Genomic DNA, 56,148 nt, shown 5'->3' on the forward strand with positions numbered 1-56,148 from the left:
CCGCGCACAATCACTACTACTTTGCCTTTCACATCGAGGCCCTGGTAGTCGTCGTAGCCTTGGTCGGGGGCCGAGATGCCGTAGCCGGCGAAGGCCAGCTCCGTGGGCGCGAGGCGGGAACTGGGCTGCTCGGGGTGGGGATAGAGGTGCAGCTCGGTCGGGGCCAGGGGTAGGCTGCCGCCGTTAGGCTGATACGTGATGGTAGCACCGGGCTTGGTAGTAGCGCGCCGCAGCCGTACCCGCTGGGTAAAGCCCCCGTCTTCGCCGGCCGGCTCCACGCCGAAGCGCTTGAGCTGTTCCGTTACATAATCAACGGCCATCTGGTAGCCGGGGGTGCCGGGCTTGCGGCCCAGCAACCGGTCATCGGCCAGGTACTGAATATGGGCCTTAATATCCTCGGGTTTGACTTTGGCCAGGGCTTTGGCTACCGGTTTGGGCACCGGGGCGGCAGTTTGGGCAGAAGCCGGGGCGGTAAGCAGGATACCAGCGGCCAGCAGCAGGGGCAGTTGTTTCATTGGTCCAAAATACGCAATAGCCCCACCAGTGGCTGCTTGCCGGCTGGTGGGGCTACATGAAAAGAAAGCGCCTTAGGTGTTGCTGTCTGTAGTAATGCGCTGAAGATGAGAGAAGTGACTAGGCGGCAGCCGGGGTCTGCTCCAGGTCCTTAAGTAAGGCTTCAATGCGGGCAGCATGGGCATCGAGACGCTCCAGGCCGGTTCGGGCTTCTTCCAGCTGGCCGCGCTGGTACTGCTGCACTAGGCTGCGGCCGGTATCAATCATGCGGATGAGCTCCTGCTCCAGGCGCTGCACAGGCAGTACGGAGCCGTAGCGAGGCTTTACCACGGTGTTCAGCCACTCGCCCAAAGGGTTCAGGGGTAGGGAAAACAGGTCGGGGTCGGGTTCCCGCACGCCGTAGAGCACGGAGCGCAGCCGCGACTTAAACAGCACCTGCTTGATGCGGGCCTGCTGAAAATCGAGGTTAGTTAACTCCATAACGGACGGGGTGTGCGAAGTAAGAAGAGGGGAGAGTATGCATTAGCGGCCGGCGTTTTCCAGCGCCTGTCGGGCCTGCACCAAGCCCGTGACATCGTAAGCAAACACCGTAATACCCGCTTTCTGGCCTTGCTCTTCGAAGAGCTGATATGTGAAGTTGAGGTAGCTGCGCTTCATTTGTCCGCTACCCTCATGGTCGAGGTCAATCTGCACTTCGTTGCCTACAAAGGTTTGGCCCGTCTCGTACACGTTGTTCAGCAAATCCAGGAAGCCCTGCTCAATAACCTCCGGAAGAGCTTCGGATACGGTTTGACCCACCAGCTGGCGGTTGGGGAACAGGCGCTGGTAGGGCGGATTCACAAACTCGAAGCGGTGCTCGGGGCCACGCAGAATGCAGATGAGCGCCGGCGTCTGCATAAACAAGTCGTAAAACGTCTCGCGCTGGCGGTGCACTTCCTGATACGCCTGGTATGCCTGGTCTGAGAGCAGGGCCTGCTGCTCGTTCTGCTCCAGCAGCTCCTGTACCATCAGCTTCTGGTCATGGATGTCGGTGCCGCAGCCTACCCACATAGTAACCTCGCCGGCCTCATTCTGGCGTGGTACGGCCCTAACGAGCACCCACCGGTACTGCCCGTCGTGGCGACGCAGGCGGTATTCCATCTGCAGCTCAGTGCTCTGTTCACGAGCCTGGTTCCAGAGGCGAGTGGTGTTGGCTACATCGTCGGGATGAACACTAGCTACCCAGCCCTGACCAATGCATTCGGCCAGGGAATGCCCAGTAAAGTCCAGCCAGCGCGGGTTGAAGTAGTCGGCCTCGCCGCTGGGCAGGTTGGTCCATACCATCACGGGCAAGGACTCCAGAATAAAGCGGGTACGCTCTTGCTGTTCGGCCAGCTCGCGCTGGGCCTGCTGGTGGCGCAGTTCGGCGTGGTAACGCTCCGTTACGTCCTGGGTGCGTTGCAGAATAAACTCCAGCTTCCCGTTTTCATCCAGAATAGGATAGTGGGTGGCTTCCCAATAGCGTTCCTCCAGGCCGCCGCCCTGCTCCAGAGGCCGCTCCAGGTCGTAGCGAATCAGGGGCATGGTGTGGGGCTGGTGGTGGCGGCGCACATGCTCATGCGATTCGCGGATGGTAGCCGCCGATTCCTCATCGGAGGAGGGGTAGGCCTCAAAGAAGGGCTTGCCCACGGCTTCTTCCCGGCTTTTCAGCGAGACACCTACGTGGCTGTTGGTATTGTCCACGATGGTAGCGGCCTCGTCCGGCGCAATCAACAGAAAGTTGTCGGGTAGGGAGTGGAAAAGCTTTTGGTAATCAACCGGAAAGGCGGGAACAGGCATGGTCGGGATGGGCAGATGAAAGTGGCGCGCACGCTGGCCGGAGCAACAACAAAGCTACAAGCCAATACTTCGGTAAGAAAGCGCTACGGTATTTTAAACAGGGCAAACTATCCAGAATGTTATACTGCTACCTCGGCAGTAAGTTTGCCCATTGGTGAAATTTACTGTTCAGCTTAACAGCTTAGCAGCAAGCAGGCCCGTTAGGCATCAACTCTGGTGAAAGCTACAAGCCAATCAGGAGCGAATCATATGGATGTGCGGGATGCCGTCTTCGAGGTAGCCTTCGCCCACTTGTCGGAATCCGAAGCTTTCATAAAACTCCTTTAGGTAGAGTTGGGCCCCAATCTGAATGGGCTGCTCACCGAACAGGGTTGCCACCGCCGCAATGGACTCCTGCAGCAGCACGCGGCCCAGGCTGTAGCGCCGGTATTTCGGCGACACGACTACCCGCCCGATGCTGGCCTCGGGGTAGCTGACGCCCGCCCCGAAAAGACGGGTGTAAGCGGCCAGCTCGCCGCTTTCCGTGTGGCCCAGGAGGTGAAAGGCAGCCTGGTCCTGCCCGTCGATGTCCTGAAAAGCGCAGGTTTGCTCCACTACGAATACTTCGGAGCGCAGCTGCAGCAGGGCGTACAGCTCGGAGAGGGTAAGGTCGGTGAAGGGTTTGAGGGTCCAGGTCAGGGTCATGGGGTAGGGAGCCAAAGGGGGTAAAGGTTGGGGCAAAGATGGCAGGTAGGGGCCGGAAAAAGTGCCGGCGGCAAGCTCCACCGCAGCACTTCCGGTGCCGCGCTCGTATAGCCCTACCTGAACTCTGGCTGCTCAGGCGGCCCACTATCCTGACTTATATGGACTATATCCGCTTGGGGGCCACGGGCCTCAAGGTTTCCCGCATCTGCCTGGGCACCATGACCTACGGCACGCCCACTGAGCGTTGGCCCTGGGCCCTGAACGAGGAGCAGAGCCGCCCCTTCATTCAGCAGGCTCTGGAGCTGGGCATCAACTTCTTCGATACCGCCGATGTGTACTCCAACGGAGCTAGCGAGGAGGTAGTAGGCCGGGCCCTGCGCGACTTTGCCAAGCGCGACGAGGTAGTACTGGCCACCAAAGTGTACAACCCCATGGGCCCCGGCCCCAACCAGCGGGGCCTCTCGCGCAAGCACATCATGAGTGCCATTGATGCCAGCCTGAAGCGCCTCGGCACCGATTACGTGGACCTTTACCAGATTCACCGCTGGGATTACGACACGCCCATTGAGGAAACCCTGGAAGCCCTGCACGACGTGGTGAAGGCCGGCAAGGCCCGCTACATTGGGGCCAGCAGCATGTATGCCTGGCAGTTTGCGCAGGCCCTGTACCTGGCCGATAAGCACAACTGGACGCGCTTTGTAAGCATGCAGCCGCACTACAACCTGGTGTACCGTGAGGAGGAGCGCGAAATGCTACCTCTCTGCCAGGACCAGAACATCGGCGTGATTCCCTGGTCGCCGCTGGCGCGGGGGCTGCTCACGGGTGGGCGCACCAAGGAGCGCAACGAAACCGAGCGGGCAAAAACCGATGCTTTCGGCAAAAGCCTCTACGGCCGCGACGACGACTTTGCCGTGGCCGACCGCGTGACGGAAATAGCCCAGGAGCGGGGCCTGCCCAACGCCCAGATTGCCCTGGCCTGGATGCTGAGCAAGTCCGTTATTACCGCGCCCATTGTGGGTGCCAGCAAGCCCGGCCACCTGCAGGATGCGGTGGCCGCCGTTTCCGTAACGCTTTCCGAGGAAGAAATTAAGCGTCTGGAAGAGCCTTACCAGCCTCACCCCGTGCTGGGCTTCTCCTAAAGCATGGCCCTACCCCCGGCCAGCCGCCAAACCCCGGTGCTTCCGGTTTTCTCCTTCCGCCGACTTCACTTCTCGCCTATGAAAATGCTTCTTATTGCCGCACTGCTGCTGACAGCGGCGGCCGGCTGCTCGCCCGTTAGGGTAGAGTCCACGACCCAGACGCCCGGCGTCGATTTTTCGGCTTATAAAACCTACAACTTTATGGACGTCACGGCCCGCAACGAAGCTGCTTTTGCCGGTGGGGCCGTGGGCATTGAGGAGCTGAAGCGGGCCGTGGGGCGGGAGTTGGAGCGCCGAGGCTACCAGCGCGCCGATGCGCCGGATGTGTGGGTGAACATTGGGGTAGTAACCGAGGAAAAGGTGCAAACCCGCGAAACCAACATCCAGTTTGATGGGCCGCGCTACATTGGGCAGCGCCGCTACCGCTGGGAAAAACAGGAGGTGCCCGTCGGGACCTACCAGGAGGGAACGGCCACAGTGGATATTGTGGATGCTGCTCGCAACACCCAGGTATGGCAGGGCGTGGCTGCCAGCACCCTTTCCAAAGACCCCGAAAAGCTGGCGGCTCGCATTGATGAGGGCATTGCCAACATGTTCGAGAAGTACCCGGTGCCACCCCGCCAGTAGCGGCAAATGCCCATGGTTGAGCCACCAAATCCGAAACCGGCTCGTATGAGTTGATTAATCCGCTGCCCGGCTTACCTGCAGGCAGGCCGCCGGTACATCTAACCTTTCTACTTTCATGTCTAAGAAATCCAACCTCACGGCCCTGATCGGGGCCTCGCTGGCCGGCCTGGCCGCGGCCGTTTACATCAGCCACTCGCAGGGCAGCTGGCCCTTTGCCAGCAAGCAAAGCGAAGGCGAAGAAACTGACTCGGACAGCAAGGCTGCCGATTCTTCCTCGCAAAAAGACCAGCAGAGTGCCTCCTCGGCCGCAGGCAAAGGTGCCCCAGTAGATGTGGCCCTCACCAATGAGGTAGCCAGCTACACGGAGCACAACCCCAACAACGCCGGCGAATTCACTGACGACGGAGCCACCGGCAACGCCGACTAGCCCTAACTCCCTGGCATAACTTTTCGCCTACCCCTATGGCGTAGGCGAAAGACATTATACTTACCTAAACGGCCCCGACTCGCGCAGTTGGGGCCGTTTTTGTTGAATTGCAGGTTAGTAAAACCGGGTTTGCTACCGCAAACGATTGGATAGTTTTTCTTCGCTAAAGAGGCTTTCAGAACACGACAGCAGGTAGGGGATAGGTCTATATTTGAAAGTAATAGAAGCCTTGAGCAGCTACCCCATCGGTGGCTACCAAAGCATAAAGTTGCTCTGGTAGCTTCAATCAAAGGCACTTCGGCAAGGCTTCCATTTTCGAACTGTCATCTTCCTTCACCTTAAATTCCCCACAGTGTCCTTGAAAAAACTGCCCCGCTATTTCAAGCCCTCTTTGGCTCTGCTCGTGCCCCTGGCCCTGGGTAGCGCCTGCCAAAGCAACTCCAACACGGCAGCCTCCGGCGAAAACGGCACGGCCACCGACAGCACCGCCCAGGCCTCGGCGGCCGACAGCTCGGCGGGCAACGGTAAAAAGTACCTCGCCCAGCCGCTGGTGAAGGATATTTACACCGCCGACCCCTCGGCCCACGTTTTCAACGGCAAAATCTACATTTACCCCTCTCACGATATCGAGACGGGAGCCCCGGAAAACGACAACGGCGACCATTTTGCCATGCGCGACTACCGCATTCTGTCCATGGACAGTGTGGGCGGTAAGGTGACTGACCACGGGGTGGCCCTGGACGTGAAGGATGTGCCCTGGGCCGGACGCCAGATGTGGGCGCCCGACGCGGCCTTCAAAAACGGCAAGTACTATCTCTACTTTCCGGTGAAAGACAAGCAGGATATTTTCCGGATTGGGGTAGCCACCAGCACCTCGCCCACCGGCCCTTTCAAGGCCGAAGCCAAGCCCATGGCAGGTAGTCTGAGCATTGACCCGGCCGTGTTTGAGGACACCGATGGCAGCCACTACATGTACGTGGGCGGCATCTGGGGCGGACAGCTGCAGCGCTGGCGCACCGGCAAGTACGACGGCAGCAACCCCAAAGAGCAGGAACCCGGCCCCAACGAGCCGGCCCTGGGACCAAAAATGGCCAAAATGAGCGCCGACATGCTCAGCTTCGCCGAGCCCGTGAAGGAGATAAAAATCCTGGACGAAAACGGCAAGCCCCTGCTTTCCGGCGACAACAAGCGCCGCTTTTTCGAGGGCGCCTGGATGCACAAGTACCAGGACAAATACTACCTCACCTACTCCACCGGCGACACTCACCTGCTGGTGTACGCCACCGCCACTTCGCCTTACGGCCCCTTCACCTACAAAGGCGTTATCATGAACCCCGTGGAAGGCTGGACTACCCACCACTCCATCATCGAGAAGGACGGCAAGTGGTACATTTTCTACCACGACACCCAGCTTTCGGGCAAAACCTGGCTGCGCAACGTGAAAGTAACCGAGCTGAAGCGCACTCCGGACGGCGGTTTCGAAATCATCAATCCGTAAGCGTTTCCCTACCCATGAAAAAGGCCCAAACCTACCGCAGGTTCGGGCCTTTTCTTTTGGAGGCGCGCAAGACGTAAACTAGAGCTAGCAACTAGCTCCCCTTCTCAGATGAGGAGGGGTTGGGGGTGGTTGAAAGATTAGAACTAGAAACTAAGTTTAGTAAGTCGTTCAACAATTCACCAACCACCCCCAGCCCGTCCTCATCTGAGGAGGGGAGTTAGGTTCTGATTTCTACTATTTGCTGTTCGTTTTATCCAGCACGGCCACCACATCCTTCGTGGAAACCTTCTGGCCGGTAGCGGCGGCGCGGTAAATGGCTTGTAGCAGCTGCACGTCGCGGAGGCCCATTTCGCCGGGCACGCGGGTGGGTTTGTTGTTCAGGATGCAGTCGGCGAAGTCGTCCATCTGGCGGGCCTGCTGGGGCACGTTCTCAATGTTCATAGGGCCCTGGCTGGTACTGCCCTGAATACCGCCGTAACCGAAAGCCGGCTGCAGCTCCAGGAAGCCTTTGGCAGTTTCGGCACGTAGGCGGCTGTTCAGGTTTTCGGCGTAGCTGGTGCGGCAGTCGGCCACCGAGCCATCGGCAAACTGCATCTGCCAGTTCACGCCGGCCTCTACTTCCTTGAACAACCCTTTGGGGTCGGGGTTGGGCGTGAGCTTGGCCGTGACCGACGTAGGTAGCTGGCCTTTGGTATAAATCACGCCCTGTACGCAGTAAATGCCCATGTCCATGAGCGGCCCGCCGCCGGCCAGCTCCTTGTCCACGCGCCAGGGCGTGTCGTTGTTGAAGCGGAAGCCGTTGTCGGCCACCAGGCGCTTAATGGGGCCCAGCGTCTGCTGCTGGCCCAGGCGCATCATTTCCTGGTGGTGGGGCTCGAAGTGCAGGCGGTAGCCGATGCTGAACTTCTTGCCTGCCTTCTGCATGGCCGAAATCATGCGGCGGCACTCCTCGGCGGTGGGCGCCATGGGCTTCTCGCAGATGACGTGCTTGCCCGCCCGCGCGGCCCGCTCCACGTACTCGGCGTGCATGCCTACCGGCAATACCACGTACACAATGTCAACATCGGGGTTATCGACGATGCGGTCGAAGGTTTTGTAGTCGTAGATGTTCTTGTCGGGCAGATTATACTGCTGCTTCCACCGGGCCGCCTTTTCCGGAGAGCCCGTCACGATGCCCGCCAGCTTGCAGAGTTTGGTTTTCTGCAGGGCCGGGGCCAGCTGCCCGGTGCTGTACTTGCCCAGCCCCACTAGGGCTACGCCCAGCTGCTTGCCGCTCTGCAGCGCCTCCCGGCTGGCGGGGCCGTAGCTTATTTCCTCCAGCCACGAAAGCGGCCCGCCCACGGCCGAAGCGCCCACCAGGGTAGCCCCCAGCCCCAGCGAAAACGTGCGCATAAATTCCCGGCGCCCGGCCGGGTTCCCATCCCATGATTTCATAGCTCAAGCAGGTTAGTGTCAGGGAGTAGGTACCGGCTTCGTTCCCTGCGGGTTACGGGGTAGGGGGTGTTTGCCGACAAGTAGCTAAAAAAACAGAAGCGCGAATCAGAGGAATCATGATATAGTTCAGCATTCCTAAGGTTCGCGCTTCCGGTTTTCTCCGGCTACCCCCGTTCAATTACGCAGCTGTTTCGGAGGTAGCATTACTCAGCCCATTGATAACCAGGGGCAGTATTCCCAGCCCCAGCACCACCCGGCGGTAGCGCCACGGAATACCCGGCGCCAGGCTACTGATAGCTAGAAACACCGGGGCTCCTATCAAGCCAACGCGAATATGCGTGCGGAAGCTGATGCGCGGGAAGGGACCGGGCGGCGGGAAGTTGGTGGTAGCCGCCGTAGCGCCTTCCAATAATCCATTGCCGGCAATCAGTACGGAGGCCAGGCGGTTGCGGGGCCACATCCAGGTCGCCAGCCCCAGAATAGCCGGAAAGGCCAAGGCATCGAAATAGGCGTGGGCGCGGGGCGAAATAGGCCGCGGCAACCAACTGGCCCGCGAAGTAGCAGGGGCCGGCTGGTTGCGCTTGGGGTTGGTTGGCACAGGCATACTGAGCAGACAAACTAGCTTTGCGCACTTACGCCGGTTTTGACGGGGGTAGGGGCAGCCTCTGCGGCAGTAGCCTGGCTGGTGCCGTGGCCGTTGCGGCGCTTGCTAAGCATCCAGGCGGCGGTGCCCAGGCCAGCCACTGCGGCAGCGGCTAGCAGCGGGTGCTTTTCGGCCTGCACGTACAGGCTGCCCGAGCGAAACCAGCCCTCGTGCGAGCCGCGCTCCTGCAAGCCGTAGCCGGCCTGGTGCAGGGCGCTGGTTTCGGGGTTGCGGGAGGGGCGCTTGGGGTCAATCTGGGTGGGGTAGATGAGGGCTTCCATGACCTTATCCATGATGCGCGGGGCCAGGTGGCCGGCCAGCGTAAGGGCTTTGGCTTGGAAGCCCACGTACATGTCGCGGCGGGGGTGGGCGGCGGCAAACAGAATGGCATCGGCTACGGCCTCGGGCGGGTACACCATGCCGCGGTGCGCCACCTGGTGCTCGAAGTAGCTCTGAGCGTGCTCGTTGTAAGGTGTATCGATGCGGCCGGGATGAATGAGCGTGACGGATACCGGGGCTTTTTCTACCTCCAGCTCCATACGCAGGGCGTTGGTCCAGCCGTGCAGGGCGTGCTTGCTGGCGCAGTACGTGGACTGCACCGGCGTGGCCCGGTCGCCGAAAAAGCTGCCGATGTTGATGAGGGCGCCCGGCTCGTGGCGGCGCTTGAAGTGCTGCACCGCCAGGCGCGAGCCGTACACCACGCCCCAATAGTTGGTATCGAACATGCGCTTCATGTCCGGAATGCTTACCTCGTCGCAGTGGCCGAAGATGGAAACGCCCGCGTTGTTCACCCAGGTATCAAAGTCCCCGAACTCGGCGGTGGCCGCCGCGGCCAGGCGGGCCATGTCTTCCTCGCTGCCTACATCGGTAGGCACGGCCAAGGCATGTCCGCCCTGGCTGTTGATTTCCTCGGCTAGTTGGCGAATAGCGTCGGCGTTGCGGGCGGCCAGCACCACGCGGGCGCCTTTGCGGGCCGCCATACGTGCCGTTACGAGCCCGATGCCGCTGGAAGCGCCGGTAATAACAATGGTTTGCTGGTGAAGCGGTTTGAGCTTGAGGTTCAGACTGTTCATGGAGGTAGCAAGTAAGAGGGCAGAAGAAAAGCGGCCAGGGGAACTTCCCGTGACGCGCACTAATTGCCCTTAGCCTACGCGCTGAAAAGCAGGGTGTTATAGCCGAGTATCGAATAAAAAGCCCTTAAGCTGAACCCTACAAGGCTCTTTCTCTACCCCTTGCACTGTTCCGCAGCCCTGCTTCAGCAAGCCACTTTCTACCCCCTTGTTGCCCTTACAAACTGCGCACGTACGCAGCCATTTTCTCACGGGTAGCTTCGTCCGGCAGGGGGCCTTCGGCGGCCCAGAGGTTGTCCTGAAGGTGGGCGGGGTTGCTGGTGCCGGGTATCACGCACGTCACGGCGGAGTGGGAGAGAATAAACTTCAGCAGAAACTGCGGCCAACTGCCAATGCCCAGCTCCGTAGCCCAGGGCGGCAGCTCCTTGCCGCGCAGACGGGCCAGCAGGCTGCCTTCCGTAAAAGGCCGGTTGATGAGCGTGGCTACTCCTAACTCCGCCGCGGCCGGGAGCAGGCGCTGCTCGGCGTGGCGGTCGAGGATGGAGTAGTTAAACTGCACGAAGTCCAGCTTTTCCAGCCGCAGCACTCGCTCCAGCTCCGGGTGCATGGCATCGGTGTAGTGCGTGATGCCGAGGTAGCGCACCCGGCCTGCAGCCTGCCAGTCGCGCAACGTGGCCAGGTGGGTTTTCCAGTAGACTAGGTTATGAATCTGCAGCAAGTCGAGGGTAGGACGGCGCATTTTGCGCAAGGAGTCTTCCATCTGCCGGATGCCCGCCTCCCGCCCCTGGGTCCAGACTTTGGTGGCGTAGAAAAACTCAGGTTGCGCGGGCAGGGCACTGGTCAGCTCGCCCACTACCTCCTCCACCCGCCCGTACATCGGCGACGAATCAATAACGCTACCCCCGGCGGTGCGCAGGGTTTCCAGCGTCTGGCGCAGCAGCGGATGGCCGGCCGCCCCGCGCACGTCAAACGTCTGCCAGGTTCCCAGCCCCACCACGGGTAGGGGCTCCTGGCTGGAAGGAATAAGGCGGGTGAGCATAAGGAGTGACAGGTGATGAGGTGAATCGTGACAGGTGAACGGTGAGCAGGTGACAGGTGAACAGGCTATTATGCTGAGCAGCACCAAGGGCCTCTCTTACTTGGTTCAGGTTAGATTACGGAGTGAAATAATCTAGGACTAGTGGGCTAGTTCCCCTCCTCAGATGATTCCGCGCATCAAGCGGCGTGGGGTTAGGGGTGGTTGAAAGACTAGAGCTAGAAAACTAGAGCTAGTAAATCGTTCTAACAGTCATCAACCACCCCTAACCCCACGCCACTTGATGCGCGGAATCATCTGAGGAGGGGAACTAGCTCTAGCCTTGGTTCTAATTCTGGCTGTGTTTCCCACGAAGTTTACTTGTCTTGGGAAGGTTCTTCGCACGGGCGAGCGTGTCAGTGCTTTATGCTGCAATAATGCTAGGGGCTGTTTGTTGTCCTGACTCGTTTTCACTGCTGCCGCAGCCCGGCCAGCAGGGCGGGGGCGTTGCGCTGGGCCCGAGCTTTTTCCTGGGGCGTGAGGGTAGGCTTCAGCAGTAGGTCGAAGATGGGTTGCTGAGCTGGGGGTAGGCCGGCCCGCTTGGCCCGCTGATCCTTCGGCTTCAGAGTTTTCACGAGGGCAGTAGCCTGCTGCAGGGCCTGCTCCGGAGTGGGGGCGGGGTTGCTGCCGCGGGGAGGGGTAGCGGTGTGGCCGCCGCTCACGTACGTAAACTCAATCAGACAGCCTTGGCAAGCGGTGCCCTTAGGGGCTTCTTCCGAAGGGCCCGAGGTGATGGAGGCGCTGTCGGTGGCCAGGTAGAGCTTGGTGCCATCGGGCGACATGGCCAGGTCGCGGTAGCGGATGGGGCCGCGGAAGTACATCAGCGTGTCGGAGGCTACGGCGGTGCCGTCGTCGGTGAGCTTCAGCCGGATCAGCTTGCCTTTTTTCAGGGTCGGAATCAGCAGGGAGTTTTGCCAGCCCGGAATAGCCGTGGCCGAGTACACCGCCAAGCTGCTGGGGGCCTCGGAGTTCCAGGTGGGCTCGTCGGAGCTATGGTTGCGGGTGCGGGTGAGGACGGTGGTCAGGAACTGGTTGCTTAGCGGATACAAAGAGGCAATGGGGTTGCGGTAGTCAGCGCCCAGCCGGGCAGCGTTGGCCTGCTCACTCCCGATGGTGGGGTAGGTGGTATGCCAGGCGCCAGGGAGGGTAGCATGCTCGGAGGCCGCTGCGGCCAGGCCGTTATAGTTGCCATCAGCCAGGCCAATCACCAGCGGGTGACCGTAGTTTTTGCCCCGCTCCACCAGGTTTACTTCGTCGTCGGAGAACGGGCCGTGCTCGGAGGCGTAGAGCCGGCCGGTGCCGCCTACCACGGCATAGGCCAGGCCCTGGGCGTTGCGGTGGCCCAGGCTCCAGACGGCGTTCTGCCGCCCCTGGCTGAACGGGTTATCGTTCGGAATCCACCGGTCGTACGGGCCCAGGTCGGTGTCGGGCTCCGGGTTGAAACGCAGCACTTTGCCCTCGTAGGAAGCCGGGTTTTGCGCGTGGTTTGCACGGCCGCCGTTCTCAAACTGCCCTGCCCCCAGGTCACCGACGGAATAAAACAGATAGTCGCGGCCGGCTACGGGGGCTATCAGCAAGCAGCCCGCGTTGTGGTCGTTGCTGGCCGGAATAGAGTCGCACAACACCAGGGGGCGCGCGAGCTGCTGCCGGGTAACATCGTACTCGTAGCGCACCAGGCGAGCCGTGAAATAGTTGCCGCTGTGGTTGGGGCGGCTGCCGTTGCCGGGTTGGTTGGCTCCTTCAAACCTATAGATATAGGTCAGGTACACGTAGGGCTTGCCGGTGAGCAGCTGCGGGTGCAGGGCCAGGCCCATCAGGCCGCCCTGGGGCCAGGGCTTGCCGCCGTCCACGGAGTCCGGAACCTTGTCGTAGCGCGGAAACTCCCGGTTTTTGCTCAGGTCGAGCAGCACTTGCCGCGCCCCGGTAGCCGGATTGACGCGGCTGACGCGGTAGCCGCGGGCTTCGGTAATCCAGAGGAAATTATCGGGGCCATAGGCCACTTCCCACGGGTCGCTGAGCTTCTCGGTAATCACGCGCCGCGTGAACTGCTCACCCAAGGGCCCGGTCACGGTTTGAGCCAATGCCGGACCTGATACGGCTACTGCTACCAGCCCGCCAAGGAAATAGGAAAACCGCACGATAGATAAGGTTCAGGTTGAAAAAACGCGCCTCATGGCGGTTTATCCTTACTTACCGGCGCGGCAGCGGGTTATAGTTGACCTTAGAGGTTCGGTCTATATTTGCTCTTGATTCAGAGCTTGATACAGCTACTTGTCAGGCAAAGCTCTCCACGAATGTTTCTCCACGATCAAAGCAATGCTTTCACACTATATACGTCCAAATAAAGTGGTAAGAAGCCTCATAACGGTGTGGCTACTGTTACCTGCTCTTTGGTGCTATGGACAATCTGCCTCCATCAACGAGCATGGATTTTATATACCTCAAAACCTAACGGAAGCGAACGAGCAGCTTGATAAAGTACTTACAGAAAAAGCCAAAGCAAAATTTAGGCGGCTTACGCCCAGCGACTTCGAGAATATATCTGGATTGTTTATTCTGGGGGAATGGGAGTTGGGAGAGTTAGAAACAGATGCCAACAGCCGACTTGTGCAGTATTTGAATACTTATGTCAATACAAAGCAAGAAGCCTATGGCTACGAGGGCTGGCAGGTACGTCGGCATTTGGTGCTCTTATCGTACCTGCGGCACCTGCAGCACAGCCCATTCGATCTGGCTGTTGAGGCTAAAAAACTTGCCGCCAAAGGTGACTCCGTCGCGCGGGTAATCGAGCAGCAAAACCAACGTAACCTAGTAGCCGATTCCATACAAGGAATCTATATTCCTCGGAATCTAGCGGACAGCTTTGTACAGCTAGACAAAATGCTGGCAGAGCCCATTAAAGAGCAGCTACGACACCCTGATCCGGAGTATGGGCTGGCCAAGTTTCACTTCGGGCTAGGGCTTTGGATGCGAAATAACTGGGGACTCTGGGGAGACTCCCGCCTACAGCAATATTTCGAAGAACTGAATATCACCCACCCCGATGATATGTCGGGGGTGCTGCTAAAGAGCTACAGCGACTACCTGAATGGGAAGCCCCTCGATGAAAATCAGTACCGGCGCGCCGCTATTCCTCGGGTGGCTGACAACCCAGAACTGGATAGCGCGGCAGCAGTTTCTTTACCTCGGCCAAAACTAAAACGATCGGATTATTCCAAACCTTACAGACAGTTCCTCCGCAAGCGTCGTATCGATGACTTTCACGAATTACCTCCCGAGGCATATGGGCAGGAAAGCGAAATTGTAGAAGTAACAGAATGAGACTGTTGATGACACAACAGTTTTCGAGTTTGTGAAGATTTTGCTGAGCCCTACTCATCCTCCGGAAACTGACCCATGCCGCCGCTTTCAAAATCAGCAATGGCTTGCACCAGCTCGCGGTTGGTGTTCATCACGAAGGGGCCGTAAGTGGCCAGCGGCTCCTCAATGGGCTCCCCGGCCAGTACTGTCAGCACGGTATCCTCCGTAGCGGTGAGGTGCACATCCGTAGAATCCCAGCCGAACACCACGAGCTGCTTGGTACCGGCCGGGCGGTTGTCGTGCATCATAATAGCGCCTTTCACCACGTAGATGCCCACGTTGTAATCGACCGGCAGACTAATGGTAGTTTCGGTGCCGGCGGGCAGGTGTACGTCGAGCAGAGTGATGGGGGAGAAGGTTTCGGCCGGGCCGGCTATCCCTTCGTACGTGCCCGATACGACCCGAATGCGGCCGCGCCCATCGGCGGTAGCCACTTCCGGAATGTCCTGGGCCCGAATATTCTGGTAGCGGGGCGGGGCCATTTTGTCGCGGGCGGGCACGTTCACCCACAGCTGCAGCAGCTCAAGGGTGCCCCCGCGGCGGGCAAACTCCCGCTCGTGGCGCTCCTCGTGCAGAAGGCCTGCGCCGGCCGTCATCCACTGCACGTCGCCGGGGCCCAGAGCACCCGTGTGGCCGGCCGTATCGCGGTGGGCCAGGTAGCCTTCGTACATCACCGTCACCGTCTCGAAGCCCCGGTGGGGGTGGGGCGGGGTACCCAGCGGCGCCTCGGTGGGGGCCACGGGCATCGGGCCGGTGTGGTCGATGAGCAGAAAGGGGCTGAGCTGGCGGATACGCGGCCCCGGCATAGGGCTGGTCACGTCGAAGCCGTCGCCGACGAATTTCTTATTGCCATCAATCACCTGAAAAATACGGCGGCCGGAGTTCTGGGGCATAGCGGAAAGCAGCGGTAGAGAAATAGATAGCAGGGCGTTGGGGCCCGGTCGTTCCATTTCAGCAACCACCCACGGAGGCCGCATGTTTCGGGCGCCCGCGAATCGGTAGCGGCCGGTAACGAAACGAAGCCGCGGTAGCTTCCTGCCCCGGCCCGGGTCAGGCCGGCAGAAGCTGCCGCATAAACGGGTCCTGAAAATCGGGGGCGAAGTGCAGCACGTTGGGCAGGTGGCTGAACTCGGCGGGCTGGTGGGTGGTGGTCAGAATGACGGTTTGCATACCCGCGTTCAGGGCCGCTTCGGCGCCCTTGGGCACGTCCTCGAACACGAGGCAGTCGGCGGGGGCTACCCCTAGTTTCTCGGCGGCCCGCAAAAACGTTTCGGGGTGGGGCTTGCTCAGTTGCACATCGTCGGCGCTGACGATGGCTGAGAAGTAGCGCCGGATATCCAGGCCATCGAGCACGAAATCAATGTTAAACGGAATGGCCGCCGAGCCAATGGCCAGTTGAATGCCGCGTTGGTGGGCTGTGGCCAGAAAATCAAGCAAACCGGGCAGCAGCTGCAGGTGGGGCCGGAACTCCTCCTGATAGCGCTGCTCTTTGCGCACGGCCAGCTCGTCCATTTCCGCCACCGTAAACCGGTCGGGTCCGAACATGCGCACCAGCACCTCCTGGTTTTTACCGTACATCTGGGGCTTCAACTCCTCCCAGCTGAAACTACCGCCTAGCTCATGGTTCAGAATGTGCTGCCAGGCACTGGTGTGGTAGTCCATGTCATGAATCATGGTGCCGTTGAGGTCGAAGAGGAAGGCTTGCATAGAAAGGCAGGGGTAGGGAAAGAGAGCGTCCGGTGTAAATCCGGAAACCGCGAATGTCGGCTGTTTACGGCTTTCAGCCTGCCAACGCCGCTTGTGACACTGAAAATTGCGGAGGCAGACCCCGGGTCTGCTACACTTCATCCGCCTAATCCGACGCTTCGGTAACGGCAAGTTTCAGGAGGTGCGGCAGCGGGCCACTTTTGGTCCATCACTTCGCTGCTACTCCTATGAAACGCCTGCTACTCCTCGCCCTGCTGCTGGTTTTCGCCCTCCGTGGGCTGGCCCAATCTACTACCATCCTCAGCGGCACCGTCCGCGACGGGGCTGGTCAGGCCCTGCCAGGCGTGAACGTCTTCCTCAAAGCCACCTTCGACGGGGCCAGCACCGATTCATTGGGCCGCTTCCGCTTTGAAACCCAGCAGCCGGCCGGAAGCTACGTGTTGCAAGCCAGCTTATTGGGATTCCTGTCGGTAGAGCGGCCGGTAACGCTAAGCGGCCAGCCCCTGCGCCTCGACCTCACCCTGAAAAGCACACCCCATGCCCTGGGCTCAGTGGTAATTACGGCCGGAGCCTTTGAGTCTAGCGACGAGCACCGCAGCGCCGCCCTCAACACCCGCGACGTGCAAACCACCGCCGGGGCCCTGGCCGATGTGGCGGCCGCCTTCAACACCTTGCCCGGCACCACGCGGGTAGGGGAGGATGGCATGCTGTTCGTGCGGGGCGGGGCGGCTTCGGAAACCAAGGTGTATATGGATGGCCTACCCGTGCAAAACCCCTACAACGCTACCGTGGCGGCTGTGCCGGCCCGCGGGCGGTTCTCGCCCAGCCTGTTCAAAGGCACCGTGTTCAGCACCGGCGGCTACTCGGCCCAGTACGGGCAGGCCCTGTCGGGGGTGCTGCTGCTGAACTCCACCGACCTGGCCGATGAAACCCAGACCGGGCTTTCCCTTAGCTCTTTGTTTCTGGGCGCTTCGCGGACCCAGCGCTGGGAGCGGACCTCCGTGGCGGCCACCCTCGACTACACCAACCTGCAGCCCTACCAGCGCCTGCTGCCCCAGAACGTAACCTGGCCTCAGTCGCCGCGCGGCCTGGCGGCTTCCGTGAACCTGCGCCACCGCACCGGCCAGGCCGGCATGCTGAAAGTGTACGGAGTCTGGAATCAGCAGCAGATGGTCATCGGGCAGCCCTCGCCCGAACCCGCCGGCACCCAAACGGTGGCCCTGCGCGCCGGCAACGGTTACCTCAACACCACCTTCCGCAGCCCCCTGCGCCGGGGTTGGAGCCTGCAGTCGGGGGTAGGGTTGAGCCGCGACAACCAGCGCGTGGCCCCCGACACCCTGCGGATGCAGACCCTGGAGCAAGCCCTCACGGCCCGGCTGGTGCTCATCAACGACTCAGCCGCCGCCCGCTGGAACGTGAAACTTGGGATGGAAGTGCTGGCTCAGAACGTGCAGCAGCAGGTGCAGCCCAACGCCGCGCTGGCTACGGTGTACCGGCCGGAGTTTACCGAGAAGCGTGCCGCCAGCTTTGTGGAGTCTGACTTTCAGCTCTCGGATTGGCTGGCGGGCCGGGTGGGTGGGCGCGCAGAATACTCGGCGCTGCTAAACCGCTGGAACGCGGCCCCGCGCCTGGCCCTGGCTTATCAAACTACCGAAAATAGCTCCCTCTCGGCCGCTTACGGCCGCTTCTACCAGACCCCCGACAACACCCTGCTGCTGGTACAGCCCCGGCTACGCTTCGAGCAAGCCACCCACTCGGTGCTCACCTACCAGTACACTCACGACCGGCAGCTGCTGCAGGTGGAGGCCTACTACAAAACCTACGACCACCTCACCCGCTACGACGGCCGCAACCCGCGCAACCCCCTGGCCTACAACAACGGCGGCACCGGCTATGCTCGCGGCCTGGACGTGCTGTGGCGTGACCGGAAAACCGTCAAGAACCTCGAATACTATGTCAGCTACGGCTTTCTGGACACCAAGCGCCAGTATCGCCAGGACCCCGTAGCGGCCGTGCCCACGTTTGCCGCCCGCCACAATGTATCGGTGGTCGGGAAGTACTGGGTGGGCAGCCTGCACACGCTGCTGGGCGCTACCTACAGCTACGGCAGCCCCCGCCGCTACCACGACCTCAACGACCCCGAGCGCGGCTACAACCAGGGCGTGCTCCCCACCTACCAAGACCTAAGCCTGAACGCCAGCTATGTCACTCGCCTTTTCGGGCAGTACACCGTGCTTCACCTCTCGGCCACCAACGTGCTGGGCCGCCAGAACGTGTTCGGCTACCGCTACGCCACCCAGCCCGACGCCGCCGGCACCTTCAACCGCGTAGCCATAACGCCCACCGCGCCCCGCATGCTGTTCGCGGCCCTGTTCATCTCCATCAATAAAAACCGCGCCGCCGATGTGAATGAGCGGCCGGAGTAGAGTTCAGTTGCCGGTTGTCAGTTGTGAGTTGTCAGGGGAGGCAGTAATGGTTTTGTCGGCTGCATTCTGCTTTCCAAAGCGCTGGTACCAACGCTTATTCTCCAGCCAGCAACTGGCAGCTGGCAACTGGCAACTCACAACCGGCAACTGAACTAGACGCTTCATCCGGAAAATCCGACGCTTCGGTAACGGCAAATTTCTTTGGCGCCAGAGCTGGGCCACCTTTGAATCATCAACCACCACAAACCCTTCCACGTCATGAAAAACACTCTGATCACCCTCGCCCTGGTAGCCGCTTCCTTCTCGTCCTTCGCAACTGTAGCGCAGCAGCCCGTTGCTACCCCCGCCGCCACCGGCAACCCCGATGCCTACACCACCATGATGGCCGCCACCATTCAAGACCTGATGAGCACCGGCGACCCCGCCAAACTCAAGCAAGTCGATGCCAAGCTGGAACGCGCCGCCCAGGTAGCCCCCAAAGACTGGCTGCCCCGCTACTACCAGGCCTACGCCCGTGTTATCACGGTTTTCGTGAGCAAAGAGGAAGACGGCGACGCCAAGGATAAGTACCTCGATCAGGCCGAAGCTGCCCTGACCCAGGCCCGCAAGCTGGGCGGCGAGGAGTCGGAGCTGCTGGTGCTGCAGGCCTACATCTACCAGGCCCGTCTGGGTATCTCGCCCATGCTGCGCTCCATGAAATACTCCAAAATGGTAAGCGAGACGCTGGCCCAGGCTAAGAAAATTAACCCTGCCAACCCGCGCATTTATTTGGTGCAGGCCAACAACGTGTACTACACGCCTTCCATGTTTGGCGGTGGAGCCGAGGTAGCCAAGCCCCTCTTCCAGGAAGCCCAGACGCGCTTCGCGGCCTTCAAGCCCGCCTCCGTGCTGGCGCCTAACTGGGGCGAGCGGCAGGTGCAGGGCCGCCTGAAAAGCTACGAAACCGCCTCGGTGAAGTAGCGCCGCTGGGTGGGGCGCGGGTGGTAATGAGCCGCTCTGGAATACCGGCGTTTACACCATGTCGGCGGGCGGCGAATGGCTGCCCGCGCCACCCGGCAAACGCCGAGGCTCCGGCCGCGGAGCGCCGCCCGCGCAACAGATGGGTTTACCCGATTATTGTATCTTTTGCCTGCCTTATTGGTCCCCCTGGGCTTCCTATTTATGCTTGACTCCGCCCTCCCCGTGAACCGCCCGACCCTGACTCCCGAAGAAGCCCTGGACGTGCGCAAAGCCTCCCTCACCAACCTGGGCCGGCACTACCCCCACCGCAAATGGGTGCTCATGCTGGGTATGATGGTGACCTTATCGTTTGGACTAAGCCTGGTGTTCTGCGGGGGGTGCTCAGTTTGGAGTGAAGATTTCCTCGTAACGTTCGGCTATAACTTCTGCTACACCACTGGCCTGTGGCTGGCCAACGGCTTCCCGAACGAGTGGCTGAACCGCCGCGTCGATTGGACGATTCAGCCCATCCGGCGCTTCCTGATTACGCTGTCCATGTCGCTGGTCATGTCGTTGATTGTGATATTTCTGGTTACCACGGGCTTCAACGTGCTTTATCACCATCGGCCCCTGAGCTCTATCACCTGGCGGCCCTTCGTGATGCCCCTGCTGATTACCGTGGTGGTATCCTTGTTTATGCACAGTCGCTCGTTTCTGCTGAGCTGGCGCGATGCCACCACCCAGGCCGAGCGCCTGCAGAAGGAAAACGCCCAGGCCCAGGCCGACTCCCTGCGCCGTCAGCTCGACCCACACTTTCTGTTCAACTCCCTCAACGCCCTGACCTCCCTGGTCGAGGAAAACGACCCGGTCCGGGCCACGCGCTTCATCCGCCAGCTCAGCCAGGTGTACCGCTACGTGCTCGATAGCCAGGAGCAGGAAGTGGTGCCGCTTTCGGAGGAAATGCGCTTCGTGGAAGCCTACCTGTTTCTGCAGCGCACCCGTTTGGGCGAGGGTGTACAAGTGGAAATGACCCTACCCCCCGCCGCCCTCGAAACCCTGCTGGTACCCCCGCTGGCCGTGCAGCTGCTGCTGGAAAATGCCCTTAAGCACAACGCCACCTCCCAGCGCGACCCGCTTCGCATCCGCATCGAGCTCGACGAGGCCGCCCGTACGCTCGCCGTGCGCAACATCCGCCGCCCCCGCCGCCTCCCCGATGGCGAATCAACTGGCCTGGGCCTGAAAAACCTGCGCGCCCGCTACGCCTTCCTCACCAGCCAACCCGTGCAAATAGAGGAGTCGGAAACGGAATTCGGGGTAGTGCTGCCCGTGCTGGAATTGCGGTAAGGTGAGGGCTAGAAACTAGGAGCTGTTAACAGTGAGTAGTAACTTGTGGCATGGAAACGATGCTTACCGATGCGCAATGGGCGCGGCTGGCTCCGCTACTGCCGGGCCGGGCCGGCACGAGTGGCGGGCGCGGACGCGACAACCGCCAGTTCGTGGAAGCCGTGCTCTGGTTGGCCCGCAACGGGGCGCGGTGGCGGGCGCTACCGGCCGAACGCGGCAATTGGCACACGACGTACACGCGCTTCCAGCGCTGGGCCCGGGCCGGCATCTGGGCCCGGATTTTTGCAGCCGTGCAGCAGGACGACGCCTTGCACACGCTGCTGGTGGACTCGACCACGGTGCGGGCCCACCAGCACGCCAGCGGCGCGCGCAAAAAAACGGACCGCAGTCCCTCGGGCGCAGCCGCGGCGGGCTGACGACCAAAGTGCACGCCGTGGCCGACGCCCGCGGCCGGTCCGTGCGCCTGGGCTTGAGCGCGGGCCAGCGCCACGACGCCCCGCAGGCCTTGCCGCTGCTTGACGGGCTGGCCCCGGCTTACGTCATCGCCGACCGCGGCTACGATTCCGACCCGTTGGTGGCCGCCTTGGCCGCCCGCGGCACCCACGCCGTGATTCCGCCCCGGCGCAAGCGCCGATACCCGCGCCCTTTCGATGCGGCTCGCTACGCGCAGCGCCACCCCATCGAACGGCTGTTCAGCCGCCTCAAGCAGTTCCGCCGCGTAGCCACCCGCTATGACAAATTGGATGCGCATTTTTTAGCTTTTGTTCACCTGGCTGCAACCGTCCTGTGGTTGCGTGACTGTTAACAGTTCCTAGGCTCCCCTCCTCATATGAGGAGGGGTAGGGGGTGGTTGACCAGTCGTTGAACAGCATGGTAGAACGTCATGCTGAGCTTGCCGAAGCATCTCTACCTCTGACTAATCAACTGGCCTAGGCCTATTGCAACGATTAAGCATGACGTTCTTTTGTACTCACCCTTAATACACCCTAGCTTCTAGCTCTAAATACCGTTCTTCCGTCATCAACCACCCCTAACCCCACCTCAGCTGAGGAGGGGAGCTAGTTTTTAGCTCTAGACATAAAAATCACGCCTCTATGCCTGCAACCGCTACCCCACTCCGCGCCCTGATTATTGAAGATGAGCCCCTGGCCGCCCGCCGCCTTACGGAGCTGCTGCGCAAGCAGCCCCAGCCGATAGAGGTAGTGGGCACGGCGGAATCGGTGGCGGAAGCGGAGGCCCTGCTGCACGCCGTTCGCCCGGCGCCCGACGTGTTGTTTCTGGACATCCACCTGGCTGATGGGCTGAGCTTCGAGCTGTTTGAGCGCCTCGACATCCAGAGTCCGGTCATCTTCACCACCGCTTACGACAAGTACGCCCTGCGCGCCTTCAAGGTGAACAGCGTGGACTACCTGCTCAAGCCCATCGACCCCGAGGAACTCACGGCGGCCCTGCAGAAGCTGGAGCGCCAGCGCCAGGCCACTACCCCCGCCTTCGACGCCAACCTGCTGGCTCAGGTGCTGCGCCAGGCCCAGCCCGCCAAGGAGTATAAGTCTAGGTTTGTGGTACGGGTGGGGGAGCATCTGAAAGCTATTCCGGTGGAGCAGATTGCCTACTTCGCCAGCCTCGAAAAAGTGACCCTGCTGCACACCCGCGAGGGCCGCAAATTTGTGGTGGACTATACCCTGGAACAGCTCGAAGGCATGCTCGACCCCACGGAGTTTTTTCGCCTCAACCGCGCCTACCTGGCCCACGCCGAAGCCATTCACGACATCATCCACTACACTAACTCCCGCCTCCAAACCATCCTCAAACCCACCGCCCCCGACAACGACACCGTGCTGGTAAGCCGCGAGAAAGTGGCTGCTTTCAAAGCATGGCTGGATCGGTGAAGTGTCAGTTTTTATCAGGGTGCACCCGCACTAGAGTACCCTGCAAGCCCATCTTATCAAATTCAAGGAGTGTATCGTTGCGAAGGTAGTAATCGTGTCGAACGTCTTTGGTATAAATAGCTACTAACGGCTGATGGAAGCCTGTTGGCTGGTACCTAACCCGGATAGGAGATTCGTGTAAGTAGTAGCGTTCAGAATCACTAATACCCAACACCCCTTTCCTATCAGAACAGCTAGTGTAAGTTCCTGTCGAGTCGGCGTGAATCTTGACGATAGTGAAGCCGCTTTTTCCAATTCTTACCCAAGTGCCTTCCAATACCTTAAGGCCTCCCGCTTTGGCAACGGGTATTGAGGTATCCGGAGAAGTAGAATTTGATTGACAAGCTCCTAGTAAGCACAAAACAGTAACGGGGAACAAAGCCCGGGAAGATTTCATAGCTGTAATATATTACCCTTCCAGCCAGCATTTCACCGCCCCCGCTTTCTCCCGGCTGACCAGCACCTCGTCGGTGGGGGCGGGCTGCAACTCCAGCAGCAGTTTGCCGTTGAAGTGCGGGTGCAGGCGCTGCACGGCGGGCAACTGGGCAATGAACTGGCGGTTGAGGCGAAAGAATAGGGTAGGGTCCAGCAGACTTTCCAGCTGCTCCAGGGTGTAATCCACCATGAAGCGGCGGTTGTCGATGGTGGCGAGGGTAGTGGTTTCGTGGCGGCTCTGAAACCAGGCTACTTGGCTCACGGCGAGGGGTAGGAGTTGCTCGCCGCTGCGCACCAAAAAGCGGGTTTTGTACTGGCGGTCGGGGCGGGGTAGGGCATCGAGCAGGCGCTCCAAGCGGCGCGCAGTATCATCTGTGGGGGCCGGGGTAGGCAGTGAGGCGGTTTCCGAAGGAGCAGTGCGCCACTCCCGTAGCTTGGTGAGGGCGGCCTGCAGCTCCACGAGTTTCACGGGTTTCAGGAGGTAGTCCACGCTGTTGGCCTTGAACGCTCGGATGGCGTAGGCATCGTAGGCCGTGGTGAAGATGACGGGGCTGCGCACCACCAGCTGATCGAACACGTCCAGGCTCAGCCCGTCGGCCAGCTGAATATCGGAGAGGATGAGGTCGGGAGCCGGGTTGGTGCTGAGCCACTGCACGGCACCGCTTACGCTGTCGAGCACGGCCAGCACCTGGGCTTCGGGCGCGGCTTGCAGCAGCAGGCGTTGAAGCCGCTCGGCGGCGGGGTATTCATCTTCGAGCAGCAGAACGGTCATTAAGTGTCGAGGTAGTGGGTGGAGAGGTGAATTTCAGCGTGTAAAATAACGTGTCATGCTGAGCTGGCCGAAGCATCTCTACTCTGGCTAATCAACTGGCTTAGAACAACGAAGCGGGAGAGATGCTTCGGCCAGCTCAGCATGACACGTTCTTAAAATTGAAAGCTGAAAACTGGCCTAGCGCGTCGATAATAGCGGCAGTCGCACCCGAAACCAGCCGCCTTCCGCGCTGACTTCTACTGGCCTGGGCGCTTGCAGTAGCTCGTAGCGGTGACGCACGTTGCGGAGGCCCGTGCCGGTGCCGGGCGCGAGGCCGGCGGTGCGGGGGCGCTGGGTATTCTCGACTGTGAAGTAACCGGTGGCGATATCGGCGGAGAGACGCAGTTCCAGGGGATGCTGTTGGGAGGCTACATTGTGCTTTAGTGCGTTTTCTACCAGTAATTGAATGCTGAGTGGAGCTACCAGGTGGCCTAGCGTCTCGGGCGGAACAGCCCTGGTTACGCGCAGATTATCCCGGAAGCGGACTTTGTGCAGGGCCAAAAAAGTATCAACAAAAGCCAGCTCCTCGAAGAGGGGCACGGTGGTTTTGTCGCGGGTGAGGAGCACGTAGCGGTACACATCCGAGAGCTGCTCCACGAACTGCTGGGCCGGCTCATTTTCAGGCTCAATGAGAGCCGAGAGGGTATTCAGGGAGTTGAACAGGAAATGCGGGTCGAGCTGACTCTGCAGGGCTTCGAGCTGACTTCGCACCCCGGCGCTTTGGATCTGCTCGGCTCGGCGCACGTTCTCCGCCCACTGCCGAAAGTAGTTGGAGCTTTCGTAAACAAGCTGAACAATGATGGTGGGAATCAGATTAAGGCCAAACTCGTGCAGCAGGTCGGGGAACGGTAGCTGTCCAGTGCCACCCATCAGCTTGCTGGTGGTTGCCAGGAGCACGGCCTGGGCGCCCATCGTAATGACGATGCTGCCCAGGCCCAGCAGCCATAGCCGCGGCTGGGTTTGCTCTACTCGGGGGAAGCGCCGGAACAGCATCAGCCACAGGGTGCGCCCCAGCAGCCAGAACACGCTCGTAAATACCAGCGAAATTCCCCAGGCTATGAAAAACTCAGTGACCGACGCAACGCGTAGCAGCCCTCGGGGCAGCAGCGCCAGCAATGCCATAATCGGAATGCCAAACAGCAGAAAGAGCCGGTCGTTCAGGCGGATGGCAGCAGGGCGCGCGGTAGGCTCAGGCATGGGCACGACTAGCGGGGAAGTTTCTGCACGAAGCTAACCACCGCCTGCCGAAACCGCGCGGGCTGCTCCAGAAACGAATAGTGCTTGCCCGGCAGCGTCACAGTCTGCTGCTTCGGAAACCGGAACGACTGCGCAGTGGTGCCCGTGGTGCGGTCGTCCTGGCCTACAATGATGAGGGCGGGCACCTTGATTTGGGCGGTGACAGGCGCGTAGTCTTGGCCGTAGTCGGGCAGGCGGCCGCTGAATACCTGGGTGGCAAAATCCTGATTGGCAGGTACGGCGCGGACTACCTGACTGGCGCGGGCAGCCAGCGAATCGGTGGAGTATTGGAGCTGGCAGGCCAGTTTTTTTTGCTGCAGGGCGCCCATCACCATGCCAAAGCGCTGCATCATGGGGATGTTGGGGTTCGGCTGCTCAGTTGGGGGTAGCAGGGAGGTGCCATACTGCAGCATAGCCTCCAGCGAGGCCGAGGGGTTGAGTACGCTGTTTACCAGCACCAAGCCCTGCACCCGCTCGGAGTATTTGGCGGCGTAGGCCATGGCAATGGTGCCGCCAAACGAGTGCGCCATTACCACCCACTTCTGCAGCCCCAGGTGCTGGCGTAATTCTTCCAAGTCCTGCACCATGCGAGCCATGGAGTAGTCTTTACGCGGAGAGCTGGCCGAGCGTCCGCTACCCCGCTGGTCGAGGTAAATCATCTGCAGCCCATCTTCCAGCCGGTTGCCGCCCAGCTTCTCGAACGAGTAGCTGCCCGCGCCCGGCCCGCCGTGCACAAACACACAAGGCGTGCCCTTGCCCGCCACCTGCACAAACAGCTGCACCGAGTCAGACGTCAGCAGCGTAGTAGCCCCCTGGCGCAAAGCAGGTGTTTTAAGCTGGGCCCACGACTGGCCTAGGCCAGTCAGCAGCAGAAAGCAGGCAAGAAACAGGAAGTGCAGACGGAAACGGGTGCTGGTCATGGCGGTAGGGAGGTTTGTAGTAGCGGATAACTGGTTCAAACATCCGAAAACGCTCCCGCCTGTAGTAGTAAAATCAGGGCGAAGCGCCGCAGGATCGGGGTGAAACGGGAGAAGCGCCACGTGGACCCCACCCCCGGCCCCTCCCCGGTGGGGAGGGGTGCCAGACGCAGGCAGACAATGAAGAATGTGCAATGGCTCAATTATCCACTCTCATTTTTGATTGTCAATTGTTCATTCTCATCAGAACGCACCCCTCTCCCCGAGGAGAGGGGACGGGGGTGAGGTAACAAAAAAAGCCCGAGCGCCAGACACCCCTGCCTGACACCCGGACTTTACAAACCCACCCCTGGGTCGTTTTAGATAATCGTGCTCATACCGAGCTTGATGTTGTTGCGGTGCACCTCACAGTCGGCAATATCCAGCACGCTGTAGGCAATGAAGTTGCCTACCTGCTCGGTGGTGTAGAGGGTGGCGGGGTTCAGCTCCGGCGTTACTACCCCCTGGTCGAGGGCGTGCTGCACGGCGTCGCGCACGCAGTCGGCTTCTTCTTGCAGGTTGAAGTGGTCGAGGAGCAGGGCGGCCGAAAGGATGGTAGCAATGGGGTTGGCAATGCCTTTGCCCTTGGCCTGGGGGTAGGAGCCGTGGATAGGCTCGAACAGGGCCGCCCCATCCCCCACTGACGCCGACGGCAGCAGGCCCAGGGAGCCGGCAATTACCGAGGCCTCATCGGAAATAATATCCCCGAACATGTTCTCGGTCAGGATAACGTCGAACTGCTTTGGGTTGAGAATGATCTGCATGGCCGCGTTGTCTACGAAGAGGTAGTCAAGAGCTACGCTGGGATACTCGGGCGCAATGCTTTGCACGGTCTCGCGCCACAGGCGGGAAGTTTCGAGCACGTTGGCTTTATCTACCAGCGTGAGTTGGTGGCGGCGCGTTTCGGCGGCTTTGAAGGCCCGGTGCGCAATACGCAGAATTTCATCTCGCGAGTACGTGCAGTGGTCGTAGGCCCAGGTACGGTCCTCGGAGCGGCCTTTCTCACCGAAGTAGATACCACCGGTCAGCTCCCGGAAGATGAGAATGTCGGTGCCTTGGATGCGCTCGGCTTTCAGCGGGGAGTGTTCCAGCAGTTGGTCGTAGGCCGTGATGGGGCGAATGTTGGCGTACAGGCCAAGCGACTTGCGCAGGCCTAGCAGGCCCTGCTCGGGGCGCACTTTAGCCGTGGGGTCGTTGTCGTACTTGGGGTCACCGATGGCCCCGAGCAACACGGCGTCGGCGCGGCGGCAGGCTTCCAGGGTGGCATCAGGAAGGGGCGAGCCAGTAGCATCAATGGCGCAGGCGCCCATGAGTTGGTAGTCAAACTCAAACTCGTGTCCGAAGCGGCTGGACACGGCCCGCAGCACGCGCACGGCCTCGCTACACACCTCCGGACCAATGCCGTCGCCCGGCAACACTACAATGCGTTTGCTTAGAATACCCATGACCGTTGCTGTTCAAAAGCCGTGATGGCCGCCTCCTGGCTAATGAGAAAATCGATGTCGTCGTACCCGTTGATCAGGCACTCTTTTTTGTAAGGGTCCAGTTCGAAGTGAATCACCTCGGCCCAGCCCGGTACCGTAAGGGTTTGCGCCTGCAAATCCACCGTCAAAGCGGCCTGCGGGTCCTGGGATACTACCTCAAACAGACCTTGCAATACCTCGTCAGAAACCTGCAGGGGCAGTAGGCCGGTGTTGAGTGCATTGCCCCGGAAAATATCGGCGAAGTAGCTGCTGATAACCACCCGAAAACCTGCGTCATACAAAGCCCAGGCCGCGTGTTCCCGGCTGGATCCGCACCCGAAGTTCTTGCCCGCTAGCAGAATCTGGTGGCCTAGGTAGCGGGCATCGTTCAGCACAAAATCCGGCTTAGGCTGCCCGTCGGCGGTATAGCGCCAGTCGGCAAATAGGTTGGCACCAAATCCTTCACGAGTCGTCGCCTTCAGAAAGCGCGCCGGAATAATCTGGTCCGTATCCACATTTTCTATCGGAAGAGGCACCACGCCAGAGCGTAGTGTTTGGAATTTTTCCATGGGGTTGGAGATGTGAGAGACTATTTCTAGCTCCCCTCCTCATCTGAGGAGGGGAGCTAGAAATAATGCTAGTTCAAATACTGCGTGATGTCAACCAAGCGGCCTTCCACGGCGGTAATAGCTGCTACCAGTGGGCTGGCAAGCAAGGTGCGGGCGCCGGGGCCCTGGCGGCCTTCGAAGTTGCGGTTGGAAGTAGAGACACAATAGGCGCCGGCCGGAATCTTGTCGTCGTTCATGGCGAGGCAGGCGCTGCAGCCCGGTTCGCGCAGCTCGAAGCCGGCGTCGGCCAGCACCTTGTCGAGGCCTTCGGCAATGGCCTGCTGCTCCACTTGCTTGGAGCCGGGCACGATGATGGCCTCTACGTGGGCTGCTTTCTGCTTGCCCCGCACGTAGGCCGCTACCGTGCGCAAATCCTCAATGCGCGAGTTGGTGCAGCTCCCGATGAACACATAGTTGATTTCCTTGCCCAGCAACGACTCGCCCGGCTGGAAGCCCATGTAGCGCAGTGACTTATCAAAGCTGGTGGCCTCGCTACCCCCGTTGAGCACTGGAATGCTGGCCGAGAGCGGAATGCCCATGCCGGGGTTGGTGCCGTAGGTAATCATGGGCTGAATGGCCGAGGCATCGAACTGCAGCTCCGCATCAAACACGGCATCTTCATCCGAGTAAAGGGTCTGCCAGTAGGCCACGGCGTGGTCCCAGTTCTCGCCCTGGGGCGCAAAGCGGCGCCCTTCCAGATAGTCGAACGTGGTAGCATCCGGCGCAATGAGTCCGCCGCGGGCGCCCATTTCAATGCTCATATTGCAGACCGTCATGCGGCCTTCCATGCTCAGGCCCCGAATGGCGCTGCCCGCGTACTCCACGAAGTAGCCGGTGGCACCGCCGGTGCCCAGCTGCGAAATCACGTACAGAATCAAATCTTTGGCCGTTACGCCGGGCCGCAGGTCGCCGTCCAGAGTAATGCGCATGCGCTTGGGCTTGTCGAGCAACAGGCATTGTGAGGCCATCACCTGCGTTACCTGACTGGTGCCAATGCCGAAAGCAATGGTGCCAAAGGCGCCGTGCGTGGAGGTGTGGCTGTCGCCGCACACTATGGTCAGGCCGGGCTGCGTGATGCCCAGCTCCGGCCCAATTACGTGCACAATGCCCTGGTATTGGTGACCCAGGCCATACAGCTCCACGCCAAACTTGGCGCAGTTCTCGGTGAGCTTATCCACTTGGGAGCGGGACAGTGGGTCCTGAATCGGCTGATCCTGGTGGCGCGTGGGCACGTTGTGGTCGGCGGTAGCTACTATCTGCTCCGGGCGGCGCAGGGTGAGGCCGCGGGCCGTTAGCTCTTCAAACGCCTGGGGGCTGGTTACTTCGTGAATCAGATGGCGGTCGATGTAAAACACCGTGAGGCCGCCGGCTACTTCGCGCACCACGTGCGCGTCCCAAATTTTATCAAATAAGGTCTTAGCCATGAGAGAGGGGTGGGGGCGGGTTAGAATAAAGCAGACCGTCAGGCGTAGGCGGTGCTACGCATGACGGTCTTTCGAGAGGCGTGTTTAGCTGACGGTAACGAGCTGCTCCTGCTCCACCATCACGTGCAAGTCCTCGTCAACCACTTCTTTCTGGCGGTCGGCCAGCACGAGGAAGGAGGCGTAGGCCTTGTTGAGAGCAGTACGGTCGAAGTCGTAGCCGATTTTCTGGAGGCGGTAGGCCAGGGCCGCACGGCCGGAGCGGGCCGTCAGCACAATGGCCGAATCGGGCATGCCCACTTCGCGCGGGTCGATGATTTCGTAGGTTTCGCGGTGCTTGATAACGCCATCCTGATGGATGCCGCTGGAGTGCGAAAAAGCGTTGGCGCCCACAATGGCCTTGTTGGGCTGCACCGGCATGCTCATCAGGTGCGACACCATGGCCGAGGTTTCGGCGAGCAGTTTGGTGTTAATGCCGGTCTCGAAGTTGAGGTAGGGGTGCTGTCGCAGCACCATCACCGCCTCTTCCAGGGCCGTATTGCCGGCCCGCTCGCCTACGCCGTTAATGGTGCATTCTACCTGCTGAGCACCGTTGAGCACGCCAGCAATAGAGTTGGCCGTAGCCATGCCCAAATCGTTGTGGCAGTGAGTGGAAAGGCGCACGTGCTCAATGCCACGCACGTTATCCACCAAGTACTTGATCTTGGCCCCATACTCGCTGGGCAAACAGTAGCCGGTGGTATCCGGAATGTTCAGCACAGTAGCACCGGCGCGAATAGCGGCCTCGCAGACTCGGGCCAGAAACTCGTTACCTGTGCGCCCCGCGTCTTCCGCGTAAAACTCCACGTCTTCCACGAAGGACTTGGCCAGCTTCACGGCCGCCACCGCCCGCTCCAGCACTTTCTCGGGGGTAGTGCAGAGCTTGAACTTGATGTGCGAATCGGAGGTGCCAATACCGGTGTGAATGCGCGGGTATTTGGCTGATTTCAACGCCTCAGCGGCCGTGAGTATGTCATTCTCCACCGCCCTCGAAAGGCCGCAGACCGTAGCGTAGCGCGTCTGGGCTGCAATGGCTGCCACTGCCGCAAAGTCGCCGGGGCTCGACACTGGAAAACCCGCCTCAATCACGTCGACGCCGAGTAGCTCTAGCTGTCGGGCAATGAGGAGTTTCTCGTCGCGGTTCAGCTTGCAGCCCGGCACCTGTTCCCCGTCGCGCAGGGTCGTGTCGAAGATGTGGATTTTCTGAGTTGCCATGTTTCTAGAGTTCGTCAGCGAAAAATGCTGCCTGCAAGTACATGGCCTGGGCGCTTCAGCAAAAACCAGCGGCTGACGCGGTTACTATTTCTAAAACGAGTAATTTATTTTGTAAGATGTTGGTTATTAGTAATTAAACTTTGGTGTGGATACAATGGCAAAAGCAAGAAAGAACGGGGCTTCTCGCCGATAAGTAGAGGTAGGGCCTAGCGTAGTGGTCCGGTGCTAGGCCAGTTGTACACTCACAATTTGGGTCTGAAAGCAAAAAAGGACTTCAGCCCCCGGCAGGAGAGCCGCAACTGAAGTCCTATCTTCGGCCGCAGGCCAACCAGTAGGCCTACTTCTAGAGTTACCCGATGCTATTAACCATTACCACCACCCATCAACCGGCCACTGATTTAGGCTATCTGCTGCATAAGAACCCGGCCCGGCTACAGTCCCTGGACATTGCGGCGGGACAGGCGCATATCTTTTATCCGAAGGCTACCCCCGAGCGCTGCACGGTGGCCCTGCTACTCGATATCGACCCTGTGGCCCTGGTGCGTAGCCACCGCGGCCCGGCCGGCGAAGGTTTCGCGCTGGAACAGTATGTAAACGACCGGCCCTATGTAGCCTCCTCGTTTCTAAGCACGGCTCTGTCCAAGGCGTTCAATACCGCCATGAACGGCACCTGCAAGGACCGCCCGGAGCTGCCCGAGGTGCTGCTACCCCTGGAAGCTACCGTAGCCGTAATGCCCGCCGCCAACGCCGAGCAGCTGCAGCGCCTGTTCAGCCCCCTGGGCTACGAAGTAACCACCGAGGCCCATGCCCTGGACCCCACGGTGCCCGAGTGGGGCGACAGCCGCTACTTCACGCTGCGCTTGCGTCACGCTGCCTTGCGCCTGCAGGACCTGCTTTCCCACCTATATGTGCTGATTCCGGTGCTCGACAACGACAAGCACTACTGGGTAAATGCCAGCGAGGCCGAGAAGCTGCTGCACCGGGGCGCTGCTTGGCTACCCCAGCACCCGGATCGGGAGTTTATAACCCGCCGCTACCTGCGCAACCTAGCCCAGTACGTGAATCCTACCCTGGAGCGGCTGCTGGAAGGTGACGAGCCTTTGGACGACGAAGCTGCTGATTTTGAGCGGCTGGAAACCGAGGCCTCCGTGGGTGCCGAGGCAACTCAGGCCCTAGGCCAGTCGGCAGCCCGGGAAAAGCAAAGCCTGCACGATATACGCCTGGACCGGGTGGCGGAGGAAATCCGACGTCTGGGCGCCAAGAGTGTGCTGGATTTGGGCTGCGGCGAAGGCAAGCTAGTACGCCGGCTGCTGGCTATTCCGCACGTAGAGCATGTGTTGGGAATGGACGTTTCGCATCGGGAGCTGCAGCGGGCCCAAGACCGGCTGCACGTAGCCGAAATGCCCCCACGCCAGCGCGAGCGACTGACGCTCACCCAAGGCTCTTTGCTCTACCACGACCCGCGCCTGAGTGGCTATGATGCTGCCGCCGTGGTGGAGGTGATTGAGCACCTAGATGAAAGCCGTTTGGCCGCCTTCGAGCAGGTAGTATTTGCCCGGGCCCGCCCCGGCGCAGTGCTGGTTACTACCCCCAACGCCGACTACAACCAGCGCTACGAAACCCTCTCCGCCGGTCAGTTCCGGCATACCGACCACCGCTTCGAGTGGACGCAGGCGCAGTTTCGGGAGTGGGCCGCTGGCGTGGCTGAGCGCAACGGCTACCGAGTGCGGGTAGAGCCGCTGGGGCCGGAAGCGCCCGAAGTAGGGGCCCCGTCCCAGCTCGCGGTGTTCGAGCGGTAAGATTACCGTTCGTATATCTGGTAGTAGCCCGACTTTAAGTATTCCTGGTCGCGGGCGCTCAGTGCTTTTCCCCTGAATTCGGCCAGAATGGAGTTGGCTTCTTCCAGATCAGCTACCCCAAGCTCCCGCACGGCATGGCCCCATTTGTACAAAGCCACGTGCCCGAGGGTTGAGAATAGGCCGGGCCGTATCTGGACGCCGTCCATTTCGTGGCCTTTGATGGGGGTGAAAAAGTCAAGCTTCTTACCCGGCTGAGTGTCCTTCAGGATTCTTTTCCGCAGTTTGAGCTGCGCCGCGGTAGCTCCGGTGTTGCCAGTAGTTTTAACTGCTGCGGAATCCAGGGACTGCGCCTGCCCCGCACCCACGGTCAGGAGGAGCACTACACAAGCACTAATGACAAATCTATTCATGGCGAAAACGTGGCGGTAAGCATGCAAACATAAGCCGCCATCTTTACCTGTTCGCCACGTTGCATGCCTTTTCAGGATACCGGCTCTGTTAGCGGCCTTATCTGAACTATACTTCCTATCCATACACTGCCACCGCAAGGCCTTTTGCCTTTACTTCTTCCCATGCCTTACGATACGCTCAAGTTGCCCGAATTGTCCCTGGTGTTGCTGATTGGCACCTCCGGGGCGGGGAAAAGCACATTTGCCCGCCGCTTATTTCGATCTTCCGAAATCGTTTCCTCTGACCAATGCCGGGAGTTGGTGGCCGATGATGAAAACGACCAGTCGGCCACGCCCGATGCCTTTGCTCTGTTGCACTACCTGGTGGGGCTGCGCCTCAAGCGCGGCCTGCTCACGGTGGTAGATGCCACCAACGTGCAGCCCGAAGCCCGCAAAACGCTCGTGCAGTTGGCCCGCGACTATCACATACTGCCCACAGCTGTTATCCTGGATGTGCCCGACCGCGTAGCGGAGGACCGCAACCGGGCCCGGGCGGAGCGCATGCACATGGGCCGCCACGTAATTCCGCAGCAGCGCCAGCAGTTGCGCCGGAGCCTGAAAACCCTGAAGGCGGAAGGCTTCCGCCACATCTACCACCTGCGCGGCACCGAGGAAATCGATGCTGTGCAGTCCGTAGTGCGCGACCCGCTCTACAATAACCGCAAGCACGATACCGGGCCCTTCGACATCATCGGCGACGTGCACGGCTGCTACGACGAGCTGGTGCAGCTGCTCACCAAGCTGGGCTACTTCGTGGAAGCCGAACCCGTAGCGGATGCGCGCGACCTGGGTGTGCATGTGCAGGCGCCCGAAGGCCGCCGGGCCCTGTTCCTGGGCGACCTGGTGGACCGCGGCCCAGCCTCGCCACAGGTGCTGCGTCTGGTTATGCGCATGGTGCAGGATGGCACGGCCCTGTGCGTGCCCGGCAACCACGACATCAAGCTGCTGCGCCACCTCAACGGCAAACAGGTCAATGACAAGCACGGCTTTGCCGAAACCCTCCAGCAGCTTGCCGGCGAGTCGGATACTTTTAAAAGCCAGGTGCGCCAGTTTCTGGATGGGTTGGTCAGCCACTACGTGCTCGATGGCGGCAAACTAGTGGTGGCCCACGCCGGGCTTCGGGAAGATATGCAGGGTAGGGGCTCCGGGGCCGTGCGCGCCTTTGCTTTGTTCGGGGAAACGACGGGCGAAATCGACGAGTTTGGCTTGCCCGTGCGCTACAACTGGGCCTCCGAGTACCGCGGCCGCGCCATGGTAGTGTACGGCCACACGCCCGTACCGGAACCCGAGTGGCTTAACAACACCATTGATATCGACACCGGCTGCGTATTCGGGGGTAGGCTGACGGCCTTGCGCTACCCCGAGCGGGAGCTAGTAACGGTGCCGGCCGCGCAGGTGTACTGCGAACCGGTGCGACCCCTGCGGCCGGCCGAGGTAGCCCAGGACGCAGCCCAACTCACCGCCCAGCAGCAGCACGACGACCTGCTCGATATCCGCGACGTTACCGGCAAGCAGATTATCCGCACCCGCCTGCTGCCCTCCGTTACCATCCGGGAAGAAAACGGTGTGGCGGCCCTGGAAGTCATGAGTCGCTTCGCCCTGAACCCCAAGTGGCTGCTCTACCTGCCGCCCACCATGTCGCCCTCAGAAACCAGTGCCCTGCCCGATCTACTGGAGCACCCCGCCGAAGCCTTCGACTACTTCCGCCGCCAGGATGTGCAGCGGGTAGTGTGTGAGGAAAAGCACATGGGCAGCCGCGTGGTAGTGGTGTTAGCCAAAGATGAAGACGCCGCCCGCCGTCGCTTTGGGGTAGTAGGCGAGGGGCCCGGCAAATGCTACACCCGCACCGGCCGCAACTTCTTCAACGACACCGTTCTGGAAACGGCTTTCCTGACTCGCCTGCAGGAGGCACTAGCTACTGCCGGCTTCTGGGAGAAGTTCAGCACTGACTGGCTGTGCCTAGATGCCGAGCTGCTGCCGTGGTCGGCAAAAGCGCAGGAACTGATAAAAAACCAATACGCCGCCGTAGCTGCGGCCGCCACGGCTGCCCTGCCGGTTGCAGCTGGTGTACTAGCCCAGGCCGCTACGCGAGGCCTCGATGGTGTAGAGGCGCTACTGGCCCGCACCACGGCCCGGCAAGCCGCAGCCGAGCACTATGCCGAGGCCTACCGCCGCTACTGCTGGCCGGTGGAAAGCCTGGCAGATCTGCGCCTAGCGCCCTTCCATCTGCTGGCCACCGAAGGCCGCACCTACTTCGATAAGGACCACGCCTGGCACATGGAAACCCTGCGGGCTATCTGTCTCGCCGATGAAGGCCTGCTGCGTGCTACCCCTTACCGGGTGGTAAACCTGGCGGATATCACCGATGTGGAAGCCGCCACCCAGTGGTGGACCGACCTGACGGCTGCCGGGGGCGAAGGTGTGGTGGTTAAGCCTTACGACTTCATCCCGGCCGGGCGCAAACACTTGGTGCAACCCGCCCTGAAGTGCCGAGGGCGCGAATACCTGCGCATCATCTACGGCCCCGACTACTTGCTGCCAGGCAACCTGGAACGCCTGCGCGAGCGAGCCGTGAAAACCAAGCGCAACCTGGCCCTGCGGGAATTTGCCCTGGGCGTGGAAGGCCTGGAGCGCTTCGTGGCGGGAGCCCCCTTGCGCGAGGTGCACCAGTGCGTGTTCGGCGTGCTGGCCCTGGAAAGTGAAGCCATTGACCCCCGCCTCTGATGAACGACACCATGCACACCTGGCTTCGAGAGGTAGTATGGGAAGATTGTTGCAGACCTAGTGGGAAAAAATACAACGCTGCCGCTCGCTACAATGCGAGCTGCTTCCGGGCAACCACCCGCCAAGATTCTTAGCTATAAGCAACAAGTCCCACCCTGGCCCAGGGTGGGACTTATTTATGCTGAGAAGCCCGCTTTTTAACTACTGGCCGGTTACGGCAAAGGCCGCTTTCCCGACACTTAGTCGCCCGCAGCTAGTTGCCTTCAGCGAAAAGCGCGAAGCCTGTCTCTACTTTCTCGGTGGCTTTGGAGCGCAGCTCGCGCACCGTGGCACCGGTCTGCCACAGCTCCGAGTCACGCACTTCCTTCAGTTCTGCTTCCAGCTCTTGGCGGTAGCCGGGAGTAGAGCCACGCTGGATGGTGCGGGCGGCTTCTTGGCCGGAGGCTACGCTGTCGTACAGCTCGTTGAGTACGGGCAGGGTAGCGTCGCGGAAGCGGCCTTTCCAGTCGAGGGCGCCGCGCTGGGCGGTTACGGAGCAGTTGCTGAACATCCAATCCATGCCGTTTTCACCTACCAGCGGCACGAGGCTCTGAGTGAGCTCTTCCACGGTTTCGTTGAAGGCCTCGGAAGGGGAGTGGCCGCGCTGGCGCAACACCTGGTATTGGGCTTCGATAATGCCAGCCAACGCGCCCATCAGCACGCCCCGCTCGCCGGTGAGGTCAGAATATACTTCGCGCTTGAAGTCGGTTTCGAACAGGTAGCCCGATCCTACCCCAATGCCGAGAGCAATGGCCTTCTCGTAAGCCTGTCCGGTAGCGTCCTGGAACACGGCAAACGAGGAGTTCAATCCGCCCCCAGCCACAAACAGGCGGCGCAAGCTAGTGCCGCTACCCTTCGGGGCCACCAATACCACGTCCACATCCGCGGGCGGAATGATACCGGTCTGGTCGTTGAACGTGATGCCGAAGCCGTGCGAGAAGTACAGTGTTTTGCCGGGCGTTAGCTTGGCTTTCAGCGTAGGCCACACCGCAATCTGGCCGGCGTCGGAGAGCAGGTTGGCGATGATGGTGCCGCGCTCGGCCGCTTCTTCGATGTCGAATAGGGTTTCACCTTCTACCCAGCCATCCGCTTCGGCCTTGCTCCAGGAAGCCGAGTCGCGGCGCTGCCCGATGATGACGTTGAAGCCGTTGTCGCGCAGGTTCAGCGCCTGGCCGGGGCCTTGCACGCCGTAGCCAATCACGGCAATGGTTTCGTCTTTCAGAATGGCGCGGGCTTTCTCCAAAGGAAATTCGTCGCGGGTTACTACGTGCTCTTCTACGCCGCCAAAGTTGATGGTTGCCATGATGTTGGATATTGGGTTGGAAGATGAAAATCTCGGTTTGTGTAGAGTGAGCCTACATCGTGAATACCTTGTCGCGGCTGTTGAGGTAGTCGTTTTCGCTGACCTCGTGGCTGGGCTCTATGCGCTCGAACTCGCGGAGCTGGTGGTGGAAGCCCTGGCTGTTTTTGATGATGGCAATACGGGCCGAGCGCACGAACTCGATGAGGCCGTAGGGCTGCAGCACCGTCAGAAGCTTGTCGGTTTCCTCGCGGTGGCCGGTGGTTTCGAACACAGTGTAATCCTTGCGGATTACCACGGCGCGGGCCCCGTGCTCCCGCAGCAGCCGCTCTACCAGGGCCCGCTCGGCAATGACGTCGGTGGGCACTTTGTAGAGGGCCATTTCCTGCCAGATGACGTCCTCATTGGGGTTGAAGTACACCTTGAGCACCTCCACTTGCTTCTCAATCTGGCGGGCAATCTTGCGCACCACCTCCTCAGTTTCTACCACCACAATGTTGAAGCGGTGGATTCCTTCGACCTCCGAAGGGGAGGTGTTGAGGCTCTCGATGTTGATTTTGCGGCGGGAGAAGATGATGGCAATGCGGTTCAGCAGTCCCACCTGATTTTCGGTGTAAGCCGTGATGTTGTACTCCCGCCGGTCGATGGATTGCTGTGTCATAGTATTGGTCACTAGATAGGCCGTCATGCTGAGCGGAGTCGAAGCATCTCTACCGCTTCGTTGAGTTGTTGCTAGGCCAGTTGGTTAGCCAGAGGGAGGGATGCTTCGACTCCGCTCAGCATGAGGTTCTTTCAAACCTGTTAGCTCGCGCTCTACTTCAACCTTATCTCCCCAACCCCGCAACCTTGCGGCACCATAGGGAAGATGTTGTTCTCGCGGGTCACCATCACTTCCAGCAGGAAGGAGCCGGGGTGCTCCAGCATCTCGCGGAGGGCGGCTTGCAGGTCGGGGCGGCTGTCTACCCGGAGGCCGGCGATGCTGTAGCCGCTGGCCACGGTCACGTAGTCGGGGCTGGCAATGTCCACGAAGGAGTAGCGCCGGTCGTGGAAGAGCTCCTGCCACTGGCGCACCATGCCCAGGAACTGGTTGTTGAGGAGCAGAATTTTCACGTTCACGCCCGTCTGCATGATGGTACCCAGCTCCTGAATCGTCATCTGAATGCCCCCGTCGCCAATGACGGCTACCACGGTGCGCTCGGGCGCCCCGTACTTAGCCCCGATGGCGGCAGGCAGGGCGAAACCCATGGTGCCCAGGCCACCGCTGGTGATGTTGCTGCGGGTGTGGTTGAGCTTGGCATAGCGACAGGCTACCATCTGGTGCTGGCCTACGTCGGTTACAATGATGGCCTCGCCCTGGGTCAGCTCATTCAGCTGCTGAATTACCTCGCCCATGGTCAACTCGTCGGAGGTCGGGAACAGCTCGTCCTGGATGACGGCCGCTATTTCCTCCGCGTCGTGGTCCTGGAAGCGCTGCCGCCACTCGGGGTAGGTGCGGGCTTCCAGTAGCTCCGTGAGCAGTGGGAGGGTTTCCTTGCAGTCGCCCCACACCGGCACGTTGGCCTTCACGTTCTTGTCGATTTCTGTGGGGTCGATGTCGAGGTGAATCACCTGGGCTTGCCGGGCGTACTTATCCAAGCGGCCCGTCACTCGGTCGTCGAAGCGCATCCCGATGGCAATGAGCACGTCGCACTCGTTGGTCAGCACATTGGGGCCGTAGTTGCCGTGCATACCCAGCATACCCACGTTGAGAGGGTGACCGGTAGGTAGGGCACCCGCCCCAAGGATGGTCCAGGCGGCCGGAATACCGCTTTTCTCAATGAACTGCTTGAACTCCTGCTCTGCCTGGCCTAGTAACACGCCTTGGCCCCACAGCACCAAGGGGCGCTTGGCCTGGTTGATGAGGGCCGCCGCCTGCGCCACATATTCTGAGCGCACGAGTGGCCTAGGGCGGTAGCTGCGGATGTGGGTGCAGGGCTGATACGGCGCGAAATCGGCCTTCTGCATCTGGGCGTTTTTGGTGATGTCGATCAGGACCGGGCCGGGCCGGCCGCTGCGCGCGATGTAGAAGGCCTTGGCTAGCGCCTCCGGAATCTCACTGGCGTCCGTTACCTGGTGGTTCCACTTGGTAATGGGCGTGGTGATGTTGATGATGTCGGTTTCCTGGAAGGCATCGGTGCCCAGCAAGTGCGCAAACACTTGACCCGTGATGCACACCAGCGGCGTGCTGTCAATCAGAGCATCGGCTAGGCCAGTCACGAGGTTGGTAGCACCGGGGCCGCTGGTCGCAAATACTACCCCCACCTTCCCCGACGAGCGCGCGTAGCCCTGGGCCGCGTGAATGCCGCCCTGCTCGTGGCGCACCAGCACGTGGTTGAGCTGCTCCTTGAAATCGTAGAGCGCATCATAAATCGGGATGATGGCGCCGCCCGGGTAGCCGAACACGGTATCCACGCCCTCCGCCAGCAGGGCGTGCAGCGTGGCCTCAGCCCCCGACAGCGTTCGGGTAATGGACTCCGCCGTGGCTACGGCCGTTTCAGCCGAGGTTGGCGCGGGCTGGGGTTGTGAGTTCAGGTACATGGTCTTCCTGGTAATCGGTGATACAGCCGCGGCTTGCGTCGCTCACGGTGCGGATATACTTCAGCAGCACGCCTTGTTGCACATTGGGCCGGGGCCGCTGCCACTGCTGGCGGCGTAGCTCCAGCAAGGCGTCATCTACCTGCACATCAATGGTGTTGGTGCTGGCGTCCAGCACAATCCAGTCGCCGTCTTCCACCAGCGCAATGGTGCCGCCGTCGTAGGCCTCGGGGCACACGTGCCCAATCACGAAGCCATGAGTGCCGCCCGAAAAGCGGCCATCTGTAATTAGGGCCACTTTATCACCCAGGCCGGCGCCAATGATGGCCGAGGTTGGTTTGAGCATTTCCGGCATCCCCGGCCCGCCCTTGGGCCCCACGTAGCGAATCACGACGACCTGGCCGGGCTGAATCTTGCCCTGCATAATGCCTTCGTTCAGCTCTTCTTCGGAGTTGAACACGATGGCCGGCCCCTCAAACCGCAGGCCTTCTTTCCCCGTGATTTTGGCCACGGCACCTCTCTGGGCCAGGTTGCCATACAGAATCTGAATGTGGCCATCGGCTTTGATGGGGTTGTCTAGGGGGCGCAGTAAATCTTGCTCGGCGCCTAGAGGCTGCACGTTGGCTAGATTTTCGGCGAGAGTTTGGCCGGTTACCGTCAGCAGGTCGCCGTGGAGTAGGCCTAGGTTTAGCAGCGTTTTCATTACGGCCGGCACCCCGCCCAGGGCCGAGAGGTCTTCCATCAGGTACTTGCCGCTGGGCTTGAGGTCGGCCAACACCGGCGTGCGGTTGCTCACTGCCTGGAAGTCTTCCATTGTAAGGTGCACACCGGCGGCGTGGGCAATGGCAATCAGATGGAGCACCGCGTTGGTGGAGCCGCCTAGCACGGTGGTCATCACCAGGGCATTTTCAAAGGCCTCACGCACCAGAATGTCGCGGGGCTTGAGGTCGAGCTCCAGCAGGCGGCGCAAGTAAGCGCCGGCCGTCAGGCACTCCTGTTGCTTCTCCTGGCTAACTGCAGGGGAGGACGAGGAAAACGGGACGCTCATGCCCAGCGTTTCGATGGCCGCCGCCATGGTATTCGCCGTGTACATGCCGCCGCAGGCGCCAGGGCCCGGGCAGGCATTGTGGATGATGCCCTTGTAATCCTCGTCCGATATCTGTCCCTGCAGCTTCTTGCCGTAGGCCTCAAAGCACGATACAATATTGAGCTGCTGCCCCTTAAAGGTGCCGCCCTTAATGGTGCCGCCGTACACCATCAGCGAAGGCCGATTCAGGCGCGCCATGGCAATGAGGGCACCCGGCATGTTCTTGTCGCAGCCCATCACGCAGGCTAGGGCATCGTAGTTGTGCGCCCCGGCCATAGCCTCAATTGAATCAGCTATAATTTCCCTGGAAACCAGGGAGTAGCGCATGCCCGCCGTGCCATTCGTAATGCCATCCGATACCCCAATGGTGTTAAACCGCAGCCCCACCAGCCCCTGCTCCTGCACGCCTACCTTCACCTGGTCGGCCAAGCCGTTGAGGTGCATGTTGCAGGTGTTGCCCTCGAAGCCCGTGGAGCAGATGCCCACAAACGGCTTGTGCAAATCAGCATCCGAGAGCCCCGAGCCAATAAGCATGGCTTGGGACGCCGGCAGGCTGTCGTCTTGGGTGTAGATGCGGCTGTATTTATTCAGGGTCATTAGGTGGAGAGGTTAGATAGGGGAGCTCAGAACTTAGAGGTGGTGTTTTAATCGGCGAATTCTAAGCTCTAACTTCTAGGTTCTCAGCTTTAATGGATTGTCCCGTTACCAAGGCGTGGTAGTGGCTGGCGAGCACGCCGCCGATGGAGTGCTGGAATGACTTTTCAAACACGATATCATCTACCGAGGCAATGCCGATAACCTCAGCCGCGGTGCCCGTCATGAAGGCCGCTGAAGCAGTGCGCAGCTCGTCCGGCGTGAAAAACTTCTCGTGCACCGTGATGCCGGCCTCCCGTGCCAGATCAATAATGGTATTGCGGGTGATGCCGCGCAGAATGCTGCCTGCGGGAGCGGTGTACAGCTCCCCGTCACGTTCGAAGAAGAAGTTGGCGCCCGGACCCTCAGCCACGTAGCCGTTCATGTCCAGCAACAGGGCCTCATCGTAGCCTCGGCCCTTGGCCTCCGTGCTGGCAATGATGGAGTTAACGTAGTGGCCGCCTACTTTGGCCTCGATGGGCACCGCTTTGGGGTTGGGCCGCTCGTAGGGCGAGATGGTGAGGCGCAGGCTCTGGTCGCCGAGGTATTTGCCCCATTCCCACACCGCAATCAGCAGGTTGCTGGAAGTGGCAGCTTTCAGGCTCATGTTGGGCGTGGCGGCGTACACCAGCGGGCGGATGTAGGCGTCCGTTAGGTTATTGCGTTCCAGTACCTCGTAGCTGATGTGCGTGAGTTCTTCCACCGAATACTCCAGGGGAAGCCCTACTGCTTTACACGAGTAATGCAGCCGCTCGTAGTGCTCCTCTGCCTTAAAAATGCGGGTTCCGGCGGGCGTATTGTAGGCTCTGATACCTTCGAATACAGAGTAGCCATAGTGCAGCGACTGGGCATACACCCCGCAGGTGGCCTGCTCGGCCGGTACAAACTCGCCATCCAAAAAAGCGACGGTATTATTGGTGTAGTACATGGGGTAAAGGGGGTAGGGAGAAAATGAGTAGCCGCTAGGGAAAAGCCCTTCTCGGCACCGGGCTAAGAAAGGCAGCAGGAGAAAGCAGGGGCAGGGAGGGCGGAAGCTCGTCGTCGGCTTGGCTGGGTTCTATTCCCTTCCGGGTATAGCTGCCGCGACTAGTAGGCCTGGCCGGCGTTACCCGCAGGCCGATAGCCTGCCTAGTGTCCGCAGCTGACACAAGAAATAGTGCAGACCAGGAGGTGGAAAAAGGCTCGGGTATATCATATTTACAGCGGTAGGGTGCCTGCAAGTACCACTGCCGATATGCCCGGTTAAAACTTTTTTCTTGCTTTGATACTATTTCAAAATCTTTATAAAAATACTATAATATATTAACTGTCAGAGGATTGCATTTTAGATAAATACGATGCCCAACGAAAACTCCGACCCGGTTTTTCAACTCATCAAGACCCTGACGCGCACTGAGAAGCGGCACTTCCGGCTGTTTGCCAACCGGCAAGGCTCCACCGATGGGCTAAAGTTTCTGCAGCTTTTCGATGCCCTAGATGCACAGGAGCGCTACGATGAAGACCGGGTGTTAGCTCAGGTGCCAGCCATCAAAAAAGTGCAAGTAGCCAACCTAAAGGCCAACCTATACCGGCAACTGTTGGCCAGTTTGCGCATGTACCACGCCGGCCACAATCTCGATATTCAGCTCCATGAGCAGCTCGACTACGCCCGCGTGCTCTACAACCGCGGCCTGTACCAACAGAGCCTGCGCATGCTGGAAAAAGTGAAAGCCCAGGCCCAGCAGGCCGAGATGAAGCACATTGTGCTGCTAGTCCTGGATTTCGAGAAGAGTATTGAGGGACAGTACATTACCCGTAGTCTGCGCGGCCGGGCGCGGGAGCTGTCGGATGAGGCCACCGATACCGTGCGGCACGTAGCCCGCGAGCATGAGCTTTCCAACCTGGCCCTGCGCATGTACGGCCGCTACCTCAAAATCGGGCACACCCGCAACCAACAAGACCACGATAAAATCACGGCTTACTTCCGGCAGGGACTGCCTGCGCTAGACCCGCGGCAGGCCGGCTTTTTTGAGCAGCTTTACTACTACCAGGCCCACGTTTGGTATTACACCATTACCCAGAATTTCTGCTTCTGCTTCCGCTACGCCCAGAAATGGGTGGATCTGTTTGAGCATAACCCTCTCATGCGCGAGCAGCAGGCCATGCTCTACATCAAGGGCCTGCACAACTTGCTGATTACGGCGCACAATATGCTGTATTATAGTAAGTTCGAGCAAGTGCTAGCACAGTTGGAGGCCTACGCCGCCGACTCCGACCGGCGCAGCAGCCCCAACATTGAAATGCTGCTGTTTCTGTACATCTACACGAACCGGCTCAATGGGTACTTCATGCGCGGGCAGTTTACGGAAGGGCTAACCATCATCCCGGAGCTGCTGGAAAAGCTGGACTACTTCCGCATTCAGCTCGACTCGCACCGGCGGCTGGTGTTCTACTACAAAATTGCCAGCCTCTACTTCGGCAGCGGGCAGCCCGACAAGGCCATTGAGTACCTCGACAAAGTCATTTACTTCAAAGAGGTGAGTCTGCGCGAAGACATTCAGTGCTTTGCCCGCATTCTTAATCTGATTGCCCACTATGAGGCTGGCCGCGACGAGGCCCTGGACTACCAAATTCGCTCGGTGTACCGCTTCCTGGGCAAAATGAACGATCAGCAGCAGATGCAGGAAGCCATTTTTCAGTTCCTGCGCACCCTCGGCGACATAACGCCTTCCGAGCTGAAAGACGCTTTCATCAAGCTGAAAAACCAGCTCATCCGCATTGCCGAAAATCCCTACGAACGCCGCCCTTTCCTCTACCTCGACATCATTTCCTGGCTGGAAAGCAAGATTGAGAACGTGCCGGTGCAGGAAGTAATTCGGCGTAAGTTCAGGCAGCTGAAGTAGCAGTCTGGCGGGAAGGTAGTACGTCGGGGCGCCGCCGGGCTAGTCGGTCTAGCATCAGCAGGCTGACCCCGCCGGCTACGCAGAGCCAACCCAGCACATTGCCCACGCGGGTATAGAGGGTAGGCACCGGCGCGCCTACCGGCATGCTGACCAGTAGGGTGCTTCCCGGCATAGGTTGGCTGGTTTGCTGAGCCAATATGCGGCCGTAGGCATCACTTACGGTCAATAATCCTAGGCGCGCGGTTCGCACCACCGTGTATCCGTTTTCTACCCCTCGGGTGGCCGTCATGCGGGAGGCGAGCCAGGCATCGAGGGTAAAATCCCAGGCCAGCACCAGTAGCACAGCCGCCTGCCGGAGGCCGTAAGCGCGGCCCAGTGCGGCAAAGTGCATGTCTTTGCAAATGGCAAGGCCGTAGGGCTGACCCTTGATCAGGCGCACATCGTAGGCGCGGCCGGCGCTGAACTCGCGCTCCGGCGGGGCCAGGTAATGCTTCTGGTAGGCGGCGCTGAGCTTGCCGGCGGGCGTAAACAGCCACAGCAGGTTACGGCGCTGCCGGCTGTCGTCGGTGCCGACGCCTACCTCCAGCCACACGCGGTGGCGGGCTGCAAGCGCCCCGAACTGCTGCTGCCACTGCCGGGCCTGGGCCGGAGGCAACACCGCTAGCTTCTCGGGTAACACCACCACCTGGGCGCCTTGCGCAGCCAGGGTTGCTACGTGCTGCTCATACTGGCGCCGGATGTTGGCCACGTAGGCCACTGAGGCCTGGGGGCCAATAGCATCATCAATGGCAACAAGCCCGAAAGTGGTTGTGGGGCCCGTGAGGGGGCGTTGCAGGCGCCAAAACCCGAAGCCAAGCGCCGCCACGAGCAGCAGAGCCGTAATGGCGTACGCCCTGGCCGCTCCGGGCAGGCGGCCGTACGTGCCGGCCATGGCCAGCGCCGCCGGTACCAGCGTCACCAGAAATAGCAGGCCTGCTACCCCAAATAAGGAGGTGAGCTGCAGCAGCGGCAACTGGTCGGCTTGTGAGTAGGCTAGGCTACCCCAGTTGCCATCCGGTAGCAAAGCCGCCATCAACGTGTCTAGCATCACCCACAGCACCGGATACACGAAAACCGTCCACCCGGCCTGGTACCGCACCACCAGGCGGCGGGTGGTTATCACGATAAAGGTCCAGAGCAGGGTTTGCGCCAGTACTACGGCCACGGCCGCCGGCCCGGGCATCACTAGCTGGTAGTAGGGGAAATTCGCGCTGACCCCAACCAGCGCCGCCAGTGCCACCAGCCAGCGCACCTCCCCGTCAGGAGTCCGGAAGGCCAGGCCTAGCAGCAAGGCAGGCGCCAGCCATGCCGCCCACCACACCGGCTCCAGACCTACGGCCAGGCGCAGCAATAAGCCCGTGATGAAGAAGCCGATCAGCCTGAGCCAGAAAGGACGAGCGAAACCCGGAGAAGTCATGAATGGTCAGACGGGTAGAGGTACGGCAAGCGGGTAGAAGAAATGGATTACAGGGCTATCAGTGGCTTGCCATCCAGCGCCTGCGCGAACAGCCAACCTACTGCACTGGCATACAGCGCCGCACCCAGCCACGTCAGCAGCGTGGCGTGCCGAGGAATTACTTTACCGATAACCCAGCCCAGCAAAGGCACGGCTTGTAGGGCGTGCAGGCCCAGAAAGTGGGCTAGGCGCAGGTCGCCGGCGCGGGTGCTCCAGCCGAGGCCGGGCAGGCCGGGGCCGCCATCGGGGGCGCCTACCGTGTGCTGGTTCTGGTGAATCATCATGCCGCCCAACACGCTACCCACCAGGAACAGCAACAGGCCCAGCCGCACGCCCCACACGTAGCCGGCACTGCCGTGCGGCCGGTGCCGCCACACCAACACCACCGCCCAGATGGTCAGCACGGTATTCAGCATGATGAACACACCCATCAGATTGAACACCAGGATGTCGAAGCCACTGGCAATGTTGTAGTGCGAAGTGGTGCCCCGCGCCGCCTGCCCCGTAATGCATATCATTTCTACCACCATGCTCAGGGCCACACCCCAACTAATGCGGCGTACCGACTTTTGCGCCTCGGCCGGCAAATCGGCCAGCAGCCAGCCCAACGTCCAGAGGTAGAGCAGGCCCGATAGCGCAAACTTGGCCGGCTTCACCCACACCGGCAGGCCCGTAACCATGCGGTCATCGAAGGGCAAGAGCACCAACGCCAGCACCAAAAAAACCACATGCACCCAGCCGGCCCAGGATAGAATCGGGTTTACGCGGTGCAGTACCCGCTGCCACTCGGCGGCGTAGGTGAGGGGAGAAGCAGCGCGGTGGTTTAGCGCTTGTTGGGTGTCGGTTGAACTTGTTTTCAGGGGTAGGGCGGCAGACATGGCGACGAGAAACTAAAGCGTGACAGGAGCAACAGAAGCAGTAACATCGCGGCCGTAAAAGCGCCGCACCAGGGAGTAAAGCAGCAGTCCCACCGGGCCCAGCAGAAACGTGAGCAGCAGGCAAGGCACCAGCAGCAGGTGGGGCACCCCGCGGCGCCGGGCATCCAGGCTTTCCCAAATGCCCAGGCACAAATCGAAGCACAGGTAATGCACCCAGCCGGCCAGCAGGGCCCACGGGTTGCGGAACAGCGCTGCTACCTCTTGCAGGGAGCTGAAGCCTCCCTCCGAAGCATGCGCCCCCAGGTAGTGGCTGCCAATCAGCAGGGCATAAGTTGCGGCCAGCAGCAGGGGTAGGGCGCCGCTGAGCACGAGTCGGCGCGTAACAGCCCAGCGCGGGGCCAGTATCAGCAGGCCCCAACCTACCATTGCTACTGGGTTAGCCAGGGAAAACAGAAAGTCGGGGGTGAGAGTCATACGGGTCGCAGATAGATGACCTTGTAAACATGGCTGAAAATCAGACACGGAGCACGCGCAAGTGGGGTGAAGCAGCCGCCCCGGCCGGTGAGCCGTAGGGCCCGGCAGGGCGAAGCGCGGCCATCGAGGCACAACTTACCCCGCGCGGCGGCGTACTTTTGAGCCGTGGAACCCGCCTGTTTACTCCGCCTGCTACTGACCTCGTCTGTTCTGCTGCTCAGCGCCACCTCTGGCCGGGCAGCCACTGCCCCCGCGTATTCCGACAGCACCTTCGTGCGGCAGAAGCACCGTCGGGCCGTGTTTCAGTTCGACCAGCGGTTCTCCATTCTCAATGGGAAAGTAGTGGGTATCAATGGGCTGAAGGGCGGCATTGAGTGGCGCGGACGCTGGCGCGCAGGCCTGGGCGTGTACCGCCTCTCAGGTGGCGTGCCTACCCGCATCGAGCAGCCCGAAGGCACCCCGGCCGGCACCCGCGACGAGGTGCGGTTTCGTTACCTGGTGGCCTACGGCGAGTATGTATTTATCGGGAACCCACGCTGGGAGTTGAGCACGCCCCTGCAGCTGGGCGGCGGCAGCTATTACACCAAATACTACTTCCCCGATGGCGGTATCCGGCGTACCAATAGCCAGTTTCTGTTTGTCATCGAGCCTTCCATTGCCGCCCACTACCGCGTTTTCCGCTGGATAGGCCTAGGAGCCGGCACCGGCTACCGGCAGGTAATGGCCGCCGGCAAGCTTCCCCAGGACGATATGAGCGGCGTCATCTTCTTCGGCCGCGTCAAGCTCTTCCTAGGCGACTTCATTAAAGTGGTACGCGGCCACGAGCGGCTGTTCTCGCAGCAAGGCCTGGAAAACACCCGACTTAACCACGAACCCCGCTAGCCAGTACGGCTCTGCGAGGCTCAGCGTAAACTCCTACCCCCTGAAAAAGCCCAAACCCCTACTTCCGTGCTGGAAGTAGGGGTTTATGGGTGGTGCTGATTATAAAACGGGGCTTTGGCCGGTTGCGGTTAGCGCGGCACCGCTACGCCTTTGGCCGACAGCGGACGGCGTAGCACGTAACGACGCACGTACTCGCTGGGCTCGCCTTTGGTGTAGTTGATGGGCTGCTCCAGAATCTGCACAATTTCCCAACCCCGGCTGCCCATGTAGTTGAGGGCGCTGATGGTGGTAGCAAATACCTGAATCTTGCCGGCTTCGCGCACTACCTGCTCCGAGCCGCCGAGCTTCTCGTAGCCGTACCCGAAATCCACGTAAATGTCGCCGCTCTTCTCCTTTTCCGGCTTGCCCAGATTAACCGCTCCCGTCCGCATCAGTTCGCAGAATTCGTAGCGGATAGGATCGGCCTGCACGGGGCGTACGGCCGACGGGGTCTGGGCCCGGCTGGCCGAAGCCAGAACAAGCATCAGGACTAAAAGAGAGAAGAAGTGCTTCATGTGGAGTTAAGGATAAAAAGAGAGGTAGCGAAAGAAGGTGCCCACCCAATTTCAGTAAATGTTTTAATAAGCTGATTTTGAGGGGCTAGGGTGCAGAGGCTGGTCGTAAGGAGCTATGTGGCCCAACTGCCTCTGCTGCAAGGCCTGATAACCAGGGCGAAAACCTTGTACAAAACAACGGATATTTTAACAAAACCAATAATTGTAGGCGCGCAGCTACCGGAAATCCTGTGGCCGCGAGTATCTGCCGTATTCTGGCAAGCGGGGCCACACAAGGAAACCAGGTTGCACCGAAGAGATACCTGGCCCCACACGCTTTTATCATTAAGAAATAACGATGAAAAGCCTGTCATTCTGAGTATTCCGCGCATCAAGCGGGGGCAAAGGACCTCCCGCGTTAGTGATTATTACCGCTAACGAAGCGGTAGAGGTCCTTCGCGCGCTCAGGATGACAGGTGTAGGCCAGGCCTGAGTGTTCAACTTTTTAATGTGTAGCTGCGGGCATTTACTTGCCTCAGGAAATTGAGGCACTACGAAGGGTGCTTAGCCGGTCGAGCTTGCCGGAAGCGGTGCTGCTGAACTGCGGCACGAATACCAGCTCCCGTGGCAGCTCGTACTTGCCCAGGCGCTGGCTCAGGAGCGCCTGGAGCTGCTGCTGCTGCTCGGCGGGCAGCGCGGGGCCTTCCAGAAACGCAGTTACCTGCTCGCCCAGGCGCTCATCGGGGCGCCCGGCCACGAAGGCGCGGGTGGTAAGCCCCAGCTCCATCAGGGCCATTTCCAGCACCTGCTCCACCTTTTCGGCCTGCACTTTCACGCCGCCGCTGTTAATCACGAAGTCGGCGCGGCCCAGCCACTCGAAGGTGTGCGCGTCCAGCAGGTTCACCCGGTCGTTGGTGGTGATGAGCTGACCCCGCGTTACATCGGCCTCGATGGTGAGGCAGCCTCGTTCATCCTGGCCCACCTCAATGCCAGGCAGCACCCGGTAGGCGGGGGTAGGCGCGGGGCCGTTGAGGCAGCGCAGGGCGATGTGGGAGGCCGTTTCCGTCATGCCGTACGTAAGGTACACGGGTACCGTCAGCGGCTGAATGTCGCGCTCCAGACCCTTATCTACGGTGGCACCGCCCACCAGAATACCTTTCATGCGGTTCAGGCGCGGGGCGTGGCCGGCGGCCAGCACCGCCCGCAGCTGCAGGGGCACGAAGGAGGTAAAATCAAAATCAGCCTCGGCGGGCACCAGGGCCAGCGGGTCAGCCTGGGGCTCTACAATGGTCAGGTGCATGCGCCGCTCAAAGCCTCGCACCAGCATCATGATGCCGCCCACGTACTCGCAGTTCAGGCACACCAGCATCCGCTCGCCGGGGCCCAGGTCGAAGTAGTCGCCGGTGCGGCGGGCCGAGGCTTCCAGCTGCCGCCGCGTCATGGTCACGGATTGCGGCGTGCCGGTAGAGCCGGAGGTGTGCAGGGTAAACTCCTGGGCCCCATTCAGCCACTGTCGGCAGAAATCCAGTACCCGGGCTTCGTAGCCATTTAGGTCGGTGGGCGAGTTGGCGGGGTACTGCTGAATATCGGGGTAGCGGAACTCGCGGCCGTTGAGCAGAAGGGTATCGGGGAGAAGGTTGGGGGTAGGAGTCATATACGGCATCAAACGAAAAACCAGCGGCCCGCGCTGCCTGCCCAAAGTTAGCGCAGCAGCCAGCGCTGGTAGGCGGTGGCGGAAGGAGCCGTGAGCAGGCACAGCACCAACAGCAGCAGGCCGCCGGCCACCAGCTCCCAGGGGCTGCGGGTGAGGTAGTACGAAATAAGCAGCGGCAGGCTTAGCAGGTTCAGCAAGCTGTTGCGCAAAATCAGCCGCCCCTGATAGATACGCAGATTCTCCTCGGACCGCCGCCGCAGGTTGGGCCGCATCCGGCGGAAAAGCCACCAGAGCAGGGCTCCCACCACCGGAATCAGCAGGCCCAGTGCCACCAGCACCGGCGCGGAGGCCGCCGGCAGCCGGGTAGCTGGTTCGGCCCCGGCTCCTTTGCCAGCCGCCAGCACAAGGCCCGTCATCAGGAGAGCCTGCGCCGGGAAATGAACCCAGTGCGTGCGCCGGATGCGGCCAATGGCCTGATGGAACTCGGTATGGTTCATGGGCGGGAGAGGGGGTAGGCGCAGGGCACCACCTGGGTAGAAGAAAGATACGCTACCAATGAATACCAGGCCAGGGCCAGTGGCCGCCTACCCCTGCCTAACCGCCCAACCCCGTAAAGCTCCCGCTTCAGCAGGCAGAAAACGCGGCCGGGCTTGACTTCGGCGCAATAAACCTCGTATCTTAAACAAGTCACCAACCACCAAACGCCATGCAGCCCACCGCCCCAAGTCCGTTTGTTCTGGCCCGAACCTGCGTTTTCCGGCGCTACCTCACGTTCCGCAACCAGGTAGCCATGCCGGCCGCTGCTCCCGTGAAGGATGCGGCCCGCCAAGCCCGTAAGCTGCTCAAGAAACGAATGAAGGATGAGCGCCTGCGCAACTTCTTCGGCTGGTGCGAAGGCTGCGCCGCATATGGCTCTATCTTCTAAATTTGAACAAGGCATAAAAACGGCAGCGCTACCCAAGTAGGGTAGCGCTGCCGTTTTTACAGGAGGTTAGTCCCACCATTCTTCGTATTCATGCCACGGGCACTCTACCCACACGTTATTCTGGGCCGTGAGCAGGTATTCAGCGAAGCCCCCTAAGATTTGGTGGCCTTCTATGTCGTCGGGGCTCCACATTACGCGGCCGGCCAAAAAGCTAACAGCCAGCTCCTCCCACGAGTTGAACTCGCGTAGTGCCAGCTTCGCGCCTACGTTGAAATAGTGAAATGCCGTGTCATCATCGAGCAGTCCTACGTCGCGGGTCCAGTAAGCCAGATTAACGATGCGGGCGTAATCCCAGCCGGCAACGGAGCCTACCTGCCGATGGCGGAGAAAGTCGCTTTCATCAAAATGTGGGCGCCAGCGGGCCGGGTCGCTGTGGAGGCGGGGCTGCAGTTTGGCTCGGTGGCCGGTAGTGTGCAGGTCCCGTAAGCACTGCAGTGCGTCGGTGGGAGTCTGGATGCCCCACCATTGAGCCAACGAGCGGCGAGATTCTTCTTTCCTTTTCTTCTTGATGGGAACCAGCCTTTTCATGGGTTGGTCGCCGTTATAAAACAGAATAGCGCCCGTTGCTATTGCCCGTTTTGGGCCGGGGTTTAACTCAATCTGCTCTCCGGAAATCTTGTAATCATACGGGTCCGGTACCCCATAATCATTGATGTTTTCCTCTTGATCTTTTGTCATAAAAAACTAGCGTTAGGAGGGGTGATATGAATAATTGGAGCTACGTCTTAATCTATAAGCCTGGTGTAGCTACTGTGCAGCACTTGTTCCAGGTAATAAGCGACTCAGCAGCTAAGCCTGTTCGGTACTGTACTACTTGCTTTTGGTAGGCTCGGGCAGCAGCTTAAAGTACGTGGCCTTGAAGCGGTTATCTACTACCTCGCCCTGCACCTCGGCCCGCCGGACGGCCTGGCAGAAACCGTCTTTGGCGTGGGCGTCACCGTGCGAGTCAATGGTAGTGCCGTCCACGAAATAGGCTTTCCCGTCGAAGCGCACCGCCAGATCGCAGCTTTTGCCTGGTAGGCCCAGCTGGCACTGCCCGCAGGAAGCCTGCACCACGCGCACGTCTTTTTTGGGGTCAGGAGCCGCCGTGGTAGTTGTGGTTTGGGCCTGCGCTGCCGATACGGTAGCGGCGCTGGTCAGCAGCAGGAATAGCAACGATTTCATGGGGTGAGAAAAGGTGAGTGTGTTTCGGGTATTCTGGCTTACGTAGCGGCCACCATAGTAGCCACCGCGCCTGCCGATACGGTCATGTAATAGTTGGTGCAATGAATGGCTGTCAGTAAGATAAGTTGCTTATCCTCAAAGGTTTCGAACAAGCCGGTGCTGTGAATGGTGTAGTCGTAGTTGGCGTTGCTCCACTTGAAATCGGGCTGGATGGTCAGCAGCTCCTGGCCGTGCTTGTCCTGCAGCACATACGTGTTTTTCAGCACGCTCTGGTTTTTCAGAACCAGTGCCCGGCCCTCGCCGCCCAGCCTGGATTTCAGCACGATGTTGCCGTTCCAGTGCATCTTAAAGCTCAGTAACACCGATGCTTCCTGATTCTTCAGCTCAATGGTAGTGCCCCAAAACCCTTTGGGTTCTGCCCGCAGCGAAGTGCCATCGGCCAGAGTCAGCACCGCCTTAAACGAAAACCACTCAGTGTAGTGCAGCTCACCCAGCGCGGCGCCCTCCGTCAGCAGCCGGAACGTGCGGGATTCCATCGATTTAACCTGGTATTCAGCCATAGAGGAAGTTGTTAAGACTGGAAAGCATTCAGATGGATAGCCCCGTACTACGCCCGGTGCATTACAGGCCGAAGTAGGGGGCAATATAGCAGGATTGGGTCGAGCAGCTACCGCCGCGCTCCTCGTGCTGGCAGGTATAAAAAAAGGCCCGTACGTTGCGGTACGGGCCTTTTGATGGGGTAGGGGCTGCGTTTACGGAAACTTGGGGTACTTCGAGAAGTCGGGCTTACGCTTCTCGATGAAGGCGTTCTTGCCCTCTTTGGCTTCCTCGGAGAGGTAGTAGAGCAGCGTGGCGTTGCCGGCCAGCTCCTGAATACCAGCTTGTCCGTCCAACTCGGCGTTGAAGCTCGATTTCAGCATGCGCAGGGCCAGAGGGCTCTTTTCGAGGATTTTGTGGCACCAAGCCACGGTGGTTTCCTCTAGTTGCTCCAGGGGCACTACTTTGTTTACCAGGCCCATATCCAGGGCTTCCTGGGCGTTGTACTGGTCGCAGAGGAACCAGATTTCACGGGCTTTTTTCTGACCCACAATGCGGGCCAAGTAGCTCGCTCCGAAACCGCCGTCGAATGAGCCCACGTTGGGACCGGTCTGGCCGAAACGGGCGTTTTCAGCCGCAATGGTCAGGTCGCAGACTACGTGCAGGACGTGGCCGCCGCCAATGGCCCAGCCGGCCACCATAGCTACCACGGGCTTGGGGATGGAGCGGATCATTTTCTGCAGGTCCAGCACGTTCAGGCGGGGCACGGTGTCCTCGCCCACGTAGCCGCCGTGGCCGCGCACGCTCTGGTCGCCGCCCGAGCAGAAGGCTTTGCCGCCCTCACCCGTCAGGATAATAACGCCGATGTCGGTGCGGTTGCGGCAGATGTCCATGGCTTCAATCATCTCCTGCACCGTGAGGGGCGTGAAGGCGTTGTGCACCTGTGGGCGGTTAATGCTGATTTTAGCAATACCGCCGTGCTGGGTGAAAAGAATTTCGCGGAACTCCTTAATCGGGGTCCAGGTAAGTTGTTCGGCCATAAGGTGGGCAGTAGTTAGGAGGAAAATGAGGTCCGGACCGCAGCCCGGTACTGTTCAAAGAACTCGGCGTTGGTCTGGCTGTCGGTGGTGATTTCGAGCAGACTGGCGCCGGATTCGGGTGCAAAGAAAACCGGTAGCGCCGACTCTAGTTCAGCGAAAGATGAAACGGCGAAGTAGCGCAGATTAAAATCACGCGCCGTATTCTCGGCCCGCAGCATCTGGCGCGTCTCAAAAAACTCTTCCAGCTCCGGCTGCTGGCGTGGCCCGTCAATCAGGCGGAAGATGCCGCCCGCGTGGTTGTTCAGCAGAATGACGCGCAGGTTGGGGGTAGGGTAGTTGTGCCAGAAGGCGTTGCGGTCATAGAAAAACGCTACGTCGCCGGTGAGCAGCACCACAGGCCGCTCGGGCCGGGCCAGAGCCGCGCCCACGGCCGTACTGTTGCAGCCATCAATACCACTAGTGCCCCGGTTCGCGAATACCTCTATGTTTCGGCCCGTCGGTAACCCCAGAATATTGGCGTAGCGCACGGCCATGCTATTAGCCAAATGCAGCGCAGCATGGTCGGGCAGCTGTTGCAGGGCCTGGTAGATGGCCGTAAATTCATTGAACGGCTGGTTGGGCTGCTGCATGAACTCCTGCAGGAAGCCGTTGGCCCAGTTTTCCGCAGCCAACCAGGGTTTCAGATAAGCAGCTTTGGTGGTCATCTGCGCTTCGCTGAGCTGTCCGCTGTTATCCGGCCAGGTAAGCCTTGGCGTGCCCATGGGGGTAGGGGCCAGAGCCACGCGGGTGGCATCCTGAGCAGCAGTATGGCTGGGCGCGGTAATGGTTGAATTCGAATCTTCAGAAGCTGTGGTTGCGCCAGGAATCGAACCTAGATGAAGAGCTTCAGAAGTACCTATACTATCCGTTTTATTAGGTGCATCCTCCGTCAGCAGAGTGGCAAAGAAATTGGCCGGCTCCATGCGAATCGTCTTGGTCAGCGACTGAAACGTGTCGGCCACTACGCCTGCCGCTTGAATGTGCCAGTGCTGGGCTGGTTTGGCGTTGCGCAGATAGAGCTTCAGGGCTTTGGAGATGAGCGACTGGCCGAATGTAATCAGCAGCTCGGGCTTCAGGGCTTCCTTCAGGCCCGGTTCCGGCACGGCCATAAATACATCCTGGCGGCCCAGAGGCTGCAGGCGTTGGTCGTAGCCGGGCGCGGCGGGCAGGTGCAGGTTGGCAATCAGGTCGCCGACTACCGGCACCTGGTAGGCTGCCGCAAACCGGCGCAACGCCAGCAGCAGGTCCATGTCGGCCGGGTGCTGACCGGCTACCACCAGCACGCGGCTGGTGCTGCGAATGGCTTCGGCTAGCTCCGCGAGGGTAGGAGCCGGCAACTGGGGCCGGCCCGGCAGCTCGCGGGTTACTTTCACTGGGCCAAACGTCAGCTCCTCGCCAGCTTTGGGGTAGAAGGGCTCCCGCAGCGGCACGTTCACCTGCACCGGTCCGGCCGGAAACTGCTCCGCCAGCCCAATAGCTTCCGACACCAAGCGCGTGGCGTGCCACTGCGCATCGGCGTGGGTGGTATCGGTAGGAAAGGTGAACGAGCCTTTGGCATGGGCCCCGTACAAATCCATCTGCCGCACGGTCTGGCCGTCCAGCTGGTCAATCCATTCCGGGGGGCGGTCGGCAGTGAAGACTACCAGCGGAATCTGCTGAAAATACGCCTCTGCCACAGCCGGAGCGTAATTCAGGCCCGCCGTGCCCGAGGTGCATACCAATGCCACGGCCCGCCGCTGCGTCTGGGCCAGCCCCAGTCCGATAAAGGCCGCCGCCCGCTCGTCCGGCACCGTCCGTACCCTGATTTCCGGATGGCGCGCGAAGGCAATGGTCAGCGGGGCGCACCGGGAGCCAGGCGACAGTACTACATCCGTGACACCCAGCCGGGCACAGATTTCAGGGATGTTATGAACAGCTTGGAGGGAAGACATGGGGTAGGGAGTAGGAGCAGTAGCGGAAAGCAGATTCGCCGGAATGGTTGCCGGAGCGAGGCTGTAACCAATAGTTATACTTGGATGTCTTCAGGCTTTACCCCAACCTCGCGCATAATGTCGCAGGCCACATCATAAAGAAATTCCCGTTCCTCAGTGTCAAAATCGTCGGTGTCCCATTCCTCCAAAAACGACTGCACAGCAGCCGTCAACTCCGAGCTGCCCGGCGCGGC

51 protein-coding genes (2 of these 51 running past the window's edge) are annotated in these 56,148 nt (G+C 60.4%); 15 read left to right on the forward strand and 36 right to left on the reverse strand.

Going from position 1 to position 56,148, the window contains the following annotated elements:
* From FGZ14_RS01370 to FGZ14_RS01385, 4 genes are all read right to left on the reverse strand, one after another.
* Positions 1 to 515 carry the start of a M28 family peptidase gene (locus FGZ14_RS01370; RefSeq protein WP_139920428.1) on the reverse strand. It extends 1,141 nt beyond the left edge of the window, so the window shows 515 of its 1,656 coding nt (coding positions 1-515); it begins with the start codon at positions 513 to 515; its stop codon lies beyond the left edge, outside the window.
* Between the two features lie 118 nt (positions 516 to 633).
* On the reverse strand, positions 634 to 993 hold the full coding sequence (locus FGZ14_RS01375; protein ID WP_139920430.1) for a hypothetical protein: 360 nt from the start codon (positions 991 to 993) through the stop codon (positions 634 to 636).
* A 42-nt stretch (positions 994 to 1,035) separates the two neighbouring features.
* The gene (locus FGZ14_RS01380) at positions 1,036 to 2,331 is read right to left on the reverse strand and encodes a PAS domain-containing protein (protein ID WP_139920432.1); all 1,296 of its coding nucleotides are present in this window, start codon (positions 2,329 to 2,331) and stop codon (positions 1,036 to 1,038) included.
* Positions 2,332 to 2,565: 234 nt separating this feature from the next.
* Complete coding sequence (locus tag FGZ14_RS01385) at positions 2,566 to 3,051, reverse strand: GNAT family N-acetyltransferase (protein WP_308217163.1); 486 nt, start codon at positions 3,049 to 3,051, stop codon at positions 2,566 to 2,568.
* A gap of 122 nt (positions 3,052 to 3,173) precedes the next feature.
* Between FGZ14_RS01385 and FGZ14_RS01390 the strand changes: the two genes are divergently transcribed.
* From FGZ14_RS01390 to FGZ14_RS01405, 4 genes are all read left to right on the forward strand, one after another.
* On the forward strand, positions 3,174 to 4,154 hold the full coding sequence (locus FGZ14_RS01390; RefSeq protein ID WP_139920434.1) for an aldo/keto reductase: 981 nt from the start codon (positions 3,174 to 3,176) through the stop codon (positions 4,152 to 4,154).
* A gap of 78 nt (positions 4,155 to 4,232) precedes the next feature.
* The gene (locus FGZ14_RS01395; protein ID WP_180754452.1) at positions 4,233 to 4,781 is read left to right on the forward strand and encodes a DUF4136 domain-containing protein; all 549 of its coding nucleotides are present in this window, start codon (positions 4,233 to 4,235) and stop codon (positions 4,779 to 4,781) included.
* A gap of 115 nt (positions 4,782 to 4,896) precedes the next feature.
* Positions 4,897 to 5,208, forward strand: coding sequence for a hypothetical protein (locus tag FGZ14_RS01400; protein ID WP_139920439.1), 312 nt, complete (start codon positions 4,897 to 4,899; stop codon positions 5,206 to 5,208).
* A gap of 367 nt (positions 5,209 to 5,575) precedes the next feature.
* Complete coding sequence (locus FGZ14_RS01405; RefSeq protein WP_257883398.1) at positions 5,576 to 6,706, forward strand: glycoside hydrolase family 43 protein; 1,131 nt, start codon at positions 5,576 to 5,578, stop codon at positions 6,704 to 6,706.
* A gap of 234 nt (positions 6,707 to 6,940) precedes the next feature.
* Here the strand turns inward: FGZ14_RS01405 and FGZ14_RS01410 are convergent, their stop codons facing one another.
* From FGZ14_RS01410 to FGZ14_RS01430, 5 genes are all read right to left on the reverse strand, one after another.
* Positions 6,941 to 8,140, reverse strand: coding sequence for a Gfo/Idh/MocA family protein (locus FGZ14_RS01410; protein WP_139920441.1), 1,200 nt, complete (start codon positions 8,138 to 8,140; stop codon positions 6,941 to 6,943).
* Positions 8,141 to 8,318: 178 nt separating this feature from the next.
* Entirely contained in the window at positions 8,319 to 8,744 is a 426-nt protein-coding gene (locus FGZ14_RS01415) for a hypothetical protein (protein ID WP_139920443.1), read from the reverse strand.
* Between the two features lie 14 nt (positions 8,745 to 8,758).
* A complete protein-coding gene (locus tag FGZ14_RS01420) occupies positions 8,759 to 9,856 on the reverse strand; it encodes an SDR family oxidoreductase (protein ID WP_139920445.1) in 1,098 nt (365 codons plus the stop codon).
* Positions 9,857 to 10,070: 214 nt separating this feature from the next.
* A complete protein-coding gene (locus tag FGZ14_RS01425; protein WP_139920447.1) occupies positions 10,071 to 10,892 on the reverse strand; it encodes an aldo/keto reductase in 822 nt (273 codons plus the stop codon).
* A gap of 446 nt (positions 10,893 to 11,338) precedes the next feature.
* Positions 11,339 to 13,066, reverse strand: a complete 1,728-nt coding sequence (locus tag FGZ14_RS01430; protein WP_139920449.1) for a PQQ-dependent sugar dehydrogenase — start codon at positions 13,064 to 13,066, stop codon at positions 11,339 to 11,341.
* A 229-nt stretch (positions 13,067 to 13,295) separates the two neighbouring features.
* Between FGZ14_RS01430 and FGZ14_RS01435 the strand changes: the two genes are divergently transcribed.
* Positions 13,296 to 14,249 carry a DUF6794 domain-containing protein gene (locus FGZ14_RS01435; RefSeq protein ID WP_139920451.1) on the forward strand — a complete coding sequence of 318 codons (954 nt, stop codon included), beginning with the start codon at positions 13,296 to 13,298 and terminating at the stop codon, positions 14,247 to 14,249.
* 50 nt (positions 14,250 to 14,299) lie between these two features.
* Here FGZ14_RS01435 and FGZ14_RS01440 read toward each other — a convergent pair whose 3' ends face one another.
* Together FGZ14_RS01440 and FGZ14_RS01445 are read right to left on the reverse strand one after the other, a co-directional pair.
* On the reverse strand, positions 14,300 to 15,181 hold the full coding sequence (locus tag FGZ14_RS01440; RefSeq protein ID WP_139920453.1) for a pirin family protein: 882 nt from the start codon (positions 15,179 to 15,181) through the stop codon (positions 14,300 to 14,302).
* Positions 15,182 to 15,338: 157 nt separating this feature from the next.
* Positions 15,339 to 15,995, reverse strand: a complete 657-nt coding sequence (locus FGZ14_RS01445; RefSeq protein WP_139920455.1) for an HAD family phosphatase — start codon at positions 15,993 to 15,995, stop codon at positions 15,339 to 15,341.
* Between the two features lie 227 nt (positions 15,996 to 16,222).
* On the opposite strand from FGZ14_RS01445, the gene FGZ14_RS01450 reads away from it, so the two are divergent.
* The 5 genes from FGZ14_RS01450 to FGZ14_RS01470 all read left to right on the forward strand — a co-directional run bounded on the left by FGZ14_RS01450 (position 16,223) and on the right by FGZ14_RS01470 (position 22,593).
* A complete protein-coding gene (locus tag FGZ14_RS01450) occupies positions 16,223 to 18,421 on the forward strand; it encodes a TonB-dependent receptor (RefSeq protein WP_139920457.1) in 2,199 nt (732 codons plus the stop codon).
* A gap of 258 nt (positions 18,422 to 18,679) precedes the next feature.
* Positions 18,680 to 19,381, forward strand: coding sequence for a hypothetical protein (locus tag FGZ14_RS01455; RefSeq protein ID WP_139920459.1), 702 nt, complete (start codon positions 18,680 to 18,682; stop codon positions 19,379 to 19,381).
* A 201-nt stretch (positions 19,382 to 19,582) separates the two neighbouring features.
* The gene (locus FGZ14_RS01460; RefSeq protein WP_180754453.1) at positions 19,583 to 20,704 is read left to right on the forward strand and encodes a sensor histidine kinase; all 1,122 of its coding nucleotides are present in this window, start codon (positions 19,583 to 19,585) and stop codon (positions 20,702 to 20,704) included.
* Positions 20,705 to 20,754: 50 nt separating this feature from the next.
* A protein-coding gene (locus tag FGZ14_RS01465) for an IS5 family transposase (protein ID WP_257883276.1) occupies positions 20,755 to 21,509 on the forward strand; the annotation gives its coding sequence in 2 pieces (ribosomal slippage) (positions 20,755 to 21,088 and positions 21,088 to 21,509; 756 coding nt in all).
* 289 nt (positions 21,510 to 21,798) lie between these two features.
* The gene (locus tag FGZ14_RS01470; RefSeq protein WP_139920463.1) at positions 21,799 to 22,593 is read left to right on the forward strand and encodes a LytTR family DNA-binding domain-containing protein; all 795 of its coding nucleotides are present in this window, start codon (positions 21,799 to 21,801) and stop codon (positions 22,591 to 22,593) included.
* 448 nt (positions 22,594 to 23,041) lie between these two features.
* Here the strand turns inward: FGZ14_RS01470 and FGZ14_RS01475 are convergent, their stop codons facing one another.
* The 7 genes from FGZ14_RS01475 to FGZ14_RS01505 form a co-directional block, all read right to left on the reverse strand.
* Complete coding sequence (locus FGZ14_RS01475) at positions 23,042 to 23,839, reverse strand: LytTR family DNA-binding domain-containing protein (RefSeq protein ID WP_139920464.1); 798 nt, start codon at positions 23,837 to 23,839, stop codon at positions 23,042 to 23,044.
* A gap of 177 nt (positions 23,840 to 24,016) precedes the next feature.
* Positions 24,017 to 25,075, reverse strand: coding sequence for a sensor histidine kinase (locus FGZ14_RS01480; RefSeq protein ID WP_139920466.1), 1,059 nt, complete (start codon positions 25,073 to 25,075; stop codon positions 24,017 to 24,019).
* A gap of 8 nt (positions 25,076 to 25,083) precedes the next feature.
* Positions 25,084 to 26,034, reverse strand: a complete 951-nt coding sequence (locus FGZ14_RS01485) for an alpha/beta fold hydrolase (RefSeq protein WP_139920468.1) — start codon at positions 26,032 to 26,034, stop codon at positions 25,084 to 25,086.
* A 356-nt stretch (positions 26,035 to 26,390) separates the two neighbouring features.
* Positions 26,391 to 27,515: a 3-isopropylmalate dehydrogenase gene (gene leuB, locus FGZ14_RS01490; RefSeq protein ID WP_139920470.1), complete on the reverse strand. Its 1,125-nt coding sequence runs from the start codon at positions 27,513 to 27,515 to the stop codon at positions 26,391 to 26,393.
* Entirely contained in the window at positions 27,503 to 28,102 is a 600-nt protein-coding gene (gene leuD / locus FGZ14_RS01495; protein ID WP_139920472.1) for a 3-isopropylmalate dehydratase small subunit, read from the reverse strand. The genes leuB and leuD overlap by 13 nt, the downstream gene beginning before the upstream one ends.
* 68 nt (positions 28,103 to 28,170) lie before the next feature.
* Positions 28,171 to 29,565, reverse strand: a complete 1,395-nt coding sequence (gene leuC / locus FGZ14_RS01500; protein ID WP_139920474.1) for a 3-isopropylmalate dehydratase large subunit — start codon at positions 29,563 to 29,565, stop codon at positions 28,171 to 28,173.
* Between the two features lie 84 nt (positions 29,566 to 29,649).
* Positions 29,650 to 30,816 (reverse strand): 2-isopropylmalate synthase, encoded by a 1,167-nt coding sequence (locus FGZ14_RS01505; protein ID WP_139920476.1) that lies wholly within the window; start codon positions 30,814 to 30,816, stop codon positions 29,650 to 29,652.
* Between the two features lie 356 nt (positions 30,817 to 31,172).
* Between FGZ14_RS01505 and FGZ14_RS01510 the strand changes: the two genes are divergently transcribed.
* Positions 31,173 to 32,615: a 3' terminal RNA ribose 2'-O-methyltransferase Hen1 gene (locus FGZ14_RS01510; RefSeq protein ID WP_139920478.1), complete on the forward strand. Its 1,443-nt coding sequence runs from the start codon at positions 31,173 to 31,175 to the stop codon at positions 32,613 to 32,615.
* A gap of 2 nt (positions 32,616 to 32,617) precedes the next feature.
* Here the strand turns inward: FGZ14_RS01510 and FGZ14_RS01515 are convergent, their stop codons facing one another.
* Positions 32,618 to 33,025, reverse strand: coding sequence for a hypothetical protein (locus tag FGZ14_RS01515; RefSeq protein ID WP_139920480.1), 408 nt, complete (start codon positions 33,023 to 33,025; stop codon positions 32,618 to 32,620).
* A gap of 162 nt (positions 33,026 to 33,187) precedes the next feature.
* Here FGZ14_RS01515 and FGZ14_RS01520 point away from each other — a divergent pair, with 162 nt between their 5' ends.
* Positions 33,188 to 35,788, forward strand: a complete 2,601-nt coding sequence (locus FGZ14_RS01520; protein WP_139920482.1) for a polynucleotide kinase-phosphatase — start codon at positions 33,188 to 33,190, stop codon at positions 35,786 to 35,788.
* A gap of 253 nt (positions 35,789 to 36,041) precedes the next feature.
* Here FGZ14_RS01520 and ilvC read toward each other — a convergent pair whose 3' ends face one another.
* From ilvC to FGZ14_RS01545, 5 genes are all read right to left on the reverse strand, one after another.
* Complete coding sequence (gene ilvC / locus FGZ14_RS01525) at positions 36,042 to 37,130, reverse strand: ketol-acid reductoisomerase (protein WP_139920484.1); 1,089 nt, start codon at positions 37,128 to 37,130, stop codon at positions 36,042 to 36,044.
* 52 nt (positions 37,131 to 37,182) lie between these two features.
* A complete protein-coding gene (ilvN, locus tag FGZ14_RS01530) occupies positions 37,183 to 37,788 on the reverse strand; it encodes an acetolactate synthase small subunit (protein WP_139920487.1) in 606 nt (201 codons plus the stop codon).
* Between the two features lie 152 nt (positions 37,789 to 37,940).
* The gene (gene ilvB / locus FGZ14_RS01535) at positions 37,941 to 39,704 is read right to left on the reverse strand and encodes a biosynthetic-type acetolactate synthase large subunit (protein ID WP_139920489.1); all 1,764 of its coding nucleotides are present in this window, start codon (positions 39,702 to 39,704) and stop codon (positions 37,941 to 37,943) included.
* A complete protein-coding gene (gene ilvD, locus FGZ14_RS01540) occupies positions 39,661 to 41,385 on the reverse strand; it encodes a dihydroxy-acid dehydratase (RefSeq protein ID WP_139920491.1) in 1,725 nt (574 codons plus the stop codon). Before ilvD ends, ilvB begins: the two co-directional genes overlap by 44 nt.
* A gap of 61 nt (positions 41,386 to 41,446) precedes the next feature.
* Positions 41,447 to 42,349 (reverse strand): branched-chain amino acid transaminase, encoded by a 903-nt coding sequence (locus FGZ14_RS01545; protein WP_139920493.1) that lies wholly within the window; start codon positions 42,347 to 42,349, stop codon positions 41,447 to 41,449.
* Between the two features lie 409 nt (positions 42,350 to 42,758).
* Here FGZ14_RS01545 and FGZ14_RS01550 point away from each other — a divergent pair, with 409 nt between their 5' ends.
* Entirely contained in the window at positions 42,759 to 44,303 is a 1,545-nt protein-coding gene (locus tag FGZ14_RS01550) for a hypothetical protein (RefSeq protein WP_139920495.1), read from the forward strand.
* On the opposite strand, the gene FGZ14_RS01555 is transcribed toward FGZ14_RS01550, so the two are convergent.
* From FGZ14_RS01555 to FGZ14_RS01565, 3 genes are read right to left on the reverse strand one after another with little or no spacing between them, the layout of a single operon-like run.
* Positions 44,287 to 45,759 (reverse strand): nitrilase-related carbon-nitrogen hydrolase, encoded by a 1,473-nt coding sequence (locus FGZ14_RS01555; protein ID WP_139920498.1) that lies wholly within the window; start codon positions 45,757 to 45,759, stop codon positions 44,287 to 44,289. The genes FGZ14_RS01550 and FGZ14_RS01555 overlap by 17 nt on opposite strands.
* A gap of 47 nt (positions 45,760 to 45,806) precedes the next feature.
* The gene (locus tag FGZ14_RS01560; protein ID WP_139920500.1) at positions 45,807 to 46,676 is read right to left on the reverse strand and encodes a hypothetical protein; all 870 of its coding nucleotides are present in this window, start codon (positions 46,674 to 46,676) and stop codon (positions 45,807 to 45,809) included.
* A 12-nt stretch (positions 46,677 to 46,688) separates the two neighbouring features.
* Positions 46,689 to 47,150: an ABA4-like family protein gene (locus FGZ14_RS01565; protein ID WP_139920502.1), complete on the reverse strand. Its 462-nt coding sequence runs from the start codon at positions 47,148 to 47,150 to the stop codon at positions 46,689 to 46,691.
* Positions 47,151 to 47,315: 165 nt separating this feature from the next.
* Here FGZ14_RS01565 and FGZ14_RS01570 point away from each other — a divergent pair, with 165 nt between their 5' ends.
* A complete protein-coding gene (locus FGZ14_RS01570; RefSeq protein WP_139920504.1) occupies positions 47,316 to 48,032 on the forward strand; it encodes a hypothetical protein in 717 nt (238 codons plus the stop codon).
* Between the two features lie 128 nt (positions 48,033 to 48,160).
* Here the strand turns inward: FGZ14_RS01570 and FGZ14_RS01575 are convergent, their stop codons facing one another.
* The 3 genes from FGZ14_RS01575 to FGZ14_RS01585 form a co-directional block, all read right to left on the reverse strand.
* Positions 48,161 to 48,586, reverse strand: a complete 426-nt coding sequence (locus FGZ14_RS01575; protein WP_139920506.1) for a hypothetical protein — start codon at positions 48,584 to 48,586, stop codon at positions 48,161 to 48,163.
* A gap of 514 nt (positions 48,587 to 49,100) precedes the next feature.
* Complete coding sequence (locus tag FGZ14_RS01580; RefSeq protein ID WP_139920509.1) at positions 49,101 to 50,219, reverse strand: AMP-binding protein; 1,119 nt, start codon at positions 50,217 to 50,219, stop codon at positions 49,101 to 49,103.
* A 47-nt stretch (positions 50,220 to 50,266) separates the two neighbouring features.
* Positions 50,267 to 50,716, reverse strand: coding sequence for a hypothetical protein (locus tag FGZ14_RS01585; protein WP_139920511.1), 450 nt, complete (start codon positions 50,714 to 50,716; stop codon positions 50,267 to 50,269).
* Positions 50,717 to 50,925: 209 nt separating this feature from the next.
* Here FGZ14_RS01585 and FGZ14_RS01590 point away from each other — a divergent pair, with 209 nt between their 5' ends.
* Positions 50,926 to 51,144 (forward strand): hypothetical protein, encoded by a 219-nt coding sequence (locus FGZ14_RS01590; RefSeq protein WP_139920513.1) that lies wholly within the window; start codon positions 50,926 to 50,928, stop codon positions 51,142 to 51,144.
* A gap of 66 nt (positions 51,145 to 51,210) precedes the next feature.
* Here FGZ14_RS01590 and FGZ14_RS01595 read toward each other — a convergent pair whose 3' ends face one another.
* From FGZ14_RS01595 to FGZ14_RS01620, 6 genes are all read right to left on the reverse strand, one after another.
* Positions 51,211 to 51,882, reverse strand: coding sequence for a DUF1266 domain-containing protein (locus FGZ14_RS01595; RefSeq protein ID WP_139920515.1), 672 nt, complete (start codon positions 51,880 to 51,882; stop codon positions 51,211 to 51,213).
* 132 nt (positions 51,883 to 52,014) lie between these two features.
* Positions 52,015 to 52,368 carry a DUF6370 family protein gene (locus FGZ14_RS01600; RefSeq protein WP_139920517.1) on the reverse strand — a complete coding sequence of 118 codons (354 nt, stop codon included), beginning with the start codon at positions 52,366 to 52,368 and terminating at the stop codon, positions 52,015 to 52,017.
* Between the two features lie 38 nt (positions 52,369 to 52,406).
* The gene (locus FGZ14_RS01605) at positions 52,407 to 52,928 is read right to left on the reverse strand and encodes a hypothetical protein (RefSeq protein ID WP_139920519.1); all 522 of its coding nucleotides are present in this window, start codon (positions 52,926 to 52,928) and stop codon (positions 52,407 to 52,409) included.
* Between the two features lie 192 nt (positions 52,929 to 53,120).
* Positions 53,121 to 53,945 carry a 1,4-dihydroxy-2-naphthoyl-CoA synthase gene (gene menB / locus FGZ14_RS01610; protein ID WP_139920521.1) on the reverse strand — a complete coding sequence of 275 codons (825 nt, stop codon included), beginning with the start codon at positions 53,943 to 53,945 and terminating at the stop codon, positions 53,121 to 53,123.
* Positions 53,946 to 53,959: 14 nt separating this feature from the next.
* Entirely contained in the window at positions 53,960 to 55,915 is a 1,956-nt protein-coding gene (gene menD, locus FGZ14_RS01615; protein ID WP_139920524.1) for a 2-succinyl-5-enolpyruvyl-6-hydroxy-3-cyclohexene-1-carboxylic-acid synthase, read from the reverse strand.
* A gap of 74 nt (positions 55,916 to 55,989) precedes the next feature.
* On the reverse strand, positions 55,990 to 56,148 hold the final stretch of the coding sequence (locus FGZ14_RS01620) for a hypothetical protein (protein WP_139920526.1). Its footprint extends 168 nt past the window's final position; 159 of the gene's 327 nt are visible here — the last part of the coding sequence; its start codon lies off the right edge, out of view; its stop codon occupies positions 55,990 to 55,992.

Origin of the sequence: Hymenobacter sp. DG01 (assembly GCF_006352025.1) — a bacterium.
Classification (GTDB): Bacteria; Bacteroidota; Bacteroidia; order Cytophagales; family Hymenobacteraceae; genus Hymenobacter.

Excerpts from the sequence above, each read along its gene's own strand:
- FGZ14_RS01375 (WP_139920430.1), bottom strand. The coding sequence starts at position 993 with ATGGAGTTAACTAACCTCGATTTTCAGCAGGCCCGCATCAAGCAGGTG.
- FGZ14_RS01380 (WP_139920432.1), bottom strand. The coding sequence starts at position 2,331 with ATGCCTGTTCCCGCCTTTCCGGTTGATTACCAAAAGCTTTTCCACTCC.
- FGZ14_RS01390 (WP_139920434.1), top strand. The coding sequence starts at position 3,174 with ATGGACTATATCCGCTTGGGGGCCACGGGCCTCAAGGTTTCCCGCATC.
- FGZ14_RS01395 (WP_180754452.1), top strand. The coding sequence starts at position 4,233 with ATGAAAATGCTTCTTATTGCCGCACTGCTGCTGACAGCGGCGGCCGGC.
- FGZ14_RS01400 (WP_139920439.1), top strand. The coding sequence starts at position 4,897 with ATGTCTAAGAAATCCAACCTCACGGCCCTGATCGGGGCCTCGCTGGCC.
- FGZ14_RS01410 (WP_139920441.1), bottom strand. The coding sequence starts at position 8,140 with ATGAAATCATGGGATGGGAACCCGGCCGGGCGCCGGGAATTTATGCGC.
- FGZ14_RS01415 (WP_139920443.1), bottom strand. The coding sequence starts at position 8,744 with ATGCCTGTGCCAACCAACCCCAAGCGCAACCAGCCGGCCCCTGCTACT.
- FGZ14_RS01420 (WP_139920445.1), bottom strand. The coding sequence starts at position 9,856 with ATGAACAGTCTGAACCTCAAGCTCAAACCGCTTCACCAGCAAACCATT.
- FGZ14_RS01425 (WP_139920447.1), bottom strand. The coding sequence starts at position 10,892 with ATGCTCACCCGCCTTATTCCTTCCAGCCAGGAGCCCCTACCCGTGGTG.
- FGZ14_RS01440 (WP_139920453.1), bottom strand. The coding sequence starts at position 15,181 with ATGCCCCAGAACTCCGGCCGCCGTATTTTTCAGGTGATTGATGGCAAT.
- FGZ14_RS01445 (WP_139920455.1), bottom strand. The coding sequence starts at position 15,995 with ATGCAAGCCTTCCTCTTCGACCTCAACGGCACCATGATTCATGACATG.
- FGZ14_RS01450 (WP_139920457.1), top strand. The coding sequence starts at position 16,223 with ATGAAACGCCTGCTACTCCTCGCCCTGCTGCTGGTTTTCGCCCTCCGT.
- FGZ14_RS01455 (WP_139920459.1), top strand. The coding sequence starts at position 18,680 with ATGAAAAACACTCTGATCACCCTCGCCCTGGTAGCCGCTTCCTTCTCG.
- FGZ14_RS01460 (WP_180754453.1), top strand. The coding sequence starts at position 19,583 with ATGCTTGACTCCGCCCTCCCCGTGAACCGCCCGACCCTGACTCCCGAA.
- FGZ14_RS01470 (WP_139920463.1), top strand. The coding sequence starts at position 21,799 with ATGCCTGCAACCGCTACCCCACTCCGCGCCCTGATTATTGAAGATGAG.
- FGZ14_RS01475 (WP_139920464.1), bottom strand. The coding sequence starts at position 23,839 with ATGACCGTTCTGCTGCTCGAAGATGAATACCCCGCCGCCGAGCGGCTT.
- FGZ14_RS01480 (WP_139920466.1), bottom strand. The coding sequence starts at position 25,075 with ATGCCTGAGCCTACCGCGCGCCCTGCTGCCATCCGCCTGAACGACCGG.
- FGZ14_RS01485 (WP_139920468.1), bottom strand. The coding sequence starts at position 26,034 with ATGACCAGCACCCGTTTCCGTCTGCACTTCCTGTTTCTTGCCTGCTTT.
- leuB (WP_139920470.1), bottom strand. The coding sequence starts at position 27,515 with ATGGGTATTCTAAGCAAACGCATTGTAGTGTTGCCGGGCGACGGCATT.
- leuD (WP_139920472.1), bottom strand. The coding sequence starts at position 28,102 with ATGGAAAAATTCCAAACACTACGCTCTGGCGTGGTGCCTCTTCCGATA.
- leuC (WP_139920474.1), bottom strand. The coding sequence starts at position 29,565 with ATGGCTAAGACCTTATTTGATAAAATTTGGGACGCGCACGTGGTGCGC.
- FGZ14_RS01505 (WP_139920476.1), bottom strand. The coding sequence starts at position 30,816 with ATGGCAACTCAGAAAATCCACATCTTCGACACGACCCTGCGCGACGGG.
- FGZ14_RS01510 (WP_139920478.1), top strand. The coding sequence starts at position 31,173 with ATGCTATTAACCATTACCACCACCCATCAACCGGCCACTGATTTAGGC.
- FGZ14_RS01515 (WP_139920480.1), bottom strand. The coding sequence starts at position 33,025 with ATGAATAGATTTGTCATTAGTGCTTGTGTAGTGCTCCTCCTGACCGTG.
- FGZ14_RS01520 (WP_139920482.1), top strand. The coding sequence starts at position 33,188 with ATGCCTTACGATACGCTCAAGTTGCCCGAATTGTCCCTGGTGTTGCTG.
- ilvC (WP_139920484.1), bottom strand. The coding sequence starts at position 37,130 with ATGGCAACCATCAACTTTGGCGGCGTAGAAGAGCACGTAGTAACCCGC.
- ilvN (WP_139920487.1), bottom strand. The coding sequence starts at position 37,788 with ATGACACAGCAATCCATCGACCGGCGGGAGTACAACATCACGGCTTAC.
- ilvB (WP_139920489.1), bottom strand. The coding sequence starts at position 39,704 with ATGTACCTGAACTCACAACCCCAGCCCGCGCCAACCTCGGCTGAAACG.
- ilvD (WP_139920491.1), bottom strand. The coding sequence starts at position 41,385 with ATGACCCTGAATAAATACAGCCGCATCTACACCCAAGACGACAGCCTG.
- FGZ14_RS01545 (WP_139920493.1), bottom strand. The coding sequence starts at position 42,349 with ATGTACTACACCAATAATACCGTCGCTTTTTTGGATGGCGAGTTTGTA.
- FGZ14_RS01550 (WP_139920495.1), top strand. The coding sequence starts at position 42,759 with ATGCCCAACGAAAACTCCGACCCGGTTTTTCAACTCATCAAGACCCTG.
- FGZ14_RS01555 (WP_139920498.1), bottom strand. The coding sequence starts at position 45,759 with ATGACTTCTCCGGGTTTCGCTCGTCCTTTCTGGCTCAGGCTGATCGGC.
- FGZ14_RS01560 (WP_139920500.1), bottom strand. The coding sequence starts at position 46,676 with ATGTCTGCCGCCCTACCCCTGAAAACAAGTTCAACCGACACCCAACAA.
- FGZ14_RS01565 (WP_139920502.1), bottom strand. The coding sequence starts at position 47,150 with ATGACTCTCACCCCCGACTTTCTGTTTTCCCTGGCTAACCCAGTAGCA.
- FGZ14_RS01575 (WP_139920506.1), bottom strand. The coding sequence starts at position 48,586 with ATGAAGCACTTCTTCTCTCTTTTAGTCCTGATGCTTGTTCTGGCTTCG.
- FGZ14_RS01580 (WP_139920509.1), bottom strand. The coding sequence starts at position 50,219 with ATGACTCCTACCCCCAACCTTCTCCCCGATACCCTTCTGCTCAACGGC.
- FGZ14_RS01585 (WP_139920511.1), bottom strand. The coding sequence starts at position 50,716 with ATGAACCATACCGAGTTCCATCAGGCCATTGGCCGCATCCGGCGCACG.
- FGZ14_RS01590 (WP_139920513.1), top strand. The coding sequence starts at position 50,926 with ATGCAGCCCACCGCCCCAAGTCCGTTTGTTCTGGCCCGAACCTGCGTT.
- FGZ14_RS01595 (WP_139920515.1), bottom strand. The coding sequence starts at position 51,882 with ATGACAAAAGATCAAGAGGAAAACATCAATGATTATGGGGTACCGGAC.
- FGZ14_RS01600 (WP_139920517.1), bottom strand. The coding sequence starts at position 52,368 with ATGAAATCGTTGCTATTCCTGCTGCTGACCAGCGCCGCTACCGTATCG.
- FGZ14_RS01605 (WP_139920519.1), bottom strand. The coding sequence starts at position 52,928 with ATGGCTGAATACCAGGTTAAATCGATGGAATCCCGCACGTTCCGGCTG.
- menB (WP_139920521.1), bottom strand. The coding sequence starts at position 53,945 with ATGGCCGAACAACTTACCTGGACCCCGATTAAGGAGTTCCGCGAAATT.
- menD (WP_139920524.1), bottom strand. The coding sequence starts at position 55,915 with ATGTCTTCCCTCCAAGCTGTTCATAACATCCCTGAAATCTGTGCCCGG.